This is a genomic window from Enterobacter cloacae complex sp. SYL003, assembly GCF_049236925.1.
Lineage (GTDB): Bacteria > Pseudomonadota > Gammaproteobacteria > Enterobacterales > Enterobacteriaceae > Enterobacter > Enterobacter intestinihominis.
Genome location: NZ_JBMKJK010000024.1, coordinates 1 through 55,558, shown reverse-complemented (window position 1 = coordinate 55,558; position 55,558 = coordinate 1). Strand labels below are relative to the sequence as shown.

General features: G+C 45.2%; 65 protein-coding genes and 1 pseudogene. 41 read left to right on the top strand and 25 right to left on the bottom strand.

Annotated features, from left to right (window positions below):
• The first annotated feature begins 166 nt into the window (after window positions 1-166).
• The 14 genes from ACOT1A_RS21935 (at window position 167) to ACOT1A_RS21870 (ending at window position 10,701) form a co-directional block, all read left to right on the top strand.
• Window positions 167-487, top strand: a complete 321-nt coding sequence (locus ACOT1A_RS21935; protein WP_000071366.1) for a hypothetical protein — start codon at window positions 167-169, stop codon at window positions 485-487.
• Between the two features lie 516 nt (window positions 488-1,003).
• On the top strand, window positions 1,004-1,315 hold the full coding sequence (locus ACOT1A_RS21930; RefSeq protein ID WP_001165367.1) for a DUF957 domain-containing protein: 312 nt from the start codon (window positions 1,004-1,006) through the stop codon (window positions 1,313-1,315).
• A 4-nt stretch (window positions 1,316-1,319) separates the two neighbouring features.
• Window positions 1,320-1,811: a DUF3085 domain-containing protein gene (locus tag ACOT1A_RS21925; RefSeq protein WP_001371932.1), complete on the top strand. Its 492-nt coding sequence runs from the start codon at window positions 1,320-1,322 to the stop codon at window positions 1,809-1,811.
• A 552-nt stretch (window positions 1,812-2,363) separates the two neighbouring features.
• Entirely contained in the window at window positions 2,364-2,567 is a 204-nt protein-coding gene (locus ACOT1A_RS21920; RefSeq protein ID WP_000781547.1) for a hypothetical protein, read from the top strand.
• 54 nt (window positions 2,568-2,621) lie between these two features.
• Window positions 2,622-2,846 (top strand): hypothetical protein, encoded by a 225-nt coding sequence (locus tag ACOT1A_RS21915; RefSeq protein ID WP_000551490.1) that lies wholly within the window; start codon window positions 2,622-2,624, stop codon window positions 2,844-2,846.
• A gap of 39 nt (window positions 2,847-2,885) precedes the next feature.
• A complete protein-coding gene (locus ACOT1A_RS21910; RefSeq protein ID WP_000814953.1) occupies window positions 2,886-3,086 on the top strand; it encodes a hypothetical protein in 201 nt (66 codons plus the stop codon).
• A 222-nt stretch (window positions 3,087-3,308) separates the two neighbouring features.
• A complete protein-coding gene (locus ACOT1A_RS21905) occupies window positions 3,309-3,620 on the top strand; it encodes a hypothetical protein (protein ID WP_000633161.1) in 312 nt (103 codons plus the stop codon).
• 53 nt (window positions 3,621-3,673) lie between these two features.
• Window positions 3,674-3,850 (top strand): hypothetical protein, encoded by a 177-nt coding sequence (locus tag ACOT1A_RS21900; RefSeq protein ID WP_000802040.1) that lies wholly within the window; start codon window positions 3,674-3,676, stop codon window positions 3,848-3,850.
• Between the two features lie 145 nt (window positions 3,851-3,995).
• Complete coding sequence (locus ACOT1A_RS21895) at window positions 3,996-4,277, top strand: hypothetical protein (RefSeq protein ID WP_000703842.1); 282 nt, start codon at window positions 3,996-3,998, stop codon at window positions 4,275-4,277.
• A 216-nt stretch (window positions 4,278-4,493) separates the two neighbouring features.
• Window positions 4,494-5,099 (top strand): hypothetical protein, encoded by a 606-nt coding sequence (locus ACOT1A_RS21890; protein ID WP_000137794.1) that lies wholly within the window; start codon window positions 4,494-4,496, stop codon window positions 5,097-5,099.
• A 430-nt stretch (window positions 5,100-5,529) separates the two neighbouring features.
• Complete coding sequence (locus tag ACOT1A_RS21885) at window positions 5,530-6,870, top strand: ISNCY family transposase (RefSeq protein WP_000589001.1); 1,341 nt, start codon at window positions 5,530-5,532, stop codon at window positions 6,868-6,870.
• 421 nt (window positions 6,871-7,291) lie between these two features.
• The gene (locus ACOT1A_RS21880) at window positions 7,292-8,530 is read left to right on the top strand and encodes an IS110-like element ISEsa2 family transposase (protein ID WP_000219087.1); all 1,239 of its coding nucleotides are present in this window, start codon (window positions 7,292-7,294) and stop codon (window positions 8,528-8,530) included.
• A 475-nt stretch (window positions 8,531-9,005) separates the two neighbouring features.
• Window positions 9,006-9,578, top strand: coding sequence for a cytochrome b/b6 domain-containing protein (locus ACOT1A_RS21875; RefSeq protein ID WP_001515348.1), 573 nt, complete (start codon window positions 9,006-9,008; stop codon window positions 9,576-9,578).
• A gap of 199 nt (window positions 9,579-9,777) precedes the next feature.
• On the top strand, window positions 9,778-10,701 hold the full coding sequence (locus ACOT1A_RS21870) for a cation diffusion facilitator family transporter (RefSeq protein ID WP_000167917.1): 924 nt from the start codon (window positions 9,778-9,780) through the stop codon (window positions 10,699-10,701).
• 121 nt (window positions 10,702-10,822) lie between these two features.
• Here the strand turns inward: ACOT1A_RS21870 and ACOT1A_RS21865 are convergent.
• Window positions 10,823-10,939: pseudogene (locus ACOT1A_RS21865) on the bottom strand (hypothetical protein); the annotation flags it as partial.
• Between the two features lie 24 nt (window positions 10,940-10,963).
• Here ACOT1A_RS21865 and relB point away from each other — a divergent pair.
• The 3 genes from relB to ACOT1A_RS21850 all read left to right on the top strand — a co-directional run bounded on the left by relB (window position 10,964) and on the right by ACOT1A_RS21850 (window position 11,720).
• Window positions 10,964-11,203 (top strand): type II toxin-antitoxin system antitoxin RelB, encoded by a 240-nt coding sequence (gene relB / locus ACOT1A_RS21860; RefSeq protein WP_000534858.1) that lies wholly within the window; start codon window positions 10,964-10,966, stop codon window positions 11,201-11,203.
• A complete protein-coding gene (relE, locus tag ACOT1A_RS21855) occupies window positions 11,203-11,490 on the top strand; it encodes a type II toxin-antitoxin system mRNA interferase RelE (RefSeq protein WP_000323025.1) in 288 nt (95 codons plus the stop codon). The genes relB and relE overlap by 1 nt, the downstream gene beginning before the upstream one ends.
• A gap of 71 nt (window positions 11,491-11,561) precedes the next feature.
• Complete coding sequence (locus ACOT1A_RS21850; RefSeq protein ID WP_001447866.1) at window positions 11,562-11,720, top strand: type I toxin-antitoxin system Hok family toxin; 159 nt, start codon at window positions 11,562-11,564, stop codon at window positions 11,718-11,720.
• A 608-nt stretch (window positions 11,721-12,328) separates the two neighbouring features.
• Here the strand turns inward: ACOT1A_RS21850 and ACOT1A_RS21845 are convergent.
• The 5 genes from ACOT1A_RS21845 to ACOT1A_RS21825 form a co-directional block, all read right to left on the bottom strand.
• The gene (locus tag ACOT1A_RS21845; RefSeq protein ID WP_000332796.1) at window positions 12,329-12,649 is read right to left on the bottom strand and encodes a hypothetical protein; all 321 of its coding nucleotides are present in this window, start codon (window positions 12,647-12,649) and stop codon (window positions 12,329-12,331) included.
• A gap of 281 nt (window positions 12,650-12,930) precedes the next feature.
• Window positions 12,931-13,134 carry a hypothetical protein gene (locus tag ACOT1A_RS21840; protein ID WP_001015183.1) on the bottom strand — a complete coding sequence of 68 codons (204 nt, stop codon included), beginning with the start codon at window positions 13,132-13,134 and terminating at the stop codon, window positions 12,931-12,933.
• A 46-nt stretch (window positions 13,135-13,180) separates the two neighbouring features.
• Entirely contained in the window at window positions 13,181-13,531 is a 351-nt protein-coding gene (locus ACOT1A_RS21835) for a hypothetical protein (protein WP_000743059.1), read from the bottom strand.
• Window positions 13,532-13,590: 59 nt separating this feature from the next.
• The gene (locus ACOT1A_RS21830; protein ID WP_012695474.1) at window positions 13,591-14,193 is read right to left on the bottom strand and encodes a hypothetical protein; all 603 of its coding nucleotides are present in this window, start codon (window positions 14,191-14,193) and stop codon (window positions 13,591-13,593) included.
• 95 nt (window positions 14,194-14,288) lie between these two features.
• Window positions 14,289-15,233 carry a DUF5417 domain-containing protein gene (locus ACOT1A_RS21825; RefSeq protein ID WP_000778029.1) on the bottom strand — a complete coding sequence of 315 codons (945 nt, stop codon included), beginning with the start codon at window positions 15,231-15,233 and terminating at the stop codon, window positions 14,289-14,291.
• A 510-nt stretch (window positions 15,234-15,743) separates the two neighbouring features.
• Here ACOT1A_RS21825 and ACOT1A_RS21820 point away from each other — a divergent pair.
• The 11 genes from ACOT1A_RS21820 (at window position 15,744) to ACOT1A_RS21770 (ending at window position 22,787) form a co-directional block, all read left to right on the top strand.
• Window positions 15,744-15,920, top strand: coding sequence for a hypothetical protein (locus ACOT1A_RS21820; protein ID WP_001371930.1), 177 nt, complete (start codon window positions 15,744-15,746; stop codon window positions 15,918-15,920).
• A 416-nt stretch (window positions 15,921-16,336) separates the two neighbouring features.
• Window positions 16,337-17,521 carry a hypothetical protein gene (locus tag ACOT1A_RS21815; RefSeq protein WP_001272971.1) on the top strand — a complete coding sequence of 395 codons (1,185 nt, stop codon included), beginning with the start codon at window positions 16,337-16,339 and terminating at the stop codon, window positions 17,519-17,521.
• A 65-nt stretch (window positions 17,522-17,586) separates the two neighbouring features.
• The gene (locus ACOT1A_RS21810; RefSeq protein ID WP_000708863.1) at window positions 17,587-17,868 is read left to right on the top strand and encodes a hypothetical protein; all 282 of its coding nucleotides are present in this window, start codon (window positions 17,587-17,589) and stop codon (window positions 17,866-17,868) included.
• 314 nt (window positions 17,869-18,182) lie between these two features.
• On the top strand, window positions 18,183-18,884 hold the full coding sequence (locus ACOT1A_RS21805; RefSeq protein ID WP_004248818.1) for a hypothetical protein: 702 nt from the start codon (window positions 18,183-18,185) through the stop codon (window positions 18,882-18,884).
• Window positions 18,885-19,018: 134 nt separating this feature from the next.
• Window positions 19,019-19,315: a hypothetical protein gene (locus ACOT1A_RS21800; protein ID WP_000856246.1), complete on the top strand. Its 297-nt coding sequence runs from the start codon at window positions 19,019-19,021 to the stop codon at window positions 19,313-19,315.
• Between the two features lie 44 nt (window positions 19,316-19,359).
• Complete coding sequence (locus ACOT1A_RS21795) at window positions 19,360-19,797, top strand: hypothetical protein (protein WP_000286108.1); 438 nt, start codon at window positions 19,360-19,362, stop codon at window positions 19,795-19,797.
• Between the two features lie 67 nt (window positions 19,798-19,864).
• Entirely contained in the window at window positions 19,865-20,401 is a 537-nt protein-coding gene (locus ACOT1A_RS21790; RefSeq protein WP_000800251.1) for a hypothetical protein, read from the top strand.
• Between the two features lie 225 nt (window positions 20,402-20,626).
• Window positions 20,627-20,995, top strand: a complete 369-nt coding sequence (locus ACOT1A_RS21785) for a hypothetical protein (protein WP_000537761.1) — start codon at window positions 20,627-20,629, stop codon at window positions 20,993-20,995.
• A gap of 432 nt (window positions 20,996-21,427) precedes the next feature.
• On the top strand, window positions 21,428-21,727 hold the full coding sequence (locus ACOT1A_RS21780) for a hypothetical protein (RefSeq protein WP_000442693.1): 300 nt from the start codon (window positions 21,428-21,430) through the stop codon (window positions 21,725-21,727).
• A gap of 356 nt (window positions 21,728-22,083) precedes the next feature.
• A complete protein-coding gene (locus ACOT1A_RS21775; RefSeq protein ID WP_001091367.1) occupies window positions 22,084-22,368 on the top strand; it encodes a hypothetical protein in 285 nt (94 codons plus the stop codon).
• Window positions 22,369-22,433: 65 nt separating this feature from the next.
• Window positions 22,434-22,787 carry a hypothetical protein gene (locus ACOT1A_RS21770; RefSeq protein ID WP_000210769.1) on the top strand — a complete coding sequence of 118 codons (354 nt, stop codon included), beginning with the start codon at window positions 22,434-22,436 and terminating at the stop codon, window positions 22,785-22,787.
• A 286-nt stretch (window positions 22,788-23,073) separates the two neighbouring features.
• Here ACOT1A_RS21770 and ACOT1A_RS21765 read toward each other — a convergent pair whose 3' ends face one another.
• The 8 genes from ACOT1A_RS21765 to mobI are packed head-to-tail and all read right to left on the bottom strand — an operon-like array spanning window position 23,074 to window position 33,216.
• Window positions 23,074-23,805, bottom strand: a complete 732-nt coding sequence (locus ACOT1A_RS21765; RefSeq protein WP_000338612.1) for a nuclease-related domain-containing protein — start codon at window positions 23,803-23,805, stop codon at window positions 23,074-23,076.
• A gap of 1 nt (window position 23,806) precedes the next feature.
• Complete coding sequence (locus ACOT1A_RS21760; RefSeq protein WP_000952985.1) at window positions 23,807-24,988, bottom strand: S49 family peptidase; 1,182 nt, start codon at window positions 24,986-24,988, stop codon at window positions 23,807-23,809.
• Window positions 24,989-24,998: 10 nt separating this feature from the next.
• Complete coding sequence (locus tag ACOT1A_RS21755; protein WP_000718549.1) at window positions 24,999-25,661, bottom strand: DUF4400 domain-containing protein; 663 nt, start codon at window positions 25,659-25,661, stop codon at window positions 24,999-25,001.
• A complete protein-coding gene (locus tag ACOT1A_RS21750) occupies window positions 25,648-26,757 on the bottom strand; it encodes a hypothetical protein (RefSeq protein ID WP_000343600.1) in 1,110 nt (369 codons plus the stop codon). The genes ACOT1A_RS21755 and ACOT1A_RS21750 overlap by 14 nt, the downstream gene beginning before the upstream one ends.
• On the bottom strand, window positions 26,757-28,841 hold the full coding sequence (gene traD / locus ACOT1A_RS21745; protein WP_001284073.1) for a conjugative transfer system coupling protein TraD: 2,085 nt from the start codon (window positions 28,839-28,841) through the stop codon (window positions 26,757-26,759). Before traD ends, ACOT1A_RS21750 begins: the two co-directional genes overlap by 1 nt.
• Window positions 28,841-31,987 carry a MobH family relaxase gene (mobH, locus tag ACOT1A_RS21740; RefSeq protein ID WP_001011152.1) on the bottom strand — a complete coding sequence of 1,049 codons (3,147 nt, stop codon included), beginning with the start codon at window positions 31,985-31,987 and terminating at the stop codon, window positions 28,841-28,843. Before mobH ends, traD begins: the two co-directional genes overlap by 1 nt.
• A gap of 9 nt (window positions 31,988-31,996) precedes the next feature.
• The gene (locus tag ACOT1A_RS21735; RefSeq protein WP_000995978.1) at window positions 31,997-32,734 is read right to left on the bottom strand and encodes a hypothetical protein; all 738 of its coding nucleotides are present in this window, start codon (window positions 32,732-32,734) and stop codon (window positions 31,997-31,999) included.
• Entirely contained in the window at window positions 32,731-33,216 is a 486-nt protein-coding gene (mobI, locus tag ACOT1A_RS21730) for a conjugative transfer protein MobI(A/C) (RefSeq protein ID WP_000071885.1), read from the bottom strand. Before mobI ends, ACOT1A_RS21735 begins: the two co-directional genes overlap by 4 nt.
• Before the next feature lie 759 nt (window positions 33,217-33,975).
• Between mobI and ACOT1A_RS21725 the strand changes: the two genes are divergently transcribed.
• From ACOT1A_RS21725 to ACOT1A_RS21705, 5 genes are all read left to right on the top strand, one after another.
• Window positions 33,976-34,776, top strand: a complete 801-nt coding sequence (locus ACOT1A_RS21725; RefSeq protein ID WP_000004208.1) for a hypothetical protein — start codon at window positions 33,976-33,978, stop codon at window positions 34,774-34,776.
• A gap of 1 nt (window position 34,777) precedes the next feature.
• On the top strand, window positions 34,778-35,290 hold the full coding sequence (locus ACOT1A_RS21720) for a hypothetical protein (RefSeq protein WP_001140952.1): 513 nt from the start codon (window positions 34,778-34,780) through the stop codon (window positions 35,288-35,290).
• A gap of 591 nt (window positions 35,291-35,881) precedes the next feature.
• Window positions 35,882-36,928 (top strand): thioredoxin family protein, encoded by a 1,047-nt coding sequence (locus ACOT1A_RS21715; RefSeq protein WP_000196727.1) that lies wholly within the window; start codon window positions 35,882-35,884, stop codon window positions 36,926-36,928.
• Window positions 36,918-38,333 carry an IncHI-type conjugal transfer protein TrhH gene (gene trhH / locus ACOT1A_RS21710; RefSeq protein ID WP_001257292.1) on the top strand — a complete coding sequence of 472 codons (1,416 nt, stop codon included), beginning with the start codon at window positions 36,918-36,920 and terminating at the stop codon, window positions 38,331-38,333. Before ACOT1A_RS21715 ends, trhH begins: the two co-directional genes overlap by 11 nt.
• Window positions 38,334-38,341: 8 nt before the next feature.
• Window positions 38,342-42,292 carry a conjugal transfer protein TraG N-terminal domain-containing protein gene (locus ACOT1A_RS21705; RefSeq protein WP_000386160.1) on the top strand — a complete coding sequence of 1,317 codons (3,951 nt, stop codon included), beginning with the start codon at window positions 38,342-38,344 and terminating at the stop codon, window positions 42,290-42,292.
• Window positions 42,293-42,414: 122 nt separating this feature from the next.
• Here ACOT1A_RS21705 and ACOT1A_RS21700 read toward each other — a convergent pair whose 3' ends face one another.
• From ACOT1A_RS21700 to ACOT1A_RS21685, 4 genes are all read right to left on the bottom strand, one after another.
• The gene (locus ACOT1A_RS21700; protein WP_000654195.1) at window positions 42,415-42,921 is read right to left on the bottom strand and encodes a YrhA family protein; all 507 of its coding nucleotides are present in this window, start codon (window positions 42,919-42,921) and stop codon (window positions 42,415-42,417) included.
• 9 nt (window positions 42,922-42,930) lie between these two features.
• Window positions 42,931-43,992, bottom strand: coding sequence for an HNH endonuclease signature motif containing protein (locus ACOT1A_RS21695; protein ID WP_000902297.1), 1,062 nt, complete (start codon window positions 43,990-43,992; stop codon window positions 42,931-42,933).
• Between the two features lie 123 nt (window positions 43,993-44,115).
• Entirely contained in the window at window positions 44,116-44,673 is a 558-nt protein-coding gene (locus ACOT1A_RS21690) for an HAD domain-containing protein (protein WP_001371950.1), read from the bottom strand.
• A gap of 82 nt (window positions 44,674-44,755) precedes the next feature.
• The gene (locus tag ACOT1A_RS21685; protein WP_000494968.1) at window positions 44,756-45,295 is read right to left on the bottom strand and encodes a lytic transglycosylase domain-containing protein; all 540 of its coding nucleotides are present in this window, start codon (window positions 45,293-45,295) and stop codon (window positions 44,756-44,758) included.
• A gap of 147 nt (window positions 45,296-45,442) precedes the next feature.
• Between ACOT1A_RS21685 and ACOT1A_RS21680 the strand changes: the two genes are divergently transcribed.
• The 3 genes from ACOT1A_RS21680 to ACOT1A_RS21670 all read left to right on the top strand — a co-directional run bounded on the left by ACOT1A_RS21680 (window position 45,443) and on the right by ACOT1A_RS21670 (window position 47,065).
• Complete coding sequence (locus ACOT1A_RS21680; RefSeq protein ID WP_000720274.1) at window positions 45,443-46,192, top strand: thioredoxin fold domain-containing protein; 750 nt, start codon at window positions 45,443-45,445, stop codon at window positions 46,190-46,192.
• A 24-nt stretch (window positions 46,193-46,216) separates the two neighbouring features.
• Complete coding sequence (locus tag ACOT1A_RS21675; RefSeq protein ID WP_000843243.1) at window positions 46,217-46,609, top strand: hypothetical protein; 393 nt, start codon at window positions 46,217-46,219, stop codon at window positions 46,607-46,609.
• Window positions 46,610-46,804: 195 nt separating this feature from the next.
• Window positions 46,805-47,065, top strand: a complete 261-nt coding sequence (locus ACOT1A_RS21670) for a hypothetical protein (protein ID WP_001439466.1) — start codon at window positions 46,805-46,807, stop codon at window positions 47,063-47,065.
• A 59-nt stretch (window positions 47,066-47,124) separates the two neighbouring features.
• Here ACOT1A_RS21670 and ACOT1A_RS21665 read toward each other — a convergent pair whose 3' ends face one another.
• Entirely contained in the window at window positions 47,125-47,472 is a 348-nt protein-coding gene (locus ACOT1A_RS21665) for a hypothetical protein (RefSeq protein WP_121343843.1), read from the bottom strand.
• Between the two features lie 370 nt (window positions 47,473-47,842).
• Between ACOT1A_RS21665 and ACOT1A_RS21660 the strand changes: the two genes are divergently transcribed.
• A complete protein-coding gene (locus tag ACOT1A_RS21660; protein ID WP_000031378.1) occupies window positions 47,843-48,652 on the top strand; it encodes a DsbA family protein in 810 nt (269 codons plus the stop codon).
• A 45-nt stretch (window positions 48,653-48,697) separates the two neighbouring features.
• Here the strand turns inward: ACOT1A_RS21660 and umuC are convergent, their stop codons facing one another.
• The gene (gene umuC / locus ACOT1A_RS21655; protein WP_421625532.1) at window positions 48,698-49,951 is read right to left on the bottom strand and encodes a translesion error-prone DNA polymerase V subunit UmuC; all 1,254 of its coding nucleotides are present in this window, start codon (window positions 49,949-49,951) and stop codon (window positions 48,698-48,700) included.
• Window positions 49,941-50,375, bottom strand: coding sequence for a translesion error-prone DNA polymerase V autoproteolytic subunit (umuD, locus tag ACOT1A_RS21650; RefSeq protein ID WP_000111290.1), 435 nt, complete (start codon window positions 50,373-50,375; stop codon window positions 49,941-49,943). The genes umuC and umuD overlap by 11 nt, the downstream gene beginning before the upstream one ends.
• A 325-nt stretch (window positions 50,376-50,700) precedes the next feature.
• Between umuD and ACOT1A_RS21645 the strand changes: the two genes are divergently transcribed.
• The 4 genes from ACOT1A_RS21645 to ACOT1A_RS21630 all read left to right on the top strand — a co-directional run bounded on the left by ACOT1A_RS21645 (window position 50,701) and on the right by ACOT1A_RS21630 (window position 53,083).
• Window positions 50,701-51,398 (top strand): IS1-like element IS1B family transposase gene (locus tag ACOT1A_RS21645; RefSeq protein ID WP_095033700.1). Its coding sequence is split into 2 segments (ribosomal slippage): window positions 50,701-50,950 and window positions 50,950-51,398, totalling 699 coding nucleotides; the frame shifts between segments, so codons are not numbered across the junction.
• 287 nt (window positions 51,399-51,685) lie between these two features.
• Complete coding sequence (locus tag ACOT1A_RS21640; protein WP_100185530.1) at window positions 51,686-52,600, top strand: IS5 family transposase; 915 nt, start codon at window positions 51,686-51,688, stop codon at window positions 52,598-52,600.
• Window positions 52,582-52,797: a hypothetical protein gene (locus tag ACOT1A_RS21635; RefSeq protein WP_122966916.1), complete on the top strand. Its 216-nt coding sequence runs from the start codon at window positions 52,582-52,584 to the stop codon at window positions 52,795-52,797. The genes ACOT1A_RS21640 and ACOT1A_RS21635 overlap by 19 nt, the downstream gene beginning before the upstream one ends.
• Window positions 52,694-53,083: a hypothetical protein gene (locus ACOT1A_RS21630; protein ID WP_236689843.1), complete on the top strand. Its 390-nt coding sequence runs from the start codon at window positions 52,694-52,696 to the stop codon at window positions 53,081-53,083. The genes ACOT1A_RS21635 and ACOT1A_RS21630 overlap by 104 nt, the downstream gene beginning before the upstream one ends.
• Before the next feature lie 50 nt (window positions 53,084-53,133).
• Here ACOT1A_RS21630 and ACOT1A_RS21625 read toward each other — a convergent pair whose 3' ends face one another.
• The 4 genes from ACOT1A_RS21625 to ACOT1A_RS21610 form a co-directional block, all read right to left on the bottom strand.
• The gene (locus ACOT1A_RS21625) at window positions 53,134-53,541 is read right to left on the bottom strand and encodes a hypothetical protein (RefSeq protein WP_001371904.1); all 408 of its coding nucleotides are present in this window, start codon (window positions 53,539-53,541) and stop codon (window positions 53,134-53,136) included.
• Window positions 53,542-53,998: 457 nt separating this feature from the next.
• Complete coding sequence (locus ACOT1A_RS21620) at window positions 53,999-54,670, bottom strand: S1 family peptidase (RefSeq protein ID WP_000285959.1); 672 nt, start codon at window positions 54,668-54,670, stop codon at window positions 53,999-54,001.
• A 44-nt stretch (window positions 54,671-54,714) separates the two neighbouring features.
• The gene (locus tag ACOT1A_RS21615; RefSeq protein ID WP_001100610.1) at window positions 54,715-55,020 is read right to left on the bottom strand and encodes a hypothetical protein; all 306 of its coding nucleotides are present in this window, start codon (window positions 55,018-55,020) and stop codon (window positions 54,715-54,717) included.
• 22 nt (window positions 55,021-55,042) lie between these two features.
• A complete protein-coding gene (locus tag ACOT1A_RS21610) occupies window positions 55,043-55,360 on the bottom strand; it encodes a hypothetical protein (RefSeq protein WP_000785965.1) in 318 nt (105 codons plus the stop codon).
• Window positions 55,361-55,558: the final 198 nt, after the last annotated feature.

Genomic DNA, 55,558 nt, shown 5'->3' with positions numbered 1-55,558 from the left:
ACGGGAAAGTTACTTTAACGGTGAATGGCTCGCTTCTGGCGGTTTAAGTTGACGGCCATTCCTACCATAGCCATCATAAAGTATGATTAGCATTCGAGTGTGGCACTACTAATTTTAATGGGCTACGCATTCAGTCTCCACCTCTCTAACTATAAAGGTTCTTTTCATGTCCAATAGCTTCGATAAGCCGCAAACGCTCCCGGTACATAATTCTGATGCCGAACCCTTTTTTCCGAAAAACCTTGGTCCATTTATCGAGCAGGTATCCGGAAGGGATCTGGCAATGCTCACAGAATCAGAGAAGGAAAAACTTGCGCACCTGATCAGAACTGGGCGTAAATATGGAGTTTCTGTCGCTATCGTTCCTGATACAGATTCTGCTGAGCTTCATGAATTACTGTCTAATGCCGATTCCATTGAAAGGCAGTTTTCCATCTATGAACGCATCCAGACGAAGATTGCGTTCACGCGGTGTCAGGAAGCATAAACAAAGTGAGAAATACAACTACGTGGTATGACGTAGAACATATTGAAATCACCACAGGCGAGCGAGGCGGCAGGATATGGGTGCTGAAGCTCTCCTGTGGCCATACAGTATTTCGCCGAATACCTCCTATACGTCTTCATAACCTCACAGCTTTTTCTCTGCGGGAGCCCCCAGAAAAATGTCGGTGCTCTCTTTGCAATTCAAGTCCATAATAAAGCCTTTTTAAAGGCCACAAACTGCATATCACAGGATAAATCATCCTCTACAGCGTTCATTCTTAAACGCAAAATTTATATTTCATTCATTCTATTTTAAAAGCGTTATAAAAGACGGAATCCTATTTAGTCTGTTTGATGCTTAAATCATCTTCAGTGCCTTTTATCTTTTACCCAGCGACTTTAACATTAACCTGAGCAGAAAACTTGTTTTCAAACTAAGTTCGAAAACTTTCTGCTCAGGTTATTAGCCGGGTAAGCCACTTTGTTATATTTGTTTCATGTTAACAGAGGAGGCGATATGCAAATTGAAAAGGTGATGTCATTACTTGAAGTGCTTTCAAGCTGGCTTGAAGATAACATCAATATGGATTCTGAAATTATCTTTGATAATGACGAAGATAATACCAACTCAGAAATTCTGTATCCTGCTGTAGAAAAGGCTAATGCCGTTTTGCGCAAAATGGCATCTTTATCTTCAGATTCTGTTCATGCAATTCGACAGCGCTTGCAGCTTGCCGTAGAAGGCAAAGCTGAATTGTCCCTCAAGGATGTGGGAGAGCTTCTGCTGGCAACAAAGTATCTGATGTTGTCCACTGAAGAGGGAGAGTAAGCCTGTGACCACTCTCGTATTTGAAATGGCAGATATCAATAAACTGATCGAAGAAATTCGCACCGCAAAAACGTTTTCGGTCACCCCAGATCAGATCTATGACCCGGCATGCTATCCGGGGGGAGCCCTCCTTAACGCTGAGGGACAGACTGAAGAAGAGGCGCGTAAAGCTGGTAGGGTTTTCTTTCCCTCATCCTCAAAAATTGCCAGCACACATCTGGTGCCAAAAGTGCTTCTCGCGCACAGTCATGGTGTATACCTGATCACTAATGCTGAGCTTGAGGGCTCTCCCGCATCCCGCGATACTGTGGCTTACGCCCAGGGGATGAATCCAAAACTGGATGAGGACTGGGATTACGCTTGTGATGCCGCTTTGGGTGGGTCTGATTGTAGCTATACCATTCCCGTTGAGTGGCTGGAGTTAGCGGTAGAGCAGGGTTTTCAGGAGTTTCGACTTCGAATGAGTGAAACCAATATCAAACTTGTCAGCAAATAGTATGTCCTTGCTGTTTCCAGTCAAACATTGTCCGCCAGTCGAGCTGCTGGCGGATTGTTTTATATAAGGCCGGGAAGGTATGTCAGGTTTAAGCAGTTCCGCCCAGAAGCTTACAAGGGCGCAGATTTACGTGTTAAGACGGATGGCATCCGGCACGATCTATGATATCTCTGGCAATTTCAGACGGGCCAGAGAACGGCGTACGTTTATGGGGAATCCTGATGATGTGACGTGCAGGAGCTCTCCGGTCCTGTTCCGGCTGGGCCTCGTGGAGTTATGCCAGCCAGTAAGGCATCTGGAGCCAGGTTTATACTATCGGCTCAAGTTGAGCTCCTCAGGGCATGAAGCTCTTAAGGCGAACGCACACCTCTAACATTTGAGATAGTTCGTTCGCAGCCAGGAAAGTAACTTTCATCTCAAGTGTGACCCTTACTACCTCATTTATGAGTAAAACCCCCCTCTGATATGTCGAAAATGCTCATTTATACGAAAATAGTTTCTCTTCAGGTGTGATGTAATTACTGAGAATTCTCCCTGAATGGAAGGCAACCGATGAAAATGTTTTTTACCCCTTATGTTCGTATCGTTTTCTATTTTTGCGCATTGATTTTTATTGTTTACAGTTTCAGTGATTTTTTCCAGGGCGTCCCTGACAGCACCTTCTTCAGTGCGGTCATCACGCTACTTGTTATCGGAACCATTGTTGCCCGGCATCTGGATCGCAAAAAATCTCTCAAATATACTTCACAGATTTAAGTTTCCACTCAGGCCACTCTCGGGTGGCTTTTATAATTTAATAAGGACCGGTTCATGCATAACCACGAAATTCAGACCATTGCTATATTTAGTGCCCAGTATAAAAACATCGAAGATGCTGAAAATGCAGGTGCTTTATATTCAGTAGATATTGAATATCCGATGACACTAAATGATTTATCGCGGCTTTGCGACTCTATTGCCGAAGCAGTAGGTGTGCCTGGCGGCGTCAAATACCAGTTCGTGTCCCAGCCGGAAGCGCATGAAACCAGCTTCTGATAACCAGTAACCAAACTGCCTAAAAGCAGGTGCAAAGCCATGAAACAAACAAAGTCTTCTATGTCACGTATTGTGCAGCTGTACGACGGGAGCCGATACGGAAACTGCGAGCAGGCTGATAACGAAGGAGAGCTTTTTACGGTGGTGTTGAATAAGCCTTCGCAGATCGATGACATCCGTAAAATCGTAGACACAACCGCCGAAGTACTTGGCAAAGCTTTGCCAGTACTCCTCTTTTAAAGCTTACATCCGTGAAGGATAATTACGGTCTTACTACTTTCAGTTTTTCATTCCAGTGCCGTCCATTTTAATTTATCGATTTTAAGCGGTCGGCGCTATTTCATTGTTTCTTTTCCGACTGTAATTCCTTATATATAGGAATATTTCAAAGAATTTATCTCAGGTTATTTGTGGCGTGGTGCCAGTTGTTATAATGATTCCACATAATCTGGAGAGTCAATCATGATCACATCTCTAATGAATTTCCGCGATTTAACCGGAGAGGCAGTCATCCAGGCGCGGCAATGCGTTATTAATGCTGAGATCGAAGCGGCCCGGGAAAAGGTAATTCATGCTCGTTCGTTATTCAAAGCGGGTATACATAATGTTGTAAACGGTAGTTCTGGCATTAAGGCTGCGGCAGCACATTTTCTGGTGATAAAACGTTTACAGACTGACACTCGGTATCTGGACGCGGTTATCACTGATAACCTTTGCATGTTTTCTCCTGAGGGTTATCTGTATCTGTTTATGCAACAACGTTATTTCCTATAAAACAATGGGTTAGGTAAGTATCTTTCCATTAAAAACATTAAAAAGGTGACTTGATGAAACCATTTGGACTTGCCGGAAAACCCCGGCCCGAACCTTGCGGCTGCTGCTGGTATACCCGTGAGGACTGCCCTTACGTCAGCGCAAAACAGATCTATCGCCGCAGGCAGCGCAAGGCAGAACGCCAGCGTCAGCGCAGCACCATTGTGATGGCCGTTTCTGAATTTCGCTGACCTCTTCTGGAAATATCATTTTTTCTCCAGAAGAATTTTAAAATAAAGGGAAATCTTTTCACGGGTATCTGATGTTTATTGTTTATGGTAAATTGCGCCACATTAATTGTTTGTGGCGCAGTTCGTGATGGCTTAAGGATATAATATGAAAATCAGCCAGCTGGAATCCGGGATGCAGGTTTGGTCTGTAACCCGTACCAAAATGGGAAATACCACCATTTCAACGGTCATTGTCCACCCCGTTGTCATTATTGAAATTCATGATAACCATGTGATTGCTCGCTGGAACGGCAATGCACCACGTCGGTTTGGAGAAACGGCTATCAGGGGCTGGAAGAAGGAGAAGCCACTGCTTGTCCGTGAGCCTTTCGGAAATGTTCGTCTGGCCACCCGGGCTGAAAAAACCGCTATGCAGGAAAAAGAGTAATACCCCCTTTTAGCACCCACAATTTCACCGTCCATCTGCCTTTAACCTTGCCTGTTATTAACGGAATCCTTTCTGACTGGGCGGATCCCACGCATAACCTGAACTGTTGGCTAACCGTCTTACAGCCAAATTCCCTCCTTTATCTGGCAGGAGTGCGTCCGTGAGCTCTGTATGATCTACGTGTTTGTTAAGTAGAGCACATAACAGGAGTGGGGTATGACTGAATTAAATAAAAGCCCGTCCGGTTTTTCCGGAGCTGATGTCAGTAAAGAACAGGCTGCCATAAGGGCACTTGTAGAAAGAGTAGTGACCAACTATCGCAGCCGGACAGCACCTGATCGGGTTCAAAAGGCTTCGGTAGCGTTTAATGGGGGATTAATCCTGACCCTGATGCTGGCCTTGACGCTATTGGGCTACCTTGTGGCGGAATTGCTCAGGGGGTATGTTGCGGATAGTTCACCCTATGTGCCCGGTCTAAGTTATTCGCAATTTTCGATGCTTATGGTCGTTGAGCTGTGTCTATGCTTTCTTGCATGGTTTTTGGTTGTCACAGGGGACTATCCCCGGCCGTGGATATTTCAGGTAGTCCCGATGGAGCAGTACTGGTTCTTTGACGAAGTGGATGACGACGATCTTGCCCGGCTTTCCTGTAACCCTTACATCAAGCGCTGGCTACTTGATGAAATGTCCGGTATTCATCGACTGACCTACACGAGGCTGCATGATCGACTGGAGCGCATCTGTAATATTGCATCCCATCTCGAATACAGCCGTATTCAGGCACATAAGATTTCCCTAATCAACGGAAGCAGTGCCTCCTGATCCTACCATTGCATCCGGAAATTAAACGGGCAGGAACTGCACTGTATGTTCCGACCCAGCAGCTGCCCGTTACCCTTTTCTTTAGTATAAAATGACTTTCGCCGACAACCGGAAGTGAATCATGTCAAATAAATGAAAAATCAGTAATTTATGTAGGCGGGGTGTTTGGCTGATCAGGGCAGGGTGGTATAATAACGCTGGTGCTGGAGGCTTTTGCCCCAGCCAGCGGTAACACTGTTTGACTGTGGTAAAAGCAGAAAGCCCCGAGTAATTTTTCAATTAACCCGAGGCCCCTGTATGCTAGTCACATTCAGAGTAGCCTCTTGCCTGCTTAAATGCAAGGAGAAGAAGGCCATTGTTAACACCAAGCTGTAATGTCCCCTTTGAACCATTCTAAAATGTCCCCAGACAATTCTCTGGGGGATTTTTCATGATCAAAGAGACTGTTACGATGAGTCATAAGGAACTCGACCGACTTCACATTATTCAGGAGTCACTTAATCGCCATATTACTCAGGAACAAGCTGCGGCACGCATTGGCATTTCTATTCGGCAGGTTAAACGTCTGGTGCAACGGTATAGAAATGAAGGGCCTTCTGGTCTAGTTTCCCGCCGACGTGGAAAGCGTCCCAATAATTCCTTTTCTACCGAATTCAGAGCAACAGTAATTTCACTCCTCAAAGGCCGCTACGCTGATTTTGGACCTACGCTTGCGTGCGAAAAATTGCGCGAGATACACGGCTTGTGTTTATCCATTGAAACTCTCAGGAAGTGGATGGTAGAGGAGGGCATATGGCGCGAACGTCGTCGTAAGTTTGCCCGAATTTATCAGCGCCGGATGCGGCGCCCATCCTACGGTGAACTCATCCAGATTGATGGCTCGCCTCATGACTGGTTTGAAGGTCGGGGCCCCAAATGCACACTGATAGTCTTTATCGATGATGCTACCAGCGCTCTGATGGCGCTACGATTCGCTCCTGCAGAAACAACCCGGGCTTACATGGAAACCCTCCGGGGTTACCTTAATGATCATGGCGTACCACTGGCTCTCTATTCTGACAGACACAGTATATTCAGAGTAAATAACCCGGAGCGGGAAGGAGAGTTGACTCAGTTCACACGTGCGATAAAGACACTGGGCATCGAGCCAATCCATGCCAACAGCCCGCAGGCAAAAGGGCGGGTAGAGCGTGCCAATCAGACACTGCAGGACAGGCTGGTCAAAGAAATGCGGCTTCAGGGTATCAGTGATATTGAAACAGCAAACGCATGGTTGCCGACCTTTATTGAAGCCTATAACAACCGGTTTGCTACGCCGCCTCGTATTGCTGATAACGCCCATCTTGATGTACACCATTCTGAAGAGGAACTGGGTTATATCTTCAGCCTCCAGGCGAAGCGCGTTCTCTCCAAAAATCTCACTTTCCAGTACAAAAGCAGTGCGTTTCAGATTCGCAGTGAAGGCCGGGGATATCGACTTCGGCATTCGGTTGTCACGGTATGCGAAAGCTTTAACGGTGAAATTAAGGTTCTGTATGATGGGAAAGCGTTGGGATGGGAAAAATATGTTGATGGCCCGGAGCCTATACCACTGGATGATGAAAAAAGTGTCCATGAACGTGTGGATAATGCCCGTTTTGATTTACGCTCAAAATTCTACGTAAAACCTAAAGCTGACCATCCTTGGCTCACGCGCCGCACGCAAAGTAATCAGCAAGTGAAGCCCCCTAAATTACCCAGAAAGAAGGCTGATCCCGATAAAATGGACTGAAACCAGGCGTTATTCAGTTGAGTGCATATCCAGTCATAGGATAGATTCTTACGTAGCGTTTCTGGCGTGCATTTTCGGGTGGTTTGTTACTGTTTTTAACGGGGACACGTCAGAAACGCGCTCAGGCCGTCTGAGCGGTACGCGTAATGCGGCGTTATGGTAAATAGCCTATGCTAATGTCCGCTAAGAGCGAGATATAGTCATTCGTACCCTGAGAATTACACTTTGAAGTGATTCAGGGTATGCGCTTACTGGTTACGAATATTGAGCGAGAATCATGTGATGATCGCCGCTTTTCTTTCGAGCCAGTAGGTGCTCCACGTTCGCTAACGAATACTCAGGGCATGCAGATAAACTGCTGGCTATATTTCTTTCGAAGAGCGTGGAATGCATACCAATCCCCGATAAAAAGGAGTTGGTGATGACTGTGACTAATCAATTTGCTGCGCACGTTGGTCTGGACTGGGCTGATAAAAAACACGATGTCTGTGTTCAGTTTAAAAACGGTGAACGCGTATTCGATGTGATTGAACATACAGCAGAAGCGCTTGATGCCTGGCTTACTGAGTTACACCAGAAAGTAAAAGGTAGAATCGCAATAGCTCTCGAACTGAAGAAGGGCCCCGTGGTATATGCTCTTCAAAAATACCCCTTTATCACCGTTTTCCCCGTCCACGCATTGTCCCTGGCTCGTTATCGGCAAGCCTTCTCGCCCAGCGGCGCTAAAGATGATCCGCAGGATGCCGAGCTGGCATTAGAGTTAATGCTGCGTTACCCCCAGAAGATAAAAGCTATTGAACCCGACAATGCGGATATTCGCTTACTTCAGCAACTGGTTGAGCAACGTCGTCAGTTGGTTGAAGATAAACGACGCTTTGTGAACCGGATAATCAACACGCTTAAACAGTATTATCCTCAGCCACTGGAGTGGTTCTCACATCGGGGTAGCTTACTGTTGTGTGAGCTGATTATCCGGTGGCCCAGTCTGCAACAACTGAAACGAGCCAGACGCGACACGATCCGCAACTTTCTGAATGCCAAAGGTGGTCGCGCTATGGCCCTTACCGAGCAACGTGTTGCGAGTATTGATAATGCGATCCCATTGACTACAGACCCGAGTGTTATAGAGGCTAATGCTTTGATGGCAGCAGCACTGGCGACACAAATTAAAGTCGTGAGTGAAATCATCAAAACCTATGACGAACGAATCGAAACGCTGTTTGACACATTGCCAGATGCGGGGCTGTTCAAATCACTTCCGGGCATGGGACCGTGCATGGGCCCACGGATGCTTGCTGCACTTGGTGATAATCGTGACCGGTTTAACAGCGCTGAAGAAATTCAAAACTACGCAGGTATAGCACCGGTGACCGAACGAAGCGGCCAAAAATCATGGGTTCACTGGCGATGGCAATGTGCCAAGTTCGTCAGGCAGACCTTTGTTGAATGGGCTGCCAAGACGGTTAATTCATCATACTGGGCCAAACTGTATTATCAGGGCCTTAGAGAAAAGGGCAAATCTCATCAGTCTGCGATCCGGGCACTGGCGTTCAAATGGATAAGGATCATTTACCGCTGCTGGAAGGCCAGAACCTGTTATGACGAAGCGAAATATTTGCTGGCTCTCGAAGCGAGACACTCGCCCTTACTGAAGCCATAAAAAGCTTGTCGAATGTCTCAGGGCGTGAAGCGGACATTGCAGACTGCCCAGTAGAAAAAGTGCTATCAGAATTATCTAAAGGAAGATCGTATTTACCATGTCTCATTCTAACTGTTTAATAAATTACAAAAATTAAAATTTCCATTTAATATCATCGCGTTAAGCAAGAGAATTAAACCTCTCATTTAATTTATGATTCTTATTTAATTCATGAGTTGGTGTAAAAATAGGTTGCCGCACTATAGAAAGACACATATTTAAACCCAGCAGGAAATCATATTTGAAAGTAATGTGTTTAAGGGGCTGCGTAACAAGAACAGCAAGTAAACACATAGTAATAACAGTTACCATTCCCATTTCGCAAGTGGCCATATCAGAGGTGAACTAATGCCTGCTGCAATTTTAAGAATTAAGGTTATCCTAATAATTCTTTTGTATGATTAAGATCATCGATAAATTTACTAAGGACTCATTAATGAAATTGCGACTCTGGAATCTATTACCCCATGATTACGCTCCTTTTTTTCGTATTCTTCACATCATTGTGGCATTTCTAATATTATCACAAATTATTAACTCTAATCTGACAGAGACCGAAGCAATTGGTGAACATAGTCTTGAAGGAGTTATAACCTGGATGCACATTATTTCAGGGTTAGGACTGATTATTTGTGGTTTTATTATGTTAAGTTGGATGCTTACTCAAAGAGGTTTTACTTATTATTTTTCATGGGTAGGGCTTGACTTTAGTGGTATTAAGCAAGATATAAAAACGTTGACTAGTTTCCGACTGCCCGATGCACATTCGGGAGGTATTGCCAGTACAATCCAAGGATTTGGAGTTCTAGCATTGCTAATTGTAGCACTTTCAGGTGGCCTATGGTTCTTGTTGAATACCATGCAGTCAAATCTGGCTGAAACAGTAATCCACTGGCATAAGTTCTTTACTACTTTCATTGAGGTCTATTTTTATGCACATGGTGCAATGGGAGTTTTGCATATTTTAATTGAAAAATATAAAAGCCGCTCAGTTAACCTAAGTGACTAATCTGTTGTGAGATAATATTACTTCAAGTTGAAGAAAACCCTAAAAATAAAATTTAGTTTACTAGAAGATGAAACAGCACTTGCAGAGACTTTTTAATTAAATTTAATAAAAACGAAAAAATATTCATGGCGAAATGATTGTTTAATTATCTATCATGGATAGAAATGTGAGTTAGTCGTCCTATTTTAGGAAGTTAATAATGACTAAAACAAAAGGGTTACCTCGTCCGCTGACGCACTACGCTTGGCTTTCCATTGCCACGGCTATTGCCACTATCGGACTCAAAGGTGTGGCGTGGAAAATGACCGGTTCGGTCGGTCTGCTATCTGATGCCATCGAATCCGTAGTTAACCTCGCAGGAGCCCTAATGGCGCTCTGGATGCTGACCTTGGCTGCGCTTCCGGCCGATGAGAACCATGCATATGGGCACGGCAAAGCCGAATATTTCTCGAGTGCTTTCGAAGGATTTCTGATCCTATTGGCGGCAGCCAGTATCGCCTATACCGCAGTTGAGCGGATGTTAACTCCACAGCCGCTTGAGGAGATTGGTCTCGGATTACTGGTTTCAACAGTCGCATCAATCCTTAATTTTGTGACGGCTCGCATTTTGTTAAGGGCTGGCAGGCAGCACAACTCTATCACTCTTGAGGCAGATGCTCATCACCTGCTGACCGATGTCTGGACGTCGGTCGGTGTCATTTTTGGTGTCGGACTGGTTTATCTGACCGGCTGGTTTTGGGTCGATCCGATCGTTGCATTGCTGGTCGCAGCCAACATCGTTTGGACTGGTTATCAGCTTATGAGTCGTTCAGCTGCAGGTCTGATGGACGTATCGCTACCCACGGAAGAACTCAAAAAAATCGAGTCACTGCTGGCAGGATATCGTGAACAGGGGCTTGATTTCCATGCACTACGTACACGCCAGGCTGGCGGGCGGGCGTTTATGACAATGCACATCCTAGTTCCTGGGCGATGGACTGTTCAATATGGGCACGACTGGGCCGAGCGTATAGAGAATGATATCCGCACCGCACTGCCTTTTATCCATATCACCACTCATGTGGAACCGTTGGAAGATCCCGCGTCAATGAACGACCAAACGCTCGACATTTCTGATCACTAAACTAACCACATGTCGCTGGTCGGGCAGGGTAACAAACCTCGCTCTACAAAAATTTCAGGTATTCTCTATAATTCTGAGGGTACTTGATGTGACCTGCGCCCAATTGTTGGGCACGCAATATTTTTAAAAAGTCCGCTTCTGGCACAAAGCGGACAGTGATCACCGTTCTTACGACTACTTTCTGACTTACTTCGTGACTTGCCCTAAGCATGTTGTAGTGCGATACTTGTAATGACATTTGTAATTACAAGGGGTGTAAGACATGGGTAGCATTAACCTACGTATTGACGATGAACTTAAAGCGCGTTCTTACGCCGCGCTTGAAAAAATGGGCGTAACTCCTTCTGAAGCGCTTCGTCTCATGCTCGAGTATATCGCTGACAATGAACGCTTGCCGTTCAAACAGACACTCCTGAGTGATGAAGATGCTGAACTTGTGGAGATAGTGAAAGAACGACTTCGTAATCCTAAGCCAGTACGTGTGACGCTGGATGAACTCTGATGGCGTATTTTCTGGATTTTGACGAGCGGGCACTAAAGGAATGGCGAAAGCTGGGCTCGACGGTACGTGAACAGTTGAAAAAGAAGCTGGTTGAAGTACTTGAGTCACCCCGGATTGAAGCAAACAAGCTCCGTGGTATGCCTGATTGTTACAAGATTAAGCTCCGGTCTTCAGGCTATCGCCTTGTATACCAGGTTATAGACGAGAAAGTTGTCGTTTTCGTGATTTCTGTTGGGAAAAGAGAACGCTCGGAAGTATATAGCGAGGCGGTCAAACGCATTCTCTGAACCAAAGCATGACATCTCTGTTTCGCACCGATGGTGACACTTCTGCTTTGCGTTGACAGGAGAAGAAGGCCATGAAAATGCCGAACCAACCCATTGTTTTGTGCATATTAATAGTTTGTTTAACGCTGTTGATATTCACCTGGCTCACACGAAACTCGCTTTGCGAGTTGCGGATGAAAGACGGAACAAGGGAGGTATCTGCTATCCTGGCCTACGAATCCGGTAAGTAGCTGACAAAGAGGGGGGCAACCCCCTCTTTTCGGGGTGTGGATTAGTATGCCATCGGCACCTTTTGAAAGGGTTTCTCCAGTCGGGGAAACCCTTTTTTCCTCCCGTCTTGTGGCATATAGCCTTTTGTATAAATCAAGAACCAGACCCAAAGAGTCCCACTTCACGCAAACCGTTCAAAAGCCTTAGCGTAATCCAGTCGGGAAAAATTTCACCGGTGCTCGTCCGGGCACGTACCGGAAACAATGGACTTCTCACTGGTCGGTAGCTCATAGAACGTAGCCATTGCGGTCAGTCCTTATTCTGTACCCAGTAGAGTTTTATGGCCGTCTGGCAAATCGTTCAAACATTGTCATTTCTGTTCTCGCTGCATCCGGTCAAATGATACGGTGAATTCAGCTCATGGGCATTCGCATCGCAGTCTACGAAGGCACCAGAAGTTTGAGGATGTTACGCAAAGAACAGTTATCAGGTTTGCTGGTGGGCGTAATGCCTACCTCTACTTTACTTCATAGGGATTCTTCTGCGGGGAAGCAAGAATTGACTCAACGTTGTCCGGTCGTACCAGATTTGTCGCGGAAAGCGCCTTTTTGTGAGGGGGGCCGCAGCGCTAAACCTTTTCCTGGAACGACATGAAGGACAGCAGAGCGTCCGCCCTGGAGGACAGCTCAATACAGTCTCCACGCTGCGGTTCTATCTCTTCGTCAATGGTTTCATTGTACCAAATACGCAGCCGCCATCCCTTCGCAGGGAAAGCGCTCTGCATCGCCAGGACCATCCCCTCCGGCGACAGCAGTTCTCGACAGAGGTAGCAGGCCCCGATCCGGGTTGAATCCCGCAGCCACATTACGGGATACTCTTTAACCAGTTGGTCATACACGCATTCTGCCATATGAAAGTAATTTTCGTCAGCCCTGCAAAAATCACACATTCGATTTCCTTAAATGGTGTTCATCGAGATAATTCAGAAAGTTGATTCGCCAAACTACGGGGCATTTCTTTAATGGCGGAGCTTTACATCACTATTTCTGTCATTTTCAAATCCGCCGGATACAGCAATAATTGCACCGAACAGCGGTTTGAACTGCAATGCATCCGTAGGGTATGCGACAATAATAAGGCTCTTCCCGTACTCTTAAAAATGGAAGAGTTTAAAACCCATACTGCTGGGATGAGCGAAGCACGGTACATTATGCCAGCGTATAAGGGCCGTCATAACTTGTTTTTTTCTAGAACACGGCGAAGTTTTCTTACCTGGGAAGCTGTGGAAAGCGTACCGGTTCGGGGATGGCATGCGCTTGCCTTTTCACCTGGTTTGAGTACATAGGCTAATGCCAGCTCGTTCAGAGCCGCCTCAGCTTTCAACAGGGCCTCAATGGCCGTGTTCAGGTATACAGTTCGGCTCTCATGGTTCATCAGGATTTTCCTCACAAGGGTAAAAATGACAGGCGATACCTGCCGTTTACCCTTTGTCTCCGTTAAGAATGGCATCACGGCAGGCTTCCCAGATTACCTGGGCATTAGCATCACACTCCACGAACCCGCCGCACTGATCGTATATCACCTGGTATACCTCAGGGGGAATCTTCCCAGGCGCAACCGGAGTTGAGCGTTTGCCTTTATGAATCTCATCTGCGGTATCACAGACAGCGTCGAGATGCCGCGACATCCACTCAGATAATTTCAGACCCTCTCGATTTGCCTGTTTTACATAGCGAACCTTTCTGGAAACCGTAGATCGCATCTGAATCTGTGTCACAGCTGGCACATCTTCTTTCATGGCATTCTGTAATGCAGCTTTGGGCTTTTTCATGTTCATGGTTGCTTTAAATTATTCTGGAGTTCGTCTGATATAAATGCTGACGTGATCTGTCAGCGTTGCTTAAATAGTTTATCGCCTTCCGCCAGTTCGCCGTTGAGCTGTTCAATCACGCTCCAGATGAGCCGATCATCCGGCGTTGAGCCTGCACACTCTTTCACGACCGCCACGGGTCTAAATTCTTCAGGGTCTGCCTGCCCGGAGGTGAAGAGCCTGCTCTCAATCCAGTGGGCCCCCTCTGTGCAGCAGTGGCAACTGGTTTCAGGTGGTTCATCCAGACCGTCCACTCCACAGGCTGAGCAGGTGAACAGTTTGCGAGACCCACCAGCCAGTGGCGTATCGCAAGCTGCTGGAAGTGCGCCAGCATTGCGCCAGTACAGCACATGATTTGAATCGTAGCAGTGTCCATGAAGCAGAAGCGAAACGCCGCAACTGCGAGTTTCAATGGCTTTGCCTGTGCCAAGGTATTGCCCGATCTCGTCCCATACGTCCACTAAGGTGTCAGGCAGCGGACGCGTAACAGGGAACTTAGCGCAGTCGTCCGGGGTGCCTTTAATGCAGCAGAGGGCCGAATACGCAAGCTCCTGCATTTCGTAGGAGTACTGACCACATACCACGCGTTCCAGTTTGTCGATTAGTTGTTCTTTATTCATCATACTCAGCCTTATTAAACAAATTCATTACGCCACTGGCACCATCTGGCCGGAGCAGACTGCGGCCCGGTAGTAGAGCCGCAGGGGGTGTCGCTGGACTAACAGGTGCTCAGTGAGTCCCGCACTTCCTCATGACTGGTCATTTTCAGAAGAAGCTTTCCAGGGCAGCGTGGTTCCGCCTGTGAACGGGTGACGTCTTCGTTGATTGCCTGGATATGAGCAGATTCAACGGTCCGACGCTGTACGACATGGTTGCTCAGGTTGAATTCGCACTGGAGCCTTCTGGCATCAGAATCCGCGTTCATTGCAATACGTTCATCAAAGCGGCGGTTCATTCGCAGAGCCTCTTCGTGAGCTGCATCAACAAGGGTGCGTCTGGTGACATAGTCGTTACCAGCAAAAAACGATAGCTGAGCGTGTTCCGAAGAGTAGTCGGAGCTTCCCTTACAACGGGCAATCGCGGCTTCAGAGTGCAGGATTAATGAACTCAACCGTGAACAGACGTCATTGATGGTGCCGGTTTTCAGACAGTCGTGGATAAGTGTCCAGGCGGAAATGCTCAGCGGGCGGCTGGTGATCACATAGGGATTGTAATGATCAACCGTTACGATAGTACGCAGTGAATGAAGCGATTCGGACTGCGTACGTAAGTCACGGCGAACAGTACATGCCACCGAGGCAACATCTTTACATTCTTTGTCGGACATCGAGTCCAGTACGCGGATCTCCACCTCTGCCGCCTTTGAGGCGATATGCGCACTAATCTCACCCTTAAGACGTTTGTAGTCAGCCTTGAAGCTTCCCACGCTGTCAATATCGATCCAGTAACCACAGCTGTAACCAGCATTACCAAACTCGTCATCTTTCTCATAGTTCGGACAGCCGTCATTGCTCCAGCCAGCTTTTTCCAGCAGCTCGTCAATAGCGACCAGCTCAGCCATTGGTGCATGTTCGATAATGAAATAATGGACACGGCCCCAGGCATATGCGCGTGAACGGCCATCAACAGAAGTATCAGAAGTCGTCTGACGGGAAAGTTTCATGAGGTACTCCAGTTCTGCCCGGTACCGCCGGGGCGGTGGTGCGAAAGCCGCACCATGAATGACACTATGATCCTCCTAACTTCTATTGTCAATACAATTGAAGTGGCGTTGTATTTATTCATTATTTGGACCCGGCTCGTACGGAACGACCGTCGGGACTTGCCAATTATTCTGCGGTGAGCAGGGGGAAGGGAACATCCCACCGCTTGTTTCAAGATGTACAGCCAAGGAGGGCGCAGAATGCCTGACAGAATCATCGTGCAGCGGTAGCGAAAGACCTGACAAACGGGAAAAGTATCCTTTTATTCCAAAGCCAACCTCAGCTTTTAATGTCGCCAGTACGTTTCTTAAACATGCCAAATCGGTCTCTTATACGGCCGGATGGGCCCGATGAAAACGATAAAATGAGAAACAGAACCCGACACATCGCTGCTCTCTGGGAAAGCCGGTCAGCAGATGGAGCGCCAGGAACTAAATCCGCTGGTTTTAATAATGATTGAGGAGAACAAGATGAAAGATAACAAGACACGTCCTGTAGACTCGTATGCTCATGCTGATTTCATGGAGTCCGTCTTCAGCAACCTCAGGGCTTTCTGTGATGCGGAATGCCAGCGGCTAACTGCCGGTTATCCCCCAACTGTCAAACCAGAACAGCAAAGCACTGACGGCCAGCTGTCGGCGGCATAAATCATTACCTGCCAGTTCGTTCAAATTTCCGCTTCCTTAAGCCCGGGCCAAAAGCCCGGCTCAATCCAAAAACTGAACGTACCGGTTTACCTCTATATCTCCTCAATCCCCTGCGACTTACAAGAGACCCGCACCGGTTTAGCCATTCCTGTCCTGCCACTCTCTCATCACTGGCCCAGACAACCGGAAAAGTAACTTTTCTCTCCGACTCACCTTCTGAACCAGCTATTTTGCTTAAACGTAAAAACGGCCCACTGTTGTGAAGATTTAAAACGGACGGATCGAGTAGTATTGTCTCAGGAATTTTTTTTAAGAAAAGTTACTTTTTCTTCTGTGCAACCTATTAGAAAAAATGTCGAACCTGGTATTGTTGTGTTGTAGCGCAGTTAAACAACCAACCAAAAGAGAGAACAAAAATGTCCGCAATCGAAACTGAAGTAAAAAACAACAGCAACGAAATCAGCCTTCGTGGTTACCTGGAACGCACTGGTAACGGTGCCCGTAAAGGTAACGGCCTTATCATTGACCCTTCGGTTGTTGTAGAGCAGGAAGGCTTTAACACCCGCACGGCCGGTATGGGCGAGCTCTACTATTCAATGCCTCACGTTGTGGAACACCTGAACAGCCTGGCCGATGCCTACATGGAAGACCCGTTCAGCGTGACGCCTATCGTTGTTCAGATGGTTAATGGCGTACCTGTACTGCGTCAGGGGGCTTGCCGTATCCGTTCCATCGCTATTGCAAACCGCCAGCTGGAAGCAGAAGGGCGTGAACGCATTACTCGTATTCGCTGCGAAGAGTTTCGCGGTAGCGCTTCAAAAGCAGAACTCTTCACCCTGACCGGCAACTCCAACCTGGCGCTGTCTGTCGTAGCTGAAGCGCTTTCAATTAAGCGTCTTGTTGAAGATAAAGAAGAGCCTAAGACCTTTGCGGAACTGGCAAAAAAACGTGGTAAATCAGAGCAGCATCTTCGCCAGATGGTTCGCGTACTGGACCTGCCTTCTGAACTACAGACCATGCTTGTGAGCGATCAGGTGAGCATGTACGTTGCGCTGGACGAGTATATGTACAGCGGTGAGGATGCGGTAGATAACATCAACAAGGCGATCTCCATCTATGGTAAAGCGACGAAAAACACGCTGAAATTCGTCAAAGCTGCCAAGGTAGAAGAGCGCATGGCAGATCCGCAGACTCCGGAAAACTCCGGTGATGAGCAACCGGCAGGTAATGCTACCGTTAACACCCCGGTACCGGATCAACTGAATGATGAAAGCAATACAGAGACGCTGGTTACGCCACCGGTACAGGAACCAGCTCCGGCTCCAAAGGACAGCGCTCCTAAACAGAACCCGGCAGGTAAAGCACCATCCATGTCCAGCGTTCTGAACAAAAAGACCGTGACCGTCATTGCCGACACCGCGATCCCGATTTTTGAACGTATTGCTGAAGAAGCCAAGCTTAAAGAAGGTGAATCTGTCAGCACTGATACTTACACGCTTGTTCTGACCAATGATGAAATGAACGATATCATCAATGCTCATGCTGACCTGAAAGAGTACCTGCGTAAGCATGCTGAGAAGATGAATAAGGGACAGGCATGATTTTCTGACCGACCCCTCCATCCGGACGGGTCGGTAACTTTTTCAGGACAAGGGGAAACAGGGCAATGAAGAAGGCTTTTATCAACGTAGACAAGACTAACCCACTGCCAGTCCTGACGGATTCGGTGACCCGGGTAAGTATTCAGTGCACGGCAAAAGATGAAAACGGGGCAGGGATCGAAGTGAACATCCTCGACCTGATTCAGGATCATGATACGGATGAAGTGAAAGTGCAGTTTGGGAGCTCGCCTGTTCAGGCTCTGGCGATGCTCCGCCGGGTTATGACAGCACTGGAAAAGCAGGCAAATGCAGAACTGCAACAGAATTCCTGCTCGCGTATGCAGTAAACGGTAAAAGCAGAATGTTCCCTACTGGATAAACCCGGTGGACCTCACGGAGAGCAAGTCACCGAATGGTTCACTGTTAAGTGATATACATCCGGATTTATAAGGTTTTGCAGCATCCGAATAGGCAATAAATAGAATTATTTTGATTTATCTCAGCAAGGAAATGGAAAGCTACCAGATTTTAGGATAGCGAAATGCCTGTATCGCTACTCTGCTGAATTAGAAATGATTTTAAACGCAATGCATAATGATAGAATAGCAATGCCTTTAATTATTTGTCACGTCTGAATTATATGTAGACTTACGGAGAGGATATGGTAATTACTTATTCATTATCGGAAACGTTTAATATGTTTTTACGCGAGATTATTGCATCTGGACTTGCAGTTTTTTGCGCATGGTGCGTTTTGTGTCTTTTCTCTGATCAGGAACGAGGTAAAGAGGTTCCTGTTTCTATGAAAAAAATAACTTCAAAGTCAGCTTTCTCCTACTTTATCAGTTCTCAAATTGCCGCTTTTATTATCTCCTTGTTGGGTTCAATCTTAAGCACGAAATGGGACAACATCGTCTGGAATGATGAAATAAGACAGTTTTATCTGCATGTAGGATTTGGGCTGGTAGCTTGTGTATTCTGTCTGCTTGTAATCTTGCATGAGAAATTTATCAAAAGAAATTTAAATGTTTATTCTGGTTATTGTGGTTCACTGGCAGTTAGTCTCACAGGAATCTTTGTACTTTGTGCGTTATATCTGACATTTTCATTACCATTTCATTATGAAGAACGTCTACTTAATGATGCATCCTTGGTGGCTTCGGATGGCGTTGAAAATTCAGTCGTTTTTGCAGACGGTCGTTACTGGGTTTTTGAACTGGGCTTACCATATTTCAAACAGTCATTGCTCAAAGAGGTAAGAAGGGGCAGGTACCAGCTAATCTGCACTACAGAAAAAAAAACAACATGCTGGTCTGGCAAAAAACTTCCCGAAAAACCAACCTCTTTGAAAGCTAGTTCATAAAGATTTAAACTGCTCGCTTAAATCCACACTGGTCCAATTTTGAAAATTTATTGTGTTTTTAAAAGAAATTACAGTGTGGGTTATTAGCCAGTAGGTCGGAGTTTTATATAATACCCAAAAACACAGGAGGTATTATGAAAACCAATCTGGCCTATGCATCTAATTGCTCCGATTCTGTCTACTCCTATATTTATCAGGCACTGCAACAACGCTCTGGTGCCGAGAATGAAAGCCTTTATCAGCAGGCCATTTCCAGCTGCTGCACAGATAAACAAAAAAAGAAACTGGCCGGGTATTATGCCGGTCCATGGCAGCTGCTATTCAACGCGTGGTGTAACAATCGCGTCCCTAACACAGCGGTGCTGGCCCTTTTACTCCAGCAGTGCTTATCTCATTTCCAGTGCGAAGAAGTGATCGCAGCCTGGCAGTAACCCTATCAAGCCCCTTCGTATAGCGGAGGGGCAGGAGATATCTCATGTACAGAAACGACAGAAACGTGGATTCCTTCAACCTGGTTAATGCTCTTCAGCCGGTCTTTCGTAACACCGGCTGTGGGATGTTTGAATATGATCGTAAAAAGCAGAATGAAACCGCTGATTCAATCTTACGAGCGTTGGCGTTAAATGCCGATTTCGCGAGGGCCTTAAAACAGTACGTCCGGATTAATTCTGTACGACGGGTTGTTCAGTTCGATGACGGCTCGGTTCGCTATGGTATTCATGCCGAATTTGAAGGGCATAATAAAATTAATTCCTTCCGTATTTTTAAAGATGAAGATACAGACGCATTTGACTCCTATTTTTATTCGGTTTGCGATAATAAAGCTGAGCTGGTGGATTTTAAAATGGACTCTCTCGATATTCAATTGCAGGCAGTTTTTGAAAAGGTGACAGGTATTTTTCTGTCACATTAAATATTCAAATTTTCAATCCTCGGGCTGATAGACAAAAAACGCACTTTAGAATATAGATGAGATGAATATGAAAAACGTAAATATTTTGGATACCGATATTGCGGCCATTAATGCTCTTTCTGGCGTAGAACTGACTGACTTTCTCACTGCCGGGTATCAGGTAAACTGGTTAGGAGAAAGGGAGGTTTCGCTGGTGGGCTTTCCGTGTTTAGCAAGCAACAAGCAGCCGGTAGAAGTTGGTCCCGGCATTTTCATTAATCGCGTGTACAGCAGAGACAGCCAGTCTCTGAGCGGGAAATTGCGCTATGACCTGTCTAATGGTCTGGCAACGAGTGCATTTTCATTTTTCTCCCAGTCAGGCTGGTATGGGGGATTCCGTGTCGTATCTTTCCGTGACAACGGGCCAGCTGCGTTAATCAACATTGGTATTGTCCATGAGAATGTTTTGAATGCATTTTGTGCTGACTTCCCCCGGGCCAATGTGAGCGTAACCCGTTTTCATTGTGGCATGACGCTTGAGCAGATCCGAATGTTCATTTCAGACACTGCTTACGATATGCCGCTTTATAACAACGAGTCTGACTTTCGCAGGCTCGCCAGTTAGCATGGAGGCTGACTTCAGTGCTTACGCCTAAAAGCCGGTGAGCGAGGTGGCGGAACCGGTTGGCTTCGCCCAGTCTTACTTACTTCTCTCAAGGTACTGCGCTGCAAGCGTACGTAAAAAAAGTAAGTAGCTAAATGGCGTGAGCGATTAGTTCTATACGGGAAGAAGTCATAGTATTCTGAAATGATAGTTATCTCATACGAACGATAGTAATGGAGTTTCTTAATGGGCGTTGATATCTGCTGGCGATTTCAAAGGGAAGAAAAGCCTGGTAAATGGATTAATTTATCAAGCAATTATAAAGGGGACCGATCATATCTCCACTTTGCCTGGCTCGGATTTGATGTAGATCGTGAAAGGGCGAGCACATCAGCAGTTTTTATCCACGCATTACGCGGATTACCTGATGATATACCGTCCGAAGATGATGATTTATTCGGTGAACATTCATACTCATGGCTGACTTCGGAAGAAATTTTGTCAGCCATACCACCCGATAACGCCGGAGAGGTGATCCAGGAATTTGTCGAAGAAGTAAAGCGTCTCCACGTGGAGAACGGCAGCGTCCGTTTCGTCTTTGGATTTGAAGGGTAACCCGTAAGAAAGTAGCTATCTTACCCGGCTAGGTCTCCAATCTCTCAGATGCTCAAAGAGGGCCGGGCATGGTGCCCACACATCCCCTACCATTCCGATTTGATATTCGTCTAATACACCCTTTAAAGAAAACAAGCAGACGGCAATGAGACGTCGGATTAGCGTCAGCAAATATGAGACGTCAGTAGTCGATGTTTGTCCTGCGGAACGTGAATCTGTTTACAAGGGGTAAAGCCGTACCATCCATGAGGGCTCAGAGAGCCGGGGTCTCCTCCAGATCACTGGAAGTTATTGACTCTGGCAGGCCTATCCCTATGACTTTTTCCCGGATGGCAAATTAAGAGCGAACAGGGCCAAATTAGTACTCTTTTCTAAACGGAAATACTGAATCACCCTGATATAACTGGTCTCTCACAAGACAGGAGATCATCAATGGAACGTGTAATATTTTCAGTAATCTTTTTTATGATGCTGGGCGTACCTTTTTACCTTCTTTATAAAATTGCCCGGGACATTTTTGGTACCGCCGGTGCTGGTGAGCCTGCACAATTGCCTCAGGGCAAGCAAAGACGCTCAGGAGGCGCTGGTTCGGGTTCGATCTGGCAAGGACACCATCTACAGGGGAGCAGCCATTTGAACCCCCTCGGAGGTGATTGTAATGGTGAAAATAGCATAGCTGGTGGTTGTGATGGTGGCGGTGGAGGAGGTGACGGAGGTGGTGGTGGTGACTGATAGCCTGCAACTTTAACTATCAGGATGAAACCCATGTCCAGCAACCGGAAAAAGAATTCATTTCAACCGAAAAGCCCTGCCTTAAAGTGAAGCGTATTAAACGTGAAGGATGCTGAATTAGAGGGTATCGGTTTTATACTGAAGCGTAACTGGAAGAAGGATCTGAAATTAACTATTACGGAAAAGTAACTTTCTGACTCACCACGTACGCCCCTCGGTTATGCCATACAGTTTGATACGAAAACAGATCAGTAAGTAGATTGCTATACGCCGGAGAGAAGTCTATTTTTCATGCACCGAACCTGTTTGGCCTGCAATGGAAGCAGGTATAATAATCACATACAAAGGAGGGCATTATGAATACATTTTTATACGTGCTTTTGGCCTGGATTGTTGTGCTTTTTATCGCCAACAAACTGCTCGCAAGACGTAAGCCCAATACGGTTAAAATCCTGGTACAGCGCAACGGGAAAGCCGCAGAGGTTGATGCTGTAGTGGTTCAGGGTTCAAAGAGAGCTAACAACAGTTCTGTTGCGGACAGCGACGCGGTAGATAGTTATTTTGAAATGAATCCTTACTCCCGCGAAAACCAGGCGAATGGTTGGGCTATGCTGGCCAGAGACGATGACCAGCTTAAATAATCAGTTGAGTGTGATGTGTAAAGCAGCTTAAAACTCTAAATGGACGAACAGGGGAGGTGACAAAGATGACAACCAATACAACAACGACCACCTACCGCTCAGAAGAAATCGTGCCGTTCAGACGGCCCAAAGGGGATCTGGATAGTCGGTATATGCCTCAGGTGTATGCAATGGTGCGGAACTGGGCAAGTAACCCTGCTCAATATGGTGAGGGTGTACTGGCCTCCTACCGCCAACCGGCAGTAAACCTTGCCTACCAGGTAAAAGGAACTCGTGTTGTTTTAATTCTGGTACCAGTAGAGTGCGAGCCACCTGGAGTGATAATGACGGAAACAGTCCTGTGGCCGTCACTATCACTTGTAGAAGTCTTGCAGACCTTGCAGGAGGCCTGGCAAAATATTCCGGCGTTAAACCCCTGACGACTTCTGTCAATATCACCGGCTAGTGATTTACCTCTCTGCTGGTGGTCAGCCCGCCTAAGTTCAAATTATCTCTTTCTAAATTAGCCCGGATAAAAATCGGTCCCTCTAAAATAGCCTGCCCTGAGTAGGCTACGTCATACAAAGCGTTGGCCAGTCACCAGCTGGCTGGTGGCCATAATGCTCCACAGGATAAACCGTATCAGAACTACGCAAAGAAAAAGCCCCAACAATTTACCGATGGGGCCTTTTGCAGACATTTTACAGCCTTACCAATGATAGAGCGCTAAGGCTTCTGCTTAGTGAACAGACTTGCCCACAGATAATGGATAAAGTTGAGCAGAATGTATGTTACTCGTTGCTCGAATTTCATCGGGGCTTTGTACTTTGTCGTTATGTTATGAATATGAGTAAGGTCCGTATAGAGCCCTGGCGACTTCCTTGTTGACTTCAACACCGAACAGATGTGCTGAACAGACTCCGGTGTGAACAACCGTAGCCCTCGTCGTTGTTTGACTTTATGGATAAAATCGTCCATCCCCATACATAACCATTCCGGCTTGATGCCATCAAACTTACAACGTCCGTTTATGATGACGACATTGATACATTCCAGTTCTCTAGCCTTAAGAGCAGACTGAATAGCCCTGATGTGCCCCTGGTTTTGCTTAAACGGGTTCTGCAACTTGAGGGTTCGGGACTGAGTCCATTTCCGCCAGTGGCTTTCCTCCAGAGTACCGTAGAGCTTGCCTACGTAGTTTTTCTGCTCTATGACGTATATACCATGTGGGGCTACGAGAATGTGATCAACCTGCGTAGTGCTATGAGCCGACAACTGAAAGGTGAGATCACTAAGTAGCCCCTGAGCTTCTTCAGGAAGCCCAGATTCAATTGCCTTTGCAGTCCGCCGTTCCGCTATGGCAGAGGTCATAAATCCCAACAGACACAGCAACACGACGAAAATAAGGATAATGAAAGCTACCCCCGTAATGCTCCACAGCAGATTGAAAGCATCCATGTTACCTCACAGAGGGGTAGCTGGTGGCATTAACAGATTCTACTAAGCGGGTAGTGGTACCGGTAAGGCTCTCAATATTTGAAGACAGGCTCATCAGCATGCCGAGTGCAGAACGGAGATTACGATGAGGCTCATTGTAGTTTTTGAACGTGTCAGTGGAGTACATTTTTGAAAGACGTGTACGGATCTCTACTGACGTAAGATCTCCATCCACCAGGCCGTACTTAACTGCCTGAGGTGTTGGCCATACACGGCCTGAATAGAGAGAAACAGCATCGGCATCATGACGCGAGAGAAGCTTTTTACCCCGTCCAAGTTCAACATCAGTTATAAATTTTTCATGCATCGTGTTCAGGATCTCCTTCTGCATGAACTCCCTCGTTGAATCGGACAATGGGTGGAAGGGGTCAAGAGCATCTTTGAACTCACCGGCCGTAAGGGGCTCATTCTTGACGCCTACTGTGCTCATGATCTCTGACAGATTCCAGTGGTCCATACGCACACCGATAGAACCGATCAGGGCATTACTGTCGGCATAAATTGCATCAGCGGGCGATACCGCGTAATAGCATGCGGATGCGCATATGCCTTTCACACTAACGATGATTGGTTTATATGAGTCTGCGATATCAGAGAAAAAACGACCGGTACCGCTGGAGAGTACTTCGAGGGAGTTTTGCTTCGACCGTGCTTCATCGCCACGTTCTGTGCTCCCGGTTTTGTTACTCTTGTCAGCGGCTACAGATGAAAGAGAGCCACCGGCATCTGATACGCGTTCAATCTGTGGCTGGTGGTTTTTAAGCGCGTTTATCTGGCGGTAAATAATGATGGCGTCAGAGGGACCACCACCACCTGACTCTGCCTCGATAATAACTGCTTTGGCATGGGGATTATTGTAAGCTTTGGCAAGAGCTGTTGCGATCACTGTTCCATCGCCCGTTTCCGAGCCGGTACCCATCTCGCCAGAAATCCGTATTACAGCTATATGGTCTTTCTTCCCTTCAGCGTCCTGCCATTGTTCGTAAAGATTGTAGAAAGAAAACCCTACAGCGGTCATGGCAATTAGCGACATAGCAACTTTTGCCGTGGTATGAATGCGAAACATCTTATAAAAACGGTCAGCGTTATCATTGAGCGATTCTTTGATATTTGTAGGGGACTTCCTTTTTTTACTGCTTAACATCTGACCACCTTTACATGAGTTTTTGAAAGTTAGACCACAAGCGATTCAATGCAATTCCCAGTATCAATAAAGCGACTGGTGGGAAAAGTTGAGCGATATTGTTAAATAGTGACATATTTGGCATGACCAGGTAGACCATCGTTAAAGCACTGATCACCCAAAATGCTCGAAACCAAATACGATAAAACTGAACTGTAACCTTACCAAATACGTACCTCTTCAATTTCCACTGGTACATTCCATCTGCTAGCATGGCAAATAGATAGGGCAGAAAAACGATTAGCCACCCCAGGATTAAGTTCCACCGGAAAATGGACTGATAAAGTAAGAGGGGTATGTTTTTGGCCATAGTGTAATTAATAGAGGTAAATTTTTCAGCAACAATGTTAATACCTCTGGCTGGTTTTTTGGTGTCAGGGATCAGAATAGTATTCAGATAGTCAATTAACTTATAGTCATGTACCAACCAATTTAAAGTCGCTTCACTATTTGCAATGACAGACTTCCAACGGTCATTTGATATGATGGACCGGCTTGCATTAACCTCCTGAGTAATCTGATATTTGAGCTCCTCAGTATTCTGGAAAGCCAAGCTGTAACCAAAATAAATGACCATGCCAAAAAAAAGCATTGTTCTGAGCACTGCTGCCCTGCTTGTATTATCCGCAGCCATTGCTTTCCCTCCATTCACGAAAAAGAGCTAGCCTCTGATCGTGATTGCAATAGTTGTTACGCCACATCGTCGGGATACCCAGGAGCCAGTGGTACTGTTTAGGTATGATTTGGTCGATGAGGCTTAACTCCGCCAGTTCTTTATGCTCTGCGCTTTTCCACTCGATCTGTCCCACATCAGGAACAAATACAGCGGTCCTTGCTTTTGCGGCCTGGCGGGAAAATTCTATAAAGTTGATGCCCCACGGCGTCCAGTATCTGTACTGCTCGTTTAGGCCGATGTTAAACACCGGCAGAGAAAGAGTTGAGTCGGCAAAAGCCGAAATCACATTTTTGCAGACTCTTGGACTATCTATTTTTTCCTGTTCGGTTTTGAGATGAGTCAGCAGTGCACGGTCAATAATGCTGTTAAAGGTGTTTGTATAAAGGCCATTAGGGTCAGGAAGCTGATCTATGGCAGTAATGATTTTAAATTTTAACCGAGAAAGAAAGGGAGAGTCCTCAATAGTAACTATATGACTATGTGTTGTTTCTGGATGAATCTGGGGTTTGATGCGCTGTACTTGTTTAAAAGAGACACTACCTGGCAAATTAATGAATGCGCCCACCGTGCGTGTTAAATCGACGAAATAAGGCAAAAGATAACAACCAAGCATACGGGCATTCTTTTTTACAAGATCACACCGTACGTCATTGTTATCGAAAGAAATACGGAAACTAACGAATTTACGTTCAGGACCTTCGCTGGTGGTCAGTGATTGAATCCATTCATGGCATGATCCTTGTGGTACCGACCAGTAGCTGGTTTCACGGTCCCCAAAGGGATCAGTCGTGATCAACTCTCCCTTTAAAAGGAAAAGCTCAGACAGGGTATTTGCCATGGAGAATAGGGAATCGATATCGTTGCTCTGACAAAATTTTCCCAAATGATGAAACGCGTTTTTTTCTATCATAGTTAGCCGATCTCGAACTTCCTGAGAATCTGCGTACTTTAAACCCAAAGACTGAAAGCGCCTTTTTACGAGCGAGCGACATTTGCTGACTTTTAGTGCAGAGCTTAAAATTTGCTGGCGCGTCAGGACAATTTTTTCATCCATCAATGCAACTTCCTTAGAAATTTATTAAGATTTTTGATATCGAGATTTTGACGCAAAGTAACTTTTCCGGCCTTCTTGAAAAGCATTTCCGACAGAGTTGTGTTTGGCTTCATTTGTTTCTCAGCAACAGCAATAGGGATTTGGCCTACAACCTTCCTGCCATCTTGAAGCCTGGCAACTATGTGAAACATAGGGACCTGACCCAAGAGATCCTTTGGAATACTCTCTTCTAAAGTTGTCTGCTTTCTTTCTGAGATTGAACCTGAGAAGTTATTATGCGGCAAAGATGTTTCTGAACCGGTCGTATAAGTGACCATATTTGTGCTTATCGCACTCTTACCAAAGTTCTCTACAACAAGCGTCTGAGTAGGAGTATCGTTGACTCGCAAGCTTATATAATTGTTGCAGAGCCCCGTAATTCGATTGGCAGTTTCAACACTTGCCGCAGCAATAAAGTCGGAGATGGTTTGGGTGCAAATAAACAGTGCAATTTTCGCTGCACGACCCTGCGCCAGAAGGTTAATCATAGGGTTGTTAATGGCTGAGTGTGCCTCATCAACAAAAATACTTATCCTGGAATTAGCTGACATATCACCATCTTGAGCGTTGTAGCGACTACCGGCACAGGAGGTCAGATCTGACATTATTAATTGAGAAATAGCAGCTGCTGTATCGGGGTTTGAAAGGCCATCAAGCGAAATGTATAGCACCCCGCCAGTGCTGAACATCCCTTCGCTTGTTACAATTTCTCTTGATGATACTGAGTTCGGGTTAGGAGATAAAAGCTCATTTAAAGGTTTTTCAATGAGCATATCGAAAACAGGCATAATACCTGCGGTCATTTTAGCCATATGCTCTGGGTCGGACATTGAGTAATCAATAAGCTGGGAAACAGTATCTAACCAGTCTATTTGTTCGGACCCCTCGTAATTCATGAAATGAGCCGTAAACCATTCAGCGAGACGCTTGAAACGTACCGGCAAGGTATCGTTAGCGACGTACTTAACTTTTTCGGTCCAGACATCGTAACCATAATATCTCGCGTAACATGACTCCATTACCTTGACTGTAAGATTCACAATAGACATGTGGCTTTTCATGTTCTTGTGAATCAGATAAATAGAAGGCTTTTTCTCTATGTAAGAAAGCCCGGAAATCACATTGGAAACGAGAGCCTTGGCATACTGAACGAATGGGTTAACCTCACCGGGAACTGTCACCAAGCTCAAAAGACGAGATGTTAGGTCAGAAACATTAGTATAGGTGTTGCAGACATCAATACAGACCGAAGATGCTGGCTGGCCAGGATGAAATTTATAGAAAGGAAGACCGAGGGTCTTAGCCTCTTCCATTAGAGATTCTCGCCACTCTGCATCGTTCTTTGGATCTATGACAACAACAACATGACCAAGATGAAGCATGCTAATGCTTAGTAAACGCTGTAGCACCGTTTTCCCGGTACCCACGTTTCCGGTTATCAGAGTATGACCAAACCAATTGTCTTCAGTTACAAATATGGGTTCCCTACGTTCCACAGCAAAAATTGCATTGCTGCCGCCCATCTTACGAGCCATTGCGTCAAAATGTCTCTTAATTGGGTTGAAGACGAATGGCAACTCGATCTCACGTTTATCACTGGAGAGGTTAGCTATTTGATATGCCCGATCCGCATGTTCCGGACCCCACTCAAACCCATCACAAAAATAGGACTTTCGCTCGGGTATATCCTTATTTTTATTTTGATAATCCTGAACCAGTTGACGATACTTTCGCTCATTGGAGAAAAAGTTACTTTTGTTAATTACACGCAGTGAATCAAGACTAACGAACATGAAATGTCGCTTGAATACACGCCAATGAGCCATCAAAAATGGCGCTGCTGTTTTGCAACGATAAAGGCACAGCAAAAAAAGCAATATTGAGGTGAACAGAACTATTGGGGCGATGTCCAGTCCGTCTGAAGAAAGTCCCATATAAAGCATAGAAACCGAACAAATCAAAAGTATTGAGGCACTACGATACTCAAGAATAGGCCGATAAAAATTCTCTTGTGCATGGAGGTTAGTCCTCTTCGAATCTGACATTATAGGTTCCCAGCCTCTTTCAGGTTATTGATAATTCGTTCAATGTCCACTTTCGCCCGGTCTGATGCGGCCAGCAAAGTAGGCATGTTAAATGCATGGCATTTTGTATTGATCACAGCACCAGAATTAACGAGGTACTGAGGAAGCTTATTGAAAAGATCTTGAGCCTCTAACTGCGACCCAAATTTTTCCACGCAAGATTGGGTCAGATAGAGAGTATTAGGAGTACTTACCATAAATCTGTTTTTGCGCTTTCTTTTAAACGCCACCTCCATTTTGGACAGAATTTGATGCAGTACTAACGCAATTTCTACAAATTCAAGCTCTGTAACGTCACCTTCGCTTATAAGCGAGAATTCACCATTTTGGTCTGATTCAGTAGATGCAAAGACTTTACTGTTCAGATTGTGACCAGAAACAGGTGATGCTGGTTTTTGTACTTCTGCTTTGTCCGATGATTTATTCCGGTTGCGCTTGGGATTTTGTTTTTCTACCGGTGCTGTTGGGGCGAACAGTCTGGCCAGTGCTGGCGAAAGATGATGCCCCTTAGCGTCTGTGGGCGCATGCTCTCCATTTGATTCTTCAAGTACAGGAGGTAAGGCGGGCTCTTCACTTGCCATCACACTGGTTGCGGCTGCTTCGGTCTGGGAATACACAACTTCAGCTGGTGGTGGGCAGTTACCCTCAGTATCTGGTTCTGAGTTTTCTTGTCCTACAGAAACATCCATAGAGCGTTCATTCGTACCCTGGGGATCAGCGTTCTGTTCTCGGTTAAGTTCTGGTAATTCTGACGGCTCGGAGAGAAGCTTTTCATTATGGACCGAAGAGCTTGTTGCACAACTACCGACTTCTGGCCGAGAAACACTAAGCTGTGAGAAATCGGTATAATCAATGATCTCATGCTCTTCATCTTCTTTCTCAAAAAGATGTTGATAATGTTCATATTCCACAGCCTCAGTTTTCAGCGGACCAGTCGCGGATGCACTATCGGTTCCATGATATTCCACGTCGCCAGAATGTTCTTCGACTGCATTTACACGTGGGGGAGGCAGCTCAAGCGTTTGCTTTGGACGTGGGGCAGAGTTTTCAACAGAAGACTCATCATTAATCACTAATGCCTGATACATAGAAGTATTGAAAAGTGACTTTAAAGTTGTTGGCCTTCTTGGCTCATGATAGGTGAGCTGGAACCCGGCGCAGTTATCGCCGAGCTGGACTAAACGCAGATCGTCAATGTCCCTTACTATCCACATTCCATCGAGAGAGCCTTCTCTGAATGTCAGTTGGAAATAGGGCTCTTCACTGAATGCTTTTTCATCTAATCCCGGCAGCAATGCCATAGTGGTATCTATGTTGAGGTAGGGGACAGCATCAACACACACTATATAGTCATTGGAAAGTGGAGCGCTTAAAAGGAGTTCATGAAGTTGGTTGACCAGGACATGGGATTCCGTGTCCTTTGCCGATTCATCTTCACTTTCTTCTATATCAGGAATGACAGGATCAGCTGCTTCCTCACCCTCAGATTTAACTATCTGCGTGTCATTATCAATTTCATTATCACTTTCGGCTTTCTTCTCAAAATCGTCGGATGAGCCTTCATTTTTCTTAGAATGTATATCAACATCAATAGAGGCAGAGGAGCGGCCTAAATCATTAACCTTAAGAACAGCCGTCTCAACAGTATCAGTAATTTTAGTTATAACGTCCCGACCGGGCACTGGTCTTCTGTATTCAGTAACTGTTTTTTGCTCGTCAATGTAAATAAAGTCTTTATTGGCATTAACGCTAAAAAGACCCGGCACTGAGTCAGGGATTTTATAGGAATCAAAGATTAAACCAATCCACCTTAGCTTAAGAAGGTTATAGAATTCTAGTTTCCCTATCCCATTTCTAAAGATGTTTGATATTTCGTTTTCCGAATAGATACCCGGAATGAAGTAGTGAACGACACGCTCATCATCATAGGGCTCGACGTAACCACGTTGAACTAGGGATTCTACCAATACGGTCTTACCAGCCTCTCCCTGAGGGAAGTTATATTTATGTAATTCGAAATCATTGAGAACAAAATCAAGGAATGCGTTCTCGTTAAGGTATACCTCACCATTTACGATAATGATGTGCATAGGCTTAGCATTGTAATTGTTGATATTGATACTGGTAAAGTTGTGCTTGATGGTACTAATGGCCCTTGCTGCTGCATCATTAGAACGCAGACCCATGATAGGGTCACGTAAAACATTAAGGTCTGTACCAGTAGAATAGAAATCAGCGGTCCTCACGCATTTAGACAAAAAGTCATTCCCATCAGTATAAACGTTTAGGGCGGTGATCATTTTTGAATAAACACGTTCTTTATTTACCCGATCCAAAAATGCAAGACATACCGGGTTTAGGATTCGCTCAAGGAAAACGCTGGACCAGATATTATGTTGATTATGAATACGCTTTCGCCAGTGGATTTCGTATTCAACCACGTCATTTTCACGTGCCCAGTCAAGAAGACTTTGTGAGCTTGGCGTCCAAATGATCGGACTAGCTAAATTCAGGCTTACAATGTCGAGATCGTAAACCTTTCCGGCATCATGGACTAAACCACAGATAAACGCAGCATAGAGATATACTTTTCTACGGACTACTTCTTCATCTTGATATCCGATTGGTCTCAGTTCTGAGTGATGCGCATTTTTTAAAGAGAGTATGGCCACTTCCAGGCTGTGAGAAAGTAACCCACCAATACCATTATGATGATGATTTTCGGAAGCTGGCAAAAGATGTATCCAGCGAACATATTCAACCAAGGGCTTTAAAACTAAATTAGTAAATGTATATGCATCGTCCCTGATGTCGCTATCGCTGATAGCTAACATCATTGAAATTGAGTGCAGCTTTTCCCGATACAGAGACAGGATTGACTGTTCATTAAATGTCTGTATGCCCGTCGGACGAGTTGGATACTCGATGAATTTCAGGACTTCTGGATTTGGATGATCAGGAACAGTGTACTTCTGATCTCCTAGAATCTGCGCAAAAGGAGAGAGGCTTGATATATCCTCAATCATTACAGAGGTTGCATCATTCTCCTGAGATGAGAATATCCCCAAAATCCGTTTAATACATAAATACAGCGCCCTGAAATTCATCATCATACCTTATCGACGTTTGCCTGACAGTTCGGCTGCAATGTATGCCTGCACACTTTTATATTGCATTACTTTGGTGATGAACTCTGCTGGACTGTATGGCCCATCCTTACGGCGAGAAACATTCAGAGTCTTTTTCACATTCTCAACATATAAATTAATACTCTTTATAATGTTGTGAGACATAACCGGATAGTCGCTTACAGCCAGTAAACCCAATGAGTTGTACTCATACATTGTGTTCATGAGCTGGTTCATCTCGAAGATGTACTTGTAAAACCTCATGGTGTTGTGGTTATTGAAGTTGAGTTGTACTGGTTCAAAACTGAAAGGTACAAACTGAGTTGATGACATGAATGAGTCATTCTTGTCGAACTCAATTGACTTAATATAAGCAACAAGATTTTCTTTCATCTTATTGTTTTCTTCATGCAGCTCGTTGAACCAATCCTGAATAGCCTGAACAAGGTCAGGATGTTTAACTGCATCAACCGTTTTAAAGAGAGAGGAAATAGCGATACTCACATCATCAAAACCTCTGATGACTGCTCCATTTCTGGCAGTTAAAAACCGGTTAAAGTCTGGGGTGCCGGGGTTAATAATAACTTTGGCCATACCCTGGTGCTCTGGTCTACGTTGAGTAGAAGTTTGAGCGTTTACGCCTTGCTTTTTATTTGAACCTTTTACCATTACATCTTTTGGTTCAATGTTAATACGCTCATTGTCCGTGATAATTGCGTCGTTCATTGTGCCACCTTAGTTTTTGAGTATTGACGGATTTTTCGTCCAAGTTCGATATATGCTGAATGATAGAGCTCAAGCATTTCTCTGTAAGGCTCCAGCAATGCTTCCGTTTCAGAAATCATTTCGTATTCCCAGCTGGCATGGTTTACAAAACAGTTCTTAGAATATTTTCCACTTTTCATTGGTTGCACCCGTTTTGACATGTGGCTAGGCGCTCTTGTTTTATAAGGGCTGAACTGATGCCAAGTGATCGTTACTTTTCTGGCATTACCAATTAGCTCAACTTTTGGTGCGTAAGAACCCAGGTACTCCCTCTTTGGAACTTTGCTATGTCGGGTAAGGTTAATCTCTTGGTGGTTTCGTTCCTTCCACTTGATCCAGTATTTTGTAATGAGATCTTCAGCCTCAACACGCAAACCTTCAATCTGAGCACGTAAATTTTTACGTGTTAGCTCTATAGAACTTATAAGATTTGAATTACTCATGACGCCTCCTGATGTGAAATTACTATACCGGAGGAAATTTCCGTTTTTTTTCACGAACAGAAGATTTTTGAATGCTCTTTGATGAGGGAATTGAACAGATGTAATGCACTCGCTGTTTCCCCCATTCGGGAGGGGCCTTCAGAAACAGTAACAGCGAGTTTAGCCTCACTTCCATCGCTACCCCCTAAAGTTACTTTTGACAGAATGACCATTGTGGATTATTGCTTTTGATAATGTGCATTGCTCTATTAAAGTTATACATATATCTAGTGCCACTTTTCCAAAAAAAATGACCCTATGGAACTTTGTCCATAGTGACACTTTTATAAAAAGTGACCCTATGACGACATTACATAGGGTCACTTTTCAAACATAAGTGACCCTATGTGAGGCATTCATAGGGTCACTTTTCTTTGTTTAGTGATCCTATGTAAGCATGAGGTTGATGAAAAGTAAAAATGTCAGTTTATGACGGTCAGTGAAAGACGTCGTTATTCTAATCCAACGTTGGGAGGGGCTGGATTTAGGTTTTTTTTTAATCGCTTCACATTTCGTTAGCATGCGCAGGAATTTTTGATAAAATTCTGGTTAGTTTGGTTAAAAAGTGTTACAAGTAAGCGGTGTGGTTGAAGGGATAGATTTAAGGCTTATTCAAGCCTTAAGAAAATACTAAAAGTTACTTTTCACCCTACCGAACACCTAACAAAAAATCCATGTTGAAGATTTGAACAATTGTAATGGCGCAAGGACAATCAGCACATGTCAGAATCTGATAATTTAACTCGTAGCTTACTCGGTAAACTTTTCCGCACTGAGATTTCGCTTATTCGTAGTTACCGTGCATTTTTAATGTTATTGCCTGTGCATGGATCTTCTGCATATCAAACTGGGACTCCTCTTCTCCAGCGTCGCCTATTTGGGAAAGGATTTAGTACAGCCGCTGATTTAGCTTTTGAAGTGGAAACACGTCCAGGTAGTTTTTTGGTTCCGCGTACACTCGGAAAGGAAATTACATGGGAGAGGTTTTTTTCTGCGGTCTTGGACGGTGATTCCAATGTAATTCGTGAATATGATACAAATGATATTGACTATGGTATTTACGATGCCGGTGAAAAAGTGACTTTTCTGAATGGTACAGTGGATATCTATAATCCCAAGAAGATTCATGAGTTGCGTTCTAAATGTGTTGATATACAGAATGACTACTTTATGCAGGTGTTCTTTATCTCAATGCTCGCACCAGAGTTTGTAAGTATTTTCTTTGGTTTAAAACCAACTACAGCTGATGCTATTAAAGACATTGGTTATTCATCGTTAAAAACAATTAACGATGTCGTTCTTTTCCCACGTACAATTGCTTTCTCACAAGGGCATATTGAAGAGAGTGTTTCACTTAAAACGAAAGTTTTTGCCTGGGCTTATGAATTGTCTGCTGACATCCGGTTAGGAAAAGTTAGTGATGATTTGATGGAACTATTACGTTATGACACTATGTTCACCAGTCACCGTCAGGATGTGTTCAACACTTTAACAAATAAAGTTATGTTAAAGGATTATTGATATGGCAAAGGTCGATCAAACAAAAGCTAATGCTCTATTGCGAGCAGCAAGAACTATGTCGCTTGGGGCAAATAAAAATACAATACGAATTTTGTACGGTAATCATGTTGCTGAAAATATCGATTTTGAGCCTGGTGCAAAAACAAAACTCAAAAAAGGTATCCGGGGCTGGAGCAAACGCACAGATAACCGCCGAGCCTTTTCTGCTGTTATTGATGTCGCAGTTAACTATTTTGGTTTTGATCCAATAAATCCGGAAGCGAGTTTTCGGCAAATTGACTTCAACCGAATAATGAGTGTCCTTCATAATCTGGGATACTTTGTATGCGCACCGGAAGTTAATAAAATAATAGAAATCCTTACTTCTATGAAAGAAATTGAAGAACTAGGTGCCTGCGAAAAATGTAAACGCCCATACATTGTGCCAGTGACAAATGATGCTCATTGTCCACGTTGCAGATTATCTTCAACTGCTTCAGCCATAGAGAGGTATTCTCAAGAAGAATTAGATTAAATTTAAAAAAGATATCGCGAAACTTGCCTTGTCTGAATCTAAATATTGACTTAAGTCAAATTCTGTTGTTTGCTTTACAATCAAATATTAGTTACAACTTAAATATCAACTCTTGACAAGTAAAGATATAATTTGATTTTTCTTTATTCAGTTTTTCTTCGTTCCAAAAATGTGCACCTTTTTTTCTGTTGAAAACGTAAAACTACTTAGGTTCTCAAAACCTTCTATGCATGACGACTTCTTAATCGCTTTCAATTAATATATTTTATATTCTTGTCTAAGTTCGCTTCTTTGATCCTTAGCTATTCCTTTTTTGAAATATAGAAACAGCATTACTTGTGATGATTTTTTTCAGCTCTAAATACACCTGTTTTCAAAGCAATATTTGCTTTTAGATATTCGATAAAACCATGTTTTTGTTACACCGGATTTTTGACAACGTGCAAGATGGATGATCTTTCCATCACCGAGACTATCTTCTTAGTCAGCACTCCTTTTCCGTCCTTTTCAACATAAAAACGACCATGCTATACGAGCTCTAACCTTTTTTTTGTATGCCATCATAACCGCATCAGAAAAGGAGAACGGTCTATGACTCGTATTGCATTAGCGCCTTCAAAGATGGTTTTGCTTATGTCTTTGGTAATTACTGGTGCCCACGCCAGCCCTGAGCAACCCCTAATAAAAGATACGCCCTTTGTATCTGGCCAGGCTTATAAGAAGGGTTTCTTCTGGTATGACGATCCTGCTAAAAAAAGCGAAGCTGAAGAAGAAGAGGTTTTGCCACCAACCGGTGCTGCTAGCTCGCCTTCAAAAGAGGAAATGGTAGATTTAAATTCAAAATGGCTAAAAGAGAATATGCCTCGACTGTTAACGCAGGCAATGGATAACCCTACCGCAGAAAATCTATCACGTTATTACACGGCGCAAAGGTTAATGCTGGATATCAGTACGCGTTTTTCTGACAAATCAAAAGATTATTTTCTTAAAAACCCGATGATGTCTGAAAAACGCAGGCAACCAGTGGAAAAGGTGGCACTGGATGCTCACCGCACTGTTGTTGAAAAAAATCAGCAAACGGTAATGAAAGATATCTTTACTAAGTCAGGTTTATTTTTCTTTTTCCAGAGTACTTGCCAGTTTTGCCACGAAGAAAGCCAAATACTTCAATTTATGCAGAACTATTATTCGGTAGATATTCTTCCAATCAGTATGGATGGAAGGCCATTGCATAATGGCCTTTTTCAGGATTTTAACATCCCCAACGCACAAATTATTGATCAATTTAAAATTCGAGAGGTACCTACAATTTTCCTGGTTTCAAAGGATGGGACATCAGCTCAGCGCATTAGTGAAGGCATGATCTCCGCTGATGAATTAAAGAACACTATTATACTTGCCGCGAAGGGCATGAATCTGATCGATGACGCTTCGTTCCAGTCAACTCTAGATATTAAAAGGCAATATACCATCGGCGATGATGGCGTTATTACCGTTAATAAATCCGAAATGGAATCAGACCCATTCCTACTTCAAAAAATAATGGACCAAAAACTCGAAGGCTATGACATGCCTACGGCCGATCCGGTCAATTATCTCAATGCTGGCGGCAGTTTTGGAGGCACTTATGCGCAGTAATGCCGTTTTCAACTTCAAAAAGTTACTTTTGTCTCTTTCTGTTTGTGCTGCAATTTTAGCCCCGACTGCAAATGCAGACAACGCAATGCGTAACATTTTCAATGGCATGATGACGTCTACCAGCCCGGCCACCTTTTCCACAGCAACCCGTACAGGCATAGTTGGCGGGTCAATGTCTTACCGAACAACAAACGTTAATACCAACCTTGTTTCCATGTCGTTTCCAAAAGCTTCTGTCGGTTGTAACGGTATTGACGTTTTTCTTGGGTCCTTCAGCATGATCAACGGGGACCAGCTTGTGCAGGTGGCCCGTGGTATTGCCCAGGGTGCGGCTATCTATGCTTTTAACGTTGCTGTTTCAGCTATTTGTGCTGACTGTGCTGCAACGATTAATGACATCCAAAACAAACTGCAAGCGCTAAATAAATTTGCGAAAGATTCATGCAATGCAACTTACTCTTTCCTTTCTGAAAACGTGGGTACGCCAAGCCAGTTCGCTAACTCAGTTAGCTCTGGACCAGCCTCAATTCTGGGATCGATTAATGGTCTTATTCCTGATTTTGGCTCATCGATGACAAAGTCACCTGAAGCTGTCACTTCTCAGGTTAAAGCAAAGGATCCCGAAGAGTTCGCTGAAAAATTCAGTGGTAACCTCTTCTATATGTCGTTCATGGATATTGATAAGGGAACGATGAACATCGGAGGGGTAACGGAGTTATCCGGTTATAAACTGGCAGAACAACTTATGTCTCTCGTAGGTACTGTCATTATCAACTGGGATAGCAAAGGCGAAAAAGCGGGAATGGAAGTCCGCCCGTCTACCATGACTGTCACGGATTACATCATGGGGCCACCAGCTGGCGGATCAATTAAAATGCTCAAGTGTTCTCCGGCACCAGATCCATCATCCCCACGAAAGGCTCAGTGCCTTGTCATGTCAGAAGTTAATGACGGTGGTTTTAAGGGATTGAAGGATACCATTTCTGATCTTCTTTTAAACGTACAGAAAAAAATCATCAACGACGTTCGTGTTTCAGATGATGAATTACGCATTATCTCCTATATCGGCATCCCGACCATTATCGACTCTTTGCAAACATTCGAAGCACCGGAAGGGTACGCATACATTCAGGACATCAGCACTATTGCTGCGACGAGCCTCGTAATCAACATGTTGCGCCAGGTTGAGGCCAAAATTTCAACCATGAGCATACCGAGTGAGTCGCTGTCGGGTAAAAGGGATGATCTCAACCGATTAACAGACAATCTCTCAAAACAGGTTAAAGCCGCCTATGAGCTATCGCACAGCCAGGTCGGTACCAGCTCGGACGTCATTTCAACCTGGGATAACCGTCGCCTGCAACGGAAGGCTTTCACTGAAAGTATTCGTGGCACACGTAACTGAGGTCTGACATGGATTACAACATATATACCCTGGGTGATATTGATTTTGTCTGGTCGGCTTTTACCGGTATTGCCCTGATCTTTTCTCAATATACTGGTGTAAAAGAGTTCCTGACCACGGCCGCCGTTGTAGCAGGTGTGAGCCTATTCTATAAAACGTGGCTATGGCTTCAGGCTCCGACCAAAAATGAATTACCGTTTTTCTCCTGGTTTTTGGGGTTGATCCTTTTCATGATGGCAATGGTTCGAGTGGATGTAACTATTGAATCTGTAAAGTCGGGAGAGGTCAGAAACGTCGACGGAATTCCAATTTTTATTGCTGCGATGGCAACCGTCACCACTAACTTAAGCCAGGGTTTGCTGAAGGATTATAAAACAGCGTTTGATCCGCTTTCTCCGGTGGACCTGTCTGCAACAACTCTGGACGATGACATCACCCTCGGTCCGATGATCCGATTCGTGAAGTTTTTGCAATGGGGCGGCGATAGCCAGGGCTACTGTTCCGCATTTCCTGAACCGGCCAGCGGGCTAGGGCCAATGAACGTATGTGCTACCGTTCAGTCTCTTGCATACAACTGCCTGAAGGCTACCCAAAACTCAAGCGCAAATATTGCCGGTAAAGAAACTATTTTTAACGATATTTTCTCAGCTAATCTGGCAGATAGCATGGACCGGATTAATCAGGCGATGAAAGGCGCACTGAAGAATGCCTCTGCCAGTATTGTTGGCGCTAACGGTTCAAAATCTGGTACGTGTGATGAGGTCTGGTCAACTGTGAAACAGGTTACCAGTACAGCTGAAGCTCGCCAGACTATTTCCCTTATAGGACAGACAAACGGCATCCTTACTCCAGACGAAGCAAATGGTGCACCTACCGGCGCAAGCTTTACTGATGTTATGGCGTCAGCAAATGGTATGTACGGTAAGGCTATTGGTTCGTATGACGCCACCCTGAACCTGTTCATTATGAATGAGCTCAGAAATGGCGCAAGCAAATATAAGACCCCACTCGGTCTGGCTTCCGATATGCAGTTGTTTGAGGCTTCTCTGAAGCGAACCAACACAATGGCTTCACAGGGCCAGTTGTGGTTACAACTGTCGGGAGCAGCAATCGCATTCCTTGAAATGTTTGCTTATATGGTTGCTCCATTTGCTTTGCTTATGCTGCTGGCGTTAGGTGGTAATGGTGTTGCCGCTGCGGCGAAATATTTGCAACTTATCCTCTTCGTGAATATGTGGCCGCTTACGGCAGTAATGGTCAACGCGTATGTGAAGAAAGTCGCGACGGCCGACTTGGATACCTGGAGCACCCTCAACAGCCAGAATAATGCCGTCACGTGGATGGGACTCCCAGGGCTTGCGGAAACATACAGTTCATACCTGTCTGTTGCTTCCGCCCTCTATGCTCTGATTCCGGTACTCACATTATTCCTGATGACACAGTCGATTCACCCGATGATGAATGCGGTTAAGGGAGTGACCCCCGATGCGCCGGTGGATACTGGTCATGTAACGCCCAAAGTATGGGATGGCCCTAACAGCGGTAAATCTTCATTTGGTGACGTGACACGAACCGCCTTAACCAGTACCGGTCAGGGATACAGCGATGGCGGCGCAGTTGATTCAAGTAATTTCCGTCTTGGAATGTGGAATGCTGGTTCAAGTATCGCTAACAGCCAGGGACAAGGATCAGCTGTAACCTCATCAGTTATGAGTGCGGCAAGTAATTCATTCCAGGCTGGTTACAGTCAGATGAGCGAAATTGGAAGGTCAGGACAGTCGAGCCAGCAGTTCTCAACCAACCTGCAAACAATGAAGCAGATCTCGGATAAGATTGGTGCCTCTGTAGCAGAAGGTATTGCAACGAAACATGGGGTGAGTGCGTCTCAGATGGCCAGCATTGCTTCAAATGTTATTCTCAACGCTGGGCTTAATGGAGGTGTTGGAACTGGCAATGGAGCCGGGCTGAAAGCGGCTGTAGCAGGGCAATTGAGTAGCGGTGCATCTAAGACCAATACAGGCAGTGACTCGCTTTCAAATGACCTTTCAAAAGCAATCACGAATCAGCTTAGCCAGGATTCTGCGTTAACTGACCAGTTCAGTAAAGCGGCGTCTCAGGTAAGCAGCGATCAGATATCCAATACTAATGCGTTTAAAGAAGCATCGTCGAAAATGAACCAGGCGACACAGACGATGGCGCAAAATATTTCTACATCGGTTTCGACTAACGCAAGCTCCAATAGTGGAATGAGCCTTGATTCTAAACAAAGCATTAACCTGGACAGGTTCTCCGATTCTATTCGCAACAAAAACTTCAGTGATGATGATGTAAGGAATTTTGCTCGTAAGAATGGGCTGGATGAGAATGCGTTTATGGAGAAATTCAACTCCTATAACGATACCTTCAAGGCCAGTAATCAGCTTGGATCGCAGCTTCAACGTACTGACGCGCTTGTGGCTGCAACCCGAGATTTCAGTGAGCAAAAAATTGCGATTGATACCGCCCGGGGAGAGACGGCCGAAAGTAATAAACAGGATCTCCGTGAAACCTCCAGCCTGCTTAAAAGTCTGGTTTCCGACTTCGGTGGTAATGCACAGCAGCTGCTACCTATCACCAATCAGCTCGACAGAATTTCAGGTGACGGGTCAGGAATTAATACTATCACTCAGGCACAGGATAGAACTCCTGACAGCGTAAATACGTCTGGCGTGATGAGTGCGTCACGCGTAGGGGAACTGGGTGGAAGTGTAGATTCGCAGGCTAAACTCGGTCTTTCCTCCAACGCTCAGGACGCGACACAGCATGTCCCTGGAAAAAGTGAAGCTGGCTTTACTCCGTATAACCTTGATAACGCGGGCAAAGGCGATATTCAGGGAATACATAACAACAACGTGGGCCGCACTTATTCTGATGAAGAAAGGAATGTGCTTAATTCTCTCGAAAAGAATGGACCTGTACTGAATAATCAGGGTGTAGAGAAAGTCGTCAATTCGGGTCAGGATGTCAGAAATGCAGAAGGCACATTTAACGATCTGGAAAAGGTTGGAGGTCGGGTGGTTGGTGATGGAATGGATCAACGAGCCACTGCTTTGAACAGTATGTATCAGAGCGGGCAAGTTCGTGGCTTATCTAATAACACTGATAACTACTTTAGTCGTGTTGCCAACAACCCGAACTTAAGCCGGGACGATAAGCGAGCTGAATTGGCACAGCAAGCTGTCTTTACCTATGGTGCCAGCACCATGGCTACCGGTGCCGAAAGAGAGCAGCTCAAAGCGGATACCCAGAAGATCCTTAATGAACTGGGTAACTATAACGTTAACTGGAGTATGAATGACGTTAAGAGCATCCATAGCAGTTTCAACACTCATAACAGAGCTGATGGTTCACTTGAGTCAGTCGTACGGGCAAACCTGGGAGAAGGTGGGTCGGGCGGTGGTCTCGTTGGTAACCGCACTCAGACCGTCACAGATCGCTTGGTTGGGGAAAAGATAGAGGCCAACACTGAGCGGGGCGCGATTTCTGGTGCGCTACTCGGGGGCCAGCAATTTGTTTCGGATACGCTAACCAGCGTTGGGGCGAAACCGGTAAATGAGATGCTTACGGGAGCGGGCATCCTTCAAACCCAGACATCGATAGCAAATGATGCCTCTAACCCTGCAAATATGCCTGATTCTCTCCAGGGTAAAGTCCTTAATCACATGCAGATGTCTGATGGCGTCGCAGCTGTAAGTGACCGGTATCAGAGTATTAGCAGCGACGGCGTTTCGACTTATGCGAATGCAGCGCAGAACTCTGAAAGGGCTATCCGGCAGCAATTGACGGATGACCCACGCTTTGGGCCTCAGAAAGCAGATGAATTCATTCAGTACATGAAGTCAGAGCTGAGCAACACAAATGAGCCTTACCAGTCACGTGTCGATAAAGCGGATCAGTGGCTTAATGAAAATAAAAAATAAGGGAGGTTGAATATAACCTCCTGAAATGACTATCAATAGATTGTAAATTACTGCTAAACAATTAAGGCCGCAAAGTATGTGTTTGCGGCCTTTTTTTCAGAAGTACCGCTCTTGCGGAACATTCAACTGACGGTTTGAATCAGTGAAGACAAAAATCTATCAAACTCTGTATGAGATTCAATAACATAATCAGTAGATGCTTTGTCTCTTATCTGAAAGCAGTCGTCTGCAAAACTATAAGCGAAAAGTGACATGCCATCTTCTCCGATTAACACCTTATCAGTGAGATTTGGGTCAACGTAGATTTCATTGTCTCGTGCTTCAAAGTTGCGTATGTAAATATTTGACCACAATAGATTTTCGTTCTCTGCCTGAACAAGGTTATAAAACGTAAGTCCGTTGTACTCAAAACCATCCATAGCATTAAACACTTGGGCATAATCAAGCCTGGTTTTAATGAGTTTCTGTATATCTATATAGGCGCTCTTTTTGTGATCTGCCCACTCCACTGGAGGCGGATTGCAGATTAAGTCTTTCAAGACTTCCGGGGCTACCGGGCTGGCTAAAGGGTAGTGATCTGCAACCATCAACCTCTTTAAGCTGCTGAGTAGTTGAGTTAAATCTTTCATGAGCGCCTCTTACTTTCCTACCGGGTAGATAACACCGTTCGGCGATGGCCATAGAACTTTGGTGCTTGAATTATACGGTAGATCCTTCGTAATGATGGATTGTGCTTTCGACAGTGCTGAATGGTATGGTGAATTCTGAATAAGTACCAGGTTGTCTATAGCGTTTGTGCCACCATCATCAAGAGGGATCTTGTGGTGAACCTGCCACCCAGAGGGGACCTTGCCTGTTGCAAGTTTCATCAAATCGTTAGGTTCAAACGTAGCCAGGGCATCTGGGTGGTCTGAAAGTGATTTAAGGAAGTTAGGGCGTACAGTATTGTTGAATTGTCCACGGAGAGCTAAATATTCAGCTCTGTCTCGGCGCATGTAGTTCAATTCGCTAACATTCATATCATCGAGCAAAACGTGTGCTTTTTTGTACTTGCCGAGATAACTTGTCAATTCATCCGCAGACCTTGGATTTCGGATAACCAGAAGTGAAGCCGCTGCAACCAGCATACCTGAAGTTGTTTCGTTCAATACCTGGTCATAGCCTTCAACAGCTTCGCCGCCAAGTTGTTCAGCCGTATGTCGAAATCCCTCCACATTTCCATTATAAAGCCCGCCAGCTGCGAGAAGACGACCAGCCGCTTTGGAATTAATGGTTTTTGTTGATTGGGCGTGCTGTGCTGGTGTCGTTGATCGAACGTAATACCCCGGGCGTTTCAACTGACGAGAGATGATATCGCGCAGACGGGTAAAGAGGGACAGGGGCAGGTCATTGCGTAGGTTGCCATTTGATATAACCCCCGGCCCGGCATTGCCGGTTATGTCTTTTCTAAGCAGAACGATCTTACCGTATCTGATGTCGTCAAGCGTATCGCGGTAAGCGAGCCAGGGGCGTTGATGGTGGAACTGGTGATACCGGCTGACAAACTGTGTATATCCCTGCGGTAAATTCCATTCCTGAATAATCCGGTTTGGCAGGGCGGTATCTTCGAGGTCATGTACCGCCGTGGCCGGATGTATGATGTGGGGAATATCCTCAAGGTATATGTCATCCAGTGACTTAGCCTGACAGTGATGCAGCATAATGTCCCTTTCTTGTCGAATTCATATGAGACATTATTGCGTATGGTATAAAACAATCAATCCTAAAGTGGATGGGCGTACGAGATCAGCAGTGACAGGGTAAAAGGAAAGTTACTTTGTTCATCAGCGTCCCATGAGCTGATGGTACCTTGCGTTAAGAGCTGCAAGGTCAGATTCGGTGAGGCCCGTGTAATAATCGGTTTTGTGCAAATGCGGATAACCGGCCGGAAATAATGATTCGTCGTCATCAAGGCAGATAAATGCTTTAACTCGATGTGAAAAGACAAAGTCCTCACACTCGGCAGCCCGCACACCAGTCTGTCCGTGTTTTAAATATACCGAACCGGTTGCACCTATGATTTTGTCTCTATAAGGCACCCGGAACAGAGATTTCAGATAACTTGTATTAGCGCACTCACGCCATGAGCTGGAGATAACAATCACCATGGCAGGGCAGTTATCCAGCAATTTCTCTAACAGTGGCATTCGCTCAAAGGTTTCATTTTTACACCTGTGGCAAACCCCATCGAAATCTAAGAAAAGCACGACATGCGAATCAGGGAGAGGGGCCCATAAACCAGCTGTTGTTTCTTCATGAACACATACTTCTTCATGATGAGGGTTTTTCTGGATCAAGAAAGAAGAGAGAATCTTAAATAAATTTCTTGCAGAAGAAGACAATATATTACTCCTGAGTCAGTGTGAAATATTTGTGGTGGTTTACCCAAGCCACTCGATGATCTTCTGTAATATCGGGTTGTATTTATTTAACAACAGGAGTCGGGTTTTGCTCCGGGACATTTTTAGCTATATGGCCATTGTATCGAGGAGGTTGCTGGGTCCATTGATAAAGCTCACCCATCCCGTTACGCTGCTGGATCCGGCGATTGTACTTTACCATGAAGTTAAATATGTACTTTGCACGTACCTTTGGGGTTTTGCTGTTGTAATCTGCAATCCCTTCAAACACATTGCCCTTGCGATCAACAATTTTTCTATAGAGCCACCATGTTCCAACCCAGAAACTTGCGCAAGCATCGTAAGCCAGAACCCGCCACGTTACCGTCGGGAAATGCTTTTTTATTTCAGGTAGATTGGATGAGTTGATCTGCATTGGGCCAATATCATAAGTGCCGTTAGTATTCCTGCTGAAAGTACCAACCTTACCGCCTTCATTGTCAAACAACGTAAAAACCAGTTCAGCATCAATTCCGAAGTAGCGGGCGGCATCCGTAATGCACTGAGTGTAAATCTCATCAGGAACGGGAATAGGTTTCACATCATCTGCTGGTGGTGTAAACACAACGATTTCTCCACTGAATCTACGTTTTATCTATTCTCCCATATATCTATCGACTTTCTTTCGGCTTTACCCGTTGATTTAAGCGTTTAAGCAAAATTCTGGAATTTTGGGGCGTGATAATATTAGTGCTCGATTTAAGGAGCGGAAATGAAAAAAATTATTAAGGCATCGGTATTACTTCTTTCATTAAGTACCGCCTTCACGATGAATGCCGAGCCGGTTAATACAATGGTACTGCCAGATGCAGCCCGGGATAAGCTCAAAGCCATTGGGCTTTCAATCGAGCACGTCGAACCCTCGCCAGTAAAAGATATTTTTACGGTGATTTCCAGGGAGGGGGTAAGTTACGTGAGCAAAGACGGAGATTACATTTTTACCGGAAGCTTATTCCACGTGAAAGGTAAAGATGTGGTAAACACCACTGAGCAGGCCATTTTAATGGGCGTCCGGGAATTCGCATCCAAAACAAAATCCATCGACTACAAATCACCAAACGAAAAATACCGGCTTGCTATCTTTACCGATATAACCTGTGGATACTGCCAAAAACTGCATCATGATCTGAAGTCTTATCTTGATGCCGGTATTTCGATTAAGTTTCTTGCATTCCCACGTGCAGGACTGAACTCGGTAGTAGCCGGGAACATGGCCAAAATCTGGTGTTCAGCAAAGCCAAACGAAGCTCTGGATGCAGCGATGAATCCGGTTTCAACTATCCCGGAAGGACGTCCTGATGAGGCTTGCTTAAACATTATCAAATCGCATTTCCAGGTGGCCTCAACAATCCCGCTGCAAGGTACTCCTACCATGGTGACACTAAGCGGCAAACCGCAGTTATTTACGGGGTGGCTGAGCCCGGAAAACCTGGTGACCCAAATGGGCGCTGCGCAAAAGTAACTTTTCCGACTGTAAGAGGTGTGTATGAAATCTACTTTACTGAGTACGTTAATGCTGGTTGCTGTAGGTGTACAGCCCGTTTTCGCTGCACAATGTCAGTACGGAGCCTGTGGAACGGAAAACGATCCCGGAATCGGATTTCTGATGTCATCGGTACAAATGGATAAAGGTGAACATCTAAAGGAACTCTCTGGTGTTGCGACCACAGGTGACACCATCTCTAAAAAGATGGAAAGCTACCTGGGAAATAAAAAGCTCAAGGTAAACACCGACAGTACCCGCAAGGGGCCGGGTAATACCACCATCAGGCCTACAGATGAGCTCGCCCCAACGAGGCAACTAAAAGTTATCCGGCCCGAACTGGTAAAAAATCCCGATTCGCAGCTCGTGGTAGCTTTCAATGAGCGCCTGGCCTGATTTATTGACTGAGAGCGTCCAGAAGGAAAAAAGATGTCGATACTCAGTAGCTTCGTCATCAGAGCAACGGGGATACCTGACAAAAAGTATCTCCGGGATCCCGTAATAAAACGTTGTTATAAACGTCTGAGTCGTAGGGTGCCTGCTCTAATGACGGGGTGGCTTCTGTGCATTCTGGGTTCAGGGTATGTCAGTATGGCACTGGAACAGCCTGATAGCACTGTATTACTCAGTCTGCTGCTGTTGTATGTTATGTCAGGCATTTTACTGATGCAGTTCCAGTATATGTATTCAGAGCGAAGCATAGGCTACAAGTTCTACCTGGAAGTGCTTATGAATGCAGCTGCCAGTACTCAACATAAAGAACAGTTACAGTATCTGTTCATTAATAAGCCCAATTCCATCACGATGGGCGATCTTTACCGACTTTATGATTTTAATGGGGGAGGGCGATAGCCACGTTAATGTGCGTGTCCAAAAGTCACTTTTGAACATTCTCTTCCCGCCGTCTGCTTTCAGTTCCAGGGGATCACTGCAACATAATTTCCGGAACGCAGCGGCGCATCAAATTTATCAGTAAAGGCGTCGATCATTGCTGAATAAGCAATGCTGTCTGACGGCACAGGTGCATTGCTTTGCATACTCACTTTCAGAACCTGCTTTGCTCCTTTCGCTGACGGGTATACCTCGACATCCAGCTGTCGCATATAGTGCATCTGCGACATCGTCTCAGTGCCTATTACCCCATCGACTGGCTTGTAGTCATAGTCAGTATGCAATTCGCCATGCTTGTCAGTTCTCGTTGTCTTTTTATCTACAACGTAGCCTGTCACCCCAGTAAGAAGCTGCTCGCTATACTGCATGTTCTCCTGTGAGCTGCTGATTCGGAACCTGAGCACATAATCTGGCTGGTGAGTGGAAATAATGACTCCTTTTTTTGCTAATCCATCAGCAAAACGGCCTGAAAACATTCTGGACTGAATACTTTCGTCCGGAGGGACTATCTGAAACCTTTTATTTGTAACAGGACGAGGCATTAGATCGTACGCATCTACCTGGTTTGCGAAATGATATCCGCATCCACTCAAAAGCATTGCGGTTGTGAGTATAAAGCCCTGCCTAATCATCCTTTAATCTCCAAAAAGCATTGTTTCACGAATAATTCCGATTTACCGGGCCAGTATAATCCATCGCAGGTTAATAACTAACAGGCTGAAAAGCATAAAGGTAGCTATGTCTAAAGAATTTTATTTAAAACCGATGGCCACGATTTTAATTTCTGCGGTTATTGCTACCGCTGCCTCGGCGTTAATCACGGCAACTTATTTTAAACCGAAGGTGCTCAGTGAGGAAGAAATTGGCAAAATTGCCGCTACTTACCTGGTAAAAAATCCCCATTATTTAGTGGAAGCAGGTAAGGCGCTGGAAAATCAGAACGTGAGTGCCTCAGTGGAACGAATAATTCCATATGCGCCAGCTCTGCTGGATACCAAGGAGACGCCAAACATCGGCCCTGATGACGCCGACGTCGCGGTAATCGAGTTCTTCGACTATCAGTGTATTTACTGCATGCGGGTTACACCTGTTGTTGAATCGGTAATGAATCAGAGCAAAGATGTAAAATTCTTCTTTAAAGAATTCCCGATTTTTGCCGGTTCAAAACCTGTATCTGCCATGGGGGCCGCTACGGGTCTGCACGTCTATCAGAATTTCGGTGCTGAAGCCTATCGTAAGTACCACAACAACCTGATGGCTGTGGCTCATACCTTCATGACCTCTCAACGCAAATTCGAACTCACTGACTTTAATACTGTGGTGGAAAAGTCAGGGTTTAACAGCACGTTTTCTGACAGGGAAAAAAACCGGTATGAAAACGTGATCTCCGGCAATATGCAGCTGGGCGAAGCGCTCGGGATCACCGGCACACCCGGTTTCATCATTATGAATATGAAAAAGCCGAATGCGGCGACTACCACATTTATCCCCGGGGCTATGGACGCAGCAACTTTGCAGGGCGCAATCGAAAAAGCTCGCGGGGCCTAAAGTTACTTTCACATTTGATGAGTACGGCCATGCCGGTCATGGCCGCTACGCTTTTACAACGAGTAATTCATCCCAGCGGGTCGTATATCTCGGTGATAGCATGGCCTGCTTCATACGAAAATCCTGTTGAATGCCTTCCCCCAGTAAAAACAGAGCTCCGCGCTTTTCTTTATTGAACCGGTCCATAACTTTCATCAGTGCCTGACTGCCAGGCCTGGCCGGGCGAGTATCAAACAGGCTGAGTTGCTCTGTGCCGTCAGTCATAGCGGAGAGCATTACCCCTGCTTTCGCATACGCTATCCCGGGTCTGTAAATGCGGTTCAGGATGGTCATGGCTGCATCAACCAGATCGCGGGTGTCCTGTGTAGCGGTAAGCGGCTCGATACCACAATTGCTGTAGCGGTTTTCACCTTGCGCATAATTGCTACTCTGAATGAAGACTGTGATTTGACGGGTCCACGAGCCATCCTTGCGCAGCTGCTCTGCCGCCCGGGCGGTAAAAAATGAAACTGCCTCATGTAGCTTGCCTATCTCATTAAGGCGCTGACCAAAACTTCTGGAAACGATAATCTGTTGCCTGACAGGAGGAGACTCGTGCAGCCGGAAACATGGTTCGCCATGCAGTTCCCGCCAGGTACGCTCGATTTCAACGCCAAAGCTTTTACGTAAAAAGCGAACGTCGCTATTATAAAAATCACCGGCAGTGATGATCCCGAAAGCCGACAGGCGTTCACTAATCTTTCGACCAATACCCCATATTTCTCTGGTACTGATCAGGCTCAGGAGCTTCCTGATCCTGGCCTGATCAGTCAAAACTACAACCCCGCCTGTAGCTGCCCATCGTTTGCTCGCATAGGTGCATAATTTAGCGAGGGTTTTGGTGCTTGAACAACCCACACCACAGGTAAGGGACAGATTATGAAGAAGTGTACTTCTGATCAACCGGCCGTAATCTTCATAATCTATTATCTTGTTCATGTTTTTCAATAACATGAAATTTTCATCTATGCTATATCGACTCGATTGAGGCGCGAAGCTTTTCAGCGTTTCATGGAAGCGATTTGAGTAGTCTTCATACAAAGTAAAGTTAGAGCTCCGGACTTCGATCCGGTGTTGCTGAATCAAATCCCTGCACTTAAAAATTGGGGTCCCACGCTTAATACCAACGCTTTTAGCCAGTTTATTCATTGCAATGACGGACGAATCGTTATTGCTGGCTATGATGAGCGGCTTTTTTGACAGCTTGGGATCCATCGCACACTCAAATGCCGCATAGGCTCCGTTAATATCAACGTGCATGTACATGGCTGAACTGATTCAGTGCAAAGGTGACGACGCCCCATATCTCAAGGGATTCAGGATTTACACGTATCGGCTTATAGGCTGGATTAGAAGGCATCAAAAGCAGCTCAGGATACGTGTGTAAGATCTTTACCGTAAACTCTCCATCCACCAGCGCAACGACGATAGAGCCGTGTCGTGCTGTTAAAGACCGATCCACAACCAGTATTGCTCCATCATTGATACCGGCATTGATCATACTGAGGCCCGCCGCCCTGACAAAGAAGGTTGAGGGGCGGTTGCGGACTACATATTCATGCAAATTTAATTCATTATCTTCATGCCCGGCGCACGGACTCATCACTCCACAGCTTAGTAAATCACTGAAAAAAGGTGCCATTTCGTAAGGCTTGTTGCTAATGTGCTCAAGGATAACAGACATAGCTACACTCGAATTCTTGTACTGTATGTATAAACAGTATTGCGAGTTGAAGAGAAAAGATCAAATCTCTCCGGTAACGCTATCAAGCCTGACGAAAAATTAAGCTTTATCATAAACATCAAAAACCATCTTTTACCGATAATGGCGAGCTGGCCTACGAAGAAGGTATACAAGCTAGGATGAAAGGATTCTGATGCTCCTCCCACCAAATTTTTTATCTCCTGAAGACCAGGCTGAGTACGATGCTTATATGGCAAGGTTCAGCGAGGTGGTGATGCTGCCAACTTACTGATTTAGTGTATGATGGTGTTTTTGAGGTGCTCCAGTGGCTTCTGTTTCTATCAGCTGTCCCTCCTGTTCAGCTACTGACGGGGTGGTGCGTAACGGCAAAAGCACTGCCGGACATCAGCGCTATCTCTGCTCTCACTGCCGTAAAACATGGCAACTGCAGTTCACTTACACCGCTTCTCAACCCGGTACGCACCAGAAAATCATTGATATGGCCATGAATGGCGTTGGATGCCGGGCAACCGCCCGCATTATGGGCGTTGGCCTCAACACGATTTTCCGCCATTTAAAAAACTCAGGCCGCAGTCGGTAACCTCGCGCATACAGCCGGGCAGTGACGTCATCGTCTGCGCGGAAATGGACGAACAGTGGGGATACGTCGGGGCTAAATCGCGCCAGCGCTGGCTGTTTTACGCGTATGACAGGCTCCGGAAGACGGTTGTTGCGCACGTATTCGGTGAACGCACGATGGCGACGCTGGGGCGTCTTATGAGCCTGCTGTCACCCTTTGACGTGGTGATATGGATGACGGATGGCTGGCCGCTGTATGAATCCCGCCTGAAGGGAAAGCTGCACGTAATCAGCAAGCGATATACGCAGCGAATTGAGCGGCATAACCTGAATCTGAGGCAGCACCTGGCACGGCTGGGACGGAAGTCGCTGTCGTTCTCAAAATCGGTGGAGCTGCATGACAAAGTCATCGGGCATTATCTGAACATAAAACACTATCAATAAGTTGGAGTCATTACCTAGGAGAGTTCAATCACTCAACGCCTTTTACATCTCATTTTATTTATATCACCGACTATCATAAAGATAATACATGGATGATTTCACTTTCGCAGGAGGATTTTAATACAACCAAAATTTTAACATCGTTAAGTCTAGGGAAGGTGCGAACAAGTTCCTGATATGAGATCATCATATTCATCCGGAGCGCATCCCAGAGGGACATCATGAGCCATTAACTCACCTTCGCCGATAGTGAATTCAGCACTAAGCGCCGTCAGACCCGAAAAGAGATTTTCCTCTCCCGCATGGAGCAGATTCTGCCATGGCAGAATATGACCGCTGTCATCGAGCCGTTTTATCCCAAGGCGGGCAATGGCCGACGGCCCTATCCGCTGGAGACCATGCTGCGTATTCACTGCATGCAGCATTGGTACAACCTGAGCGACGGTGCCATGGAAGATGCCCTGTACGAAATCGCCTCCATGCGCCTGTTTGCCCGATTATCCCTGGATAGCGCCCTGCCGGATCGCACCACCATCATGAATTTCCGCCACCTGCTCGAGCAGCATCAACTGGCCCGTCAATTGTTCAAGACCATCAATCGCTGGCTGGCCGAAGCAGGCGTCATGATGACCCAAGGCACTTTGGTGGATGCCACCATCATTGAGGCACCCAGCTCTAGCAAGAACAAAGAGCAGCAACGCGATCCGGAGATGCATCAGACCAAGAAAGGCAATCAGTGGCACTTTGGCATGAAGGCCCACATTGGTGTCGATGCCAAGAGTGGCCTGACCCACAGCCTAGTCACCACCGCGGCCAACGAGCATGACCTCAATCAGCTGGGTAATCTGCTTCATGGAGAGGAGCAATTTGTCTCAGCCGATGCCGGCTACCAAGGAGCGCCACAGCGCGAGGAGCTGGCCGAGGTGGATGTGGACTGGCTGATCGCCGAGCGTCCCGGCAAGGTAAAAACCTTGAAGCAGCATCCGCGCAAGAACAAAACGGCCATCAACATCGAATACATGAAAGCCAGCATCCGTGCCAAGGTGGAGCACCCGTTTCGCATCATCAAGCGGCAGTTCGGCTTCGTGAAAGCCAGATACAAGGGGCTGCTGAAAAACGATAACCAACTGGCGATGTTATTCACCCTGGCCAACCTGTTTCGGGTGGACCAAATGATACGTCAGTGGGAGAGATCTCAGTAAAAACCGGAAATAACGCCAGAAATGGTGGAAAAAATAGCCTAAATAGGCTGATTCGATGTGTTTGCGGGAAAAAAATCGGCCCAGATCCGCGAAATTTTAATCAGCGAGTCAGCTTGGGAAGAAATGACCTGCTTATTCGCACCTTCCCTAGATGCCTGTGTATCCATGCTCGGAAAGATACTAAAAAAAATGTCTAACAAAAACGGTATCTCACAAACGGAAGAATCTGAATTCGCATTTCTTTTAACAAACTATATTAAACAGACTTTGACTTTTAGAGAATGGCAACGCAATGCTGACGGAAATCAACGACTGCACTTTCTTATTAATATCTACGGTGCAAAAGAAGACGGTGGCGAAGTGGTTTTAAGACCATTTATTGTAAATCCTGATGAATTAATGCTTACTCCAGCGGATGTCGTTGAATTTAATTCGCAGGTTATCAACGTTGATCGGCAGCGTCATCCTGAGTGGTTCCGTTAACTGGTCACAAGGGTTAAGAGCCTGAAAGGCTGCGATAGTGTATACGCAGCCTATTCTGTATAGCCGTCGCGTAATAATTGTTCTAAATGACTATCGACCGTTTCCTGATCACCAGGAATATATCGTGGCCATCCTGTTATATCGTTGACGCGTTTCACTATGTATGGATGAAACCCAAACTGCTCGGAAGTGATGTCAATATAATATTGCACTTCTTCGAAGTTCAATTCACACCAATAATGGCCAAAGCCACCACTCTCTGTAAATATACCGCCATCATCTGCACCGTTACCCCCACGAACAACAGCATCTAGACCTTTAGTTTTTGCTAAATAACATACAAGATAGCTTGCAAAAAGGCATGTGCCTTTCGTCTTCTTTGTGCCGCACTCCGTCAAAACTGAAAGTAGCTTTTCATGCGCCACTCGTGCAATGCCTGATACCAATTCCGGGGACATGTCTGCTCCAATGAAATTATTAGATCGACTTAAACAGGTAATATGTAATTAGGCATTACGATAAGTCGTGCCCTATTGGTTGGTACATCGTAAGAAAAGTAACTTTTCTAATCCCAGCCTGCACTCCGGGAATGCTTCTAACCTGAATAAATCACGGGGGCAGTGCTGGATACTTGTCAACTGTATTTGGATTCACAGGCTAACTATTTTTATACAGTTTAAGTGAATAAAACTTACTTAAAGCAGCGAACCACGCCGAAAGTGTAATGAGGAATACCGCCAATTCATCAGAACCATTTTTGATAGCACTGAGTAGAGCGATTAGTCCAAGGAACACCGAAAGAAAGACTAGTATTGCGGGTAAAAGTTTATACATGATAGACGTTCCTTTTAAAGGTTCAGATAGGTAGACCAACGCAGATAACGTCGGAATTGCCTGTTGTAAGATTACGCTCATTTAATTATTTTTATAACCTATGAATCCGCGTATAATTTCATTTGTAGTAATCTTCGTAATATATATCTGATAGACATTGATCTTTTTAATGTCTTGTTGACTCACAACACCATATAAGCAACTCTTAGATTGGTTTAACACAGCGCTTCCACTAACTCCATTTTGATAAAAAGCAGTCAAACCATCAGAACCAACTATTCCTTTATAATAGTAGGTTGAGTCGGGGGAAGCATACGTATTTGAAAGCGTATTATACATTCCCGATAGAACCCAAACAGACTCACCTGGAGCTAGAACATTATCACATACTGGAAGCTTCCAATTAGGTGGGGCTTTGACAATAGTATTTTTTTCTACTTTTAAAAGAGCGAGGTCCCGGTTCTTAGGATCATCAATATTGATAACTGTTGCTGGTTGGCTCCCATTCCTTGTTATTATACTTAGACTATAATCCTTGCTTGCATCAAGCCATAAATGTGAAGCTGTAAGAATATGTTGTTCATCGATCCAAGTACCTGAGCCGGAGATTGTCTTATTTCCAGACTTGATTTGAATTTTTACAGCTGAGTCCGAAAGCTCAAAATCATTGTGGTGCATACTTTGTTTATGAGGATTATCGGTGGAACAAGCAGAAATCAGTAAGGCTGAAAGAGCTAAAACCTTTCTATACATAGTCAGTTTCCTTCGAATAAGGCGAGTTTGGTTTCTAGAATATTTTATCCAGCGAGGAATTCTTCTAACGTGCTATCTTGGTACTGGGGATATATCTGCTTCATCATGCCAAAAGCAGCAACCGCTACGCTTTCTAAGTCGGAATAGAATTTAGGCTCCGTATTAAGATCATCACCATTCTTCAGAACGCCCTCGAAGCAGCTATAATCATTTCCGAACTCTTGAACAATAATCCAGCGCCCATCACGGAAACCTACGAGCATAACCGCTGAATTAGGATAGTCGCCAGCAGGCGTTAGCCAATCAAAGTGATAGTGCTTTATCGTATCATATTTCAGATGTACATTCATTATTCCTCCGTTGGCGATTACATTATTTGAGTTTTTTCATGGACTCTAAAGAAGCGAGGTAGGAATTATAGCGATCACCAAATTTTTCTTTCGCACGCTTAACGCGCATTTTCTCCGCGAGCTCAGTCTTGTTTTCTGCCTGGTAGGTCCTATTATTTTGCGTCTTTACTTCGGCCCCTGGGCCTGCTGCGTACGTTTTGTTTTTCTCGCTAATACACGCTCGGCATTTACTCTTGAGGCCAAACTTGCCCTTGAGCTCTTTTCCAAACTGTTCAAAGGGTTTAACTTGCTGACATGATTTGCATTTTTTAAAGCCCGGGGGGAGGTAGGTGTCAGCCATGAGCTGCTCCAGTAGGTATTGATTATAGGTGATTTTAACTTAAAGACGACGTCACTTTCAAATAAATCGACTACTTAACGCTGATCTTACATAATCCTGATTATGCGCACTTAAGTTGTAATGGCTCAATAGTAATGTCCGCCTGTGGCTCAATTCAGATGTCCGCGCTATGGTAAGCTTCACTGGTCCGTTTAAACT

Excerpts from the sequence above, each read along its gene's own strand:
- ACOT1A_RS21720 (WP_001140952.1), top strand. The coding sequence starts at position 34,778 with ATGGCAAAGGTCGATCAAACAAAAGCTAATGCTCTATTGCGAGCAGCA.
- ACOT1A_RS21830 (WP_012695474.1), bottom strand. The coding sequence starts at position 14,193 with ATGATGAATAAAGAACAACTAATCGACAAACTGGAACGCGTGGTATGT.
- ACOT1A_RS21795 (WP_000286108.1), top strand. The coding sequence starts at position 19,360 with ATGTACAGAAACGACAGAAACGTGGATTCCTTCAACCTGGTTAATGCT.
- ACOT1A_RS21850 (WP_001447866.1), top strand. The coding sequence starts at position 11,562 with ATGAAAATGCCGAACCAACCCATTGTTTTGTGCATATTAATAGTTTGT.
- umuD (WP_000111290.1), bottom strand. The coding sequence starts at position 50,375 with ATGTCTGTTATCCTTGAGCACATTAGCAACAAGCCTTACGAAATGGCA.
- ACOT1A_RS21785 (WP_000537761.1), top strand. The coding sequence starts at position 20,627 with ATGGGCGTTGATATCTGCTGGCGATTTCAAAGGGAAGAAAAGCCTGGT.
- ACOT1A_RS21755 (WP_000718549.1), bottom strand. The coding sequence starts at position 25,661 with ATGGCTGCGGATAATACAAGCAGGGCAGCAGTGCTCAGAACAATGCTT.
- ACOT1A_RS21835 (WP_000743059.1), bottom strand. The coding sequence starts at position 13,531 with ATGAAAAAGCCCAAAGCTGCATTACAGAATGCCATGAAAGAAGATGTG.
- ACOT1A_RS21675 (WP_000843243.1), top strand. The coding sequence starts at position 46,217 with ATGAAATCTACTTTACTGAGTACGTTAATGCTGGTTGCTGTAGGTGTA.
- ACOT1A_RS21930 (WP_001165367.1), top strand. The coding sequence starts at position 1,004 with ATGCAAATTGAAAAGGTGATGTCATTACTTGAAGTGCTTTCAAGCTGG.
- ACOT1A_RS21905 (WP_000633161.1), top strand. The coding sequence starts at position 3,309 with ATGATCACATCTCTAATGAATTTCCGCGATTTAACCGGAGAGGCAGTC.
- ACOT1A_RS21695 (WP_000902297.1), bottom strand. The coding sequence starts at position 43,992 with ATGCTGCATCACTGTCAGGCTAAGTCACTGGATGACATATACCTTGAG.
- ACOT1A_RS21725 (WP_000004208.1), top strand. The coding sequence starts at position 33,976 with ATGTCAGAATCTGATAATTTAACTCGTAGCTTACTCGGTAAACTTTTC.
- ACOT1A_RS21680 (WP_000720274.1), top strand. The coding sequence starts at position 45,443 with ATGAAAAAAATTATTAAGGCATCGGTATTACTTCTTTCATTAAGTACC.
- relE (WP_000323025.1), top strand. The coding sequence starts at position 11,203 with ATGGCGTATTTTCTGGATTTTGACGAGCGGGCACTAAAGGAATGGCGA.
- ACOT1A_RS21815 (WP_001272971.1), top strand. The coding sequence starts at position 16,337 with ATGTCCGCAATCGAAACTGAAGTAAAAAACAACAGCAACGAAATCAGC.
- ACOT1A_RS21810 (WP_000708863.1), top strand. The coding sequence starts at position 17,587 with ATGAAGAAGGCTTTTATCAACGTAGACAAGACTAACCCACTGCCAGTC.
- ACOT1A_RS21625 (WP_001371904.1), bottom strand. The coding sequence starts at position 53,541 with ATGTCCCCGGAATTGGTATCAGGCATTGCACGAGTGGCGCATGAAAAG.
- ACOT1A_RS21800 (WP_000856246.1), top strand. The coding sequence starts at position 19,019 with ATGAAAACCAATCTGGCCTATGCATCTAATTGCTCCGATTCTGTCTAC.
- ACOT1A_RS21750 (WP_000343600.1), bottom strand. The coding sequence starts at position 26,757 with ATGGATGAAAAAATTGTCCTGACGCGCCAGCAAATTTTAAGCTCTGCA.
- ACOT1A_RS21920 (WP_000781547.1), top strand. The coding sequence starts at position 2,364 with ATGAAAATGTTTTTTACCCCTTATGTTCGTATCGTTTTCTATTTTTGC.
- ACOT1A_RS21715 (WP_000196727.1), top strand. The coding sequence starts at position 35,882 with ATGACTCGTATTGCATTAGCGCCTTCAAAGATGGTTTTGCTTATGTCT.
- ACOT1A_RS21875 (WP_001515348.1), top strand. The coding sequence starts at position 9,006 with ATGAAATTGCGACTCTGGAATCTATTACCCCATGATTACGCTCCTTTT.
- ACOT1A_RS21760 (WP_000952985.1), bottom strand. The coding sequence starts at position 24,988 with ATGTTAAGCAGTAAAAAAAGGAAGTCCCCTACAAATATCAAAGAATCG.
- ACOT1A_RS21665 (WP_121343843.1), bottom strand. The coding sequence starts at position 47,472 with ATGCAGTATAGCGAGCAGCTTCTTACTGGGGTGACAGGCTACGTTGTA.
- traD (WP_001284073.1), bottom strand. The coding sequence starts at position 28,841 with ATGTCAGATTCGAAGAGGACTAACCTCCATGCACAAGAGAATTTTTAT.
- ACOT1A_RS21900 (WP_000802040.1), top strand. The coding sequence starts at position 3,674 with ATGAAACCATTTGGACTTGCCGGAAAACCCCGGCCCGAACCTTGCGGC.
- ACOT1A_RS21790 (WP_000800251.1), top strand. The coding sequence starts at position 19,865 with ATGAAAAACGTAAATATTTTGGATACCGATATTGCGGCCATTAATGCT.
- ACOT1A_RS21770 (WP_000210769.1), top strand. The coding sequence starts at position 22,434 with ATGACAACCAATACAACAACGACCACCTACCGCTCAGAAGAAATCGTG.
- ACOT1A_RS21805 (WP_004248818.1), top strand. The coding sequence starts at position 18,183 with ATGGTAATTACTTATTCATTATCGGAAACGTTTAATATGTTTTTACGC.
- ACOT1A_RS21840 (WP_001015183.1), bottom strand. The coding sequence starts at position 13,134 with ATGAACCATGAGAGCCGAACTGTATACCTGAACACGGCCATTGAGGCC.
- ACOT1A_RS21615 (WP_001100610.1), bottom strand. The coding sequence starts at position 55,020 with ATGAATGTACATCTGAAATATGATACGATAAAGCACTATCACTTTGAT.
- ACOT1A_RS21775 (WP_001091367.1), top strand. The coding sequence starts at position 22,084 with ATGAATACATTTTTATACGTGCTTTTGGCCTGGATTGTTGTGCTTTTT.
- ACOT1A_RS21765 (WP_000338612.1), bottom strand. The coding sequence starts at position 23,805 with ATGGATGCTTTCAATCTGCTGTGGAGCATTACGGGGGTAGCTTTCATT.
- ACOT1A_RS21870 (WP_000167917.1), top strand. The coding sequence starts at position 9,778 with ATGACTAAAACAAAAGGGTTACCTCGTCCGCTGACGCACTACGCTTGG.
- ACOT1A_RS21825 (WP_000778029.1), bottom strand. The coding sequence starts at position 15,233 with ATGAAACTTTCCCGTCAGACGACTTCTGATACTTCTGTTGATGGCCGT.
- trhH (WP_001257292.1), top strand. The coding sequence starts at position 36,918 with ATGCGCAGTAATGCCGTTTTCAACTTCAAAAAGTTACTTTTGTCTCTT.
- ACOT1A_RS21885 (WP_000589001.1), top strand. The coding sequence starts at position 5,530 with ATGATCAAAGAGACTGTTACGATGAGTCATAAGGAACTCGACCGACTT.
- ACOT1A_RS21845 (WP_000332796.1), bottom strand. The coding sequence starts at position 12,649 with ATGTGTGATTTTTGCAGGGCTGACGAAAATTACTTTCATATGGCAGAA.
- ACOT1A_RS21910 (WP_000814953.1), top strand. The coding sequence starts at position 2,886 with ATGAAACAAACAAAGTCTTCTATGTCACGTATTGTGCAGCTGTACGAC.
- ACOT1A_RS21915 (WP_000551490.1), top strand. The coding sequence starts at position 2,622 with ATGCATAACCACGAAATTCAGACCATTGCTATATTTAGTGCCCAGTAT.
- ACOT1A_RS21880 (WP_000219087.1), top strand. The coding sequence starts at position 7,292 with ATGACTGTGACTAATCAATTTGCTGCGCACGTTGGTCTGGACTGGGCT.
- ACOT1A_RS21935 (WP_000071366.1), top strand. The coding sequence starts at position 167 with ATGTCCAATAGCTTCGATAAGCCGCAAACGCTCCCGGTACATAATTCT.
- ACOT1A_RS21820 (WP_001371930.1), top strand. The coding sequence starts at position 15,744 with ATGAAAGATAACAAGACACGTCCTGTAGACTCGTATGCTCATGCTGAT.
- ACOT1A_RS21735 (WP_000995978.1), bottom strand. The coding sequence starts at position 32,734 with ATGAACGACGCAATTATCACGGACAATGAGCGTATTAACATTGAACCA.
- ACOT1A_RS21890 (WP_000137794.1), top strand. The coding sequence starts at position 4,494 with ATGACTGAATTAAATAAAAGCCCGTCCGGTTTTTCCGGAGCTGATGTC.
- ACOT1A_RS21700 (WP_000654195.1), bottom strand. The coding sequence starts at position 42,921 with ATGAAAGATTTAACTCAACTACTCAGCAGCTTAAAGAGGTTGATGGTT.
- ACOT1A_RS21610 (WP_000785965.1), bottom strand. The coding sequence starts at position 55,360 with ATGGCTGACACCTACCTCCCCCCGGGCTTTAAAAAATGCAAATCATGT.
- ACOT1A_RS21895 (WP_000703842.1), top strand. The coding sequence starts at position 3,996 with ATGAAAATCAGCCAGCTGGAATCCGGGATGCAGGTTTGGTCTGTAACC.
- ACOT1A_RS21620 (WP_000285959.1), bottom strand. The coding sequence starts at position 54,670 with ATGTATAGAAAGGTTTTAGCTCTTTCAGCCTTACTGATTTCTGCTTGT.
- relB (WP_000534858.1), top strand. The coding sequence starts at position 10,964 with ATGGGTAGCATTAACCTACGTATTGACGATGAACTTAAAGCGCGTTCT.
- ACOT1A_RS21705 (WP_000386160.1), top strand. The coding sequence starts at position 38,342 with ATGGATTACAACATATATACCCTGGGTGATATTGATTTTGTCTGGTCG.
- ACOT1A_RS21660 (WP_000031378.1), top strand. The coding sequence starts at position 47,843 with ATGTCTAAAGAATTTTATTTAAAACCGATGGCCACGATTTTAATTTCT.
- mobI (WP_000071885.1), bottom strand. The coding sequence starts at position 33,216 with ATGAGTAATTCAAATCTTATAAGTTCTATAGAGCTAACACGTAAAAAT.
- umuC (WP_421625532.1), bottom strand. The coding sequence starts at position 49,951 with ATGCACGTTGATATTAACGGAGCCTATGCGGCATTTGAGTGTGCGATG.
- ACOT1A_RS21780 (WP_000442693.1), top strand. The coding sequence starts at position 21,428 with ATGGAACGTGTAATATTTTCAGTAATCTTTTTTATGATGCTGGGCGTA.
- mobH (WP_001011152.1), bottom strand. The coding sequence starts at position 31,987 with ATGAATTTCAGGGCGCTGTATTTATGTATTAAACGGATTTTGGGGATA.
- ACOT1A_RS21670 (WP_001439466.1), top strand. The coding sequence starts at position 46,805 with ATGGCACTGGAACAGCCTGATAGCACTGTATTACTCAGTCTGCTGCTG.